Source organism: Archangium sp. (genome assembly GCF_057119385.1).
Map to the genome: position 1 here is coordinate 1 of NZ_DBNGVP010000197.1, position 56,059 is coordinate 56,059.

The window sequence follows — 56,059 nt, forward strand, 5'->3', positions numbered from 1 at the left end:
CTCCATGGCCGAGAGCCACCAGGACCCCGGCCACCAGGCCAACGCCCTCATGGCCCTGGAGACGCAGCACCGCTTCGAGCCGGCCATGCTGGAGCGCCTCACCACGCTGGCCAAGAAGGACACGCTCATCACCGGCGTGGCCATGCACACGGTGCGCTCCATCGGCCGGGTGATGGACACCGACTTCCAGCGCACCGGCCGCTTCGACCCGTACATGGGCAAGCTGCTGGAGGTGGCGCTCGACTCCACCGAGCCCAGCGTGCGCGGCCTCGCCATCGAGATGGGCACCTACCCGGACGCCCGGCTCGACGGCGCGTCGGTCCAGCAGCTGGCGAAGCTCCATCTCGAGGACCCGGACCCCGACGTGCGGGAGATGGCCGCGCTGGTGCTGTCCTCGGGACGCGACACCCAGGCGGTGCTCGAGGCCTTCCGCCAGTCCTTCCCCCAGGAGAAGAACGAGTGCGTGCGCTGGGCCATCGTCCGCTACGCGGTGCGGGCCGCGGGCGCCCGGGCCCTGCCACTGCTGAAGGACTTCGCGCGGCAGGACGCGCGCTTCCAGCAGGACTACGCCGACTTCAAGACGATGTACGAGGCGGGCCAGGTCGACTTCGACCGGGCCTTCATCGGCAAGACCATCCACCACAGCTGCGAGGCCCCGGAGGGGTAGGAGATGAGCACGGGAGCGAGGAAGAAGTGGGTGGGTGTTGGCGCGGGGCTGATCGCCGTGCTGGCGGGACTGATGCTGTGGCGCTCGGGCAGGGAGGACGGGCCCTCCGCTGAGGCGCCGGCCCCCACGGCCTCGGACAGCGCGAGCACGGGTGGCGGGCGGAAGGCTCCGGCGTCGTCGGCCTCGGCCCCCGTGGCGACCCCCCCGCCACAGGACATGCTGCGGGCGGTGCCGTGCGAGCTGGACGCGCTGGTGGAGGAGTACCGCCAGGGCAAGGGCTCACCGGCCTGGCGCCGGTATGTGATGGAGCAGCTGCGCGGCATCCTGGAGAACCTGCCGCCCGAGCAGCTGTGGGCGAAGGTGGAGGCGGAGCAGGATCCGGAGGTGCTGGAGGCGCTGACGTCCCTGTGGGTGATGCGCTTCAACCTGACGGGGGACAGCACGGTGCTGGAGCGGGTGCTGGACAAGGTGGGGCGCGAGTCGGACCCGGGGCGCAAGGCGGTGATGGTGCGGGCGCTGCGGGCCTCGGACGAGCCGGCGAGCGACGTGCTGGCGAAGGCGGAGTCCACGCGGCAGGCGTACCGGCAGTGGGTGAAGGACCCGGCGCCCGAGGTGCGCGAGGCGGTGGTGGGCAACCTGAAGGACGAGGCCGGGCGCAACTTCGGACGCACCCGGGGCGTGGCGGAGCAGGCGGTGGCGCTCGCGTCGGAGGCGGGTGATCCGAAGACGGCGGCGGGGCTGCTGAGCGCCTCCTCCATCGAGGCGGCGCGGACCCCCGCGGTGGACTCCGTGCGGCAGCTGCTCGAGAAGTCCGAGCACCCCGAGGTGCGGGCCGCGGCGGCGAAGACACTGGGCACGGTGGCGGTGGGAGAGGCCGAGCGGACGATGAAGGCGCTGACCGGGCGCTTCGCCACGGAGGGCTCCCGCGAGGTGCGGAGCGCCATCCTGGAGAGCATCGCGCGGCTGGGCCTGTCGGGCGCGGTGCCGGTGCTTCAGAAGCTCAAGGGCGTGGACCCGGCGATGGACGGGGAGCTCGACACCTGGCTCACGCTGCTGGCCTCGCAGCCGCAGACGTGGAACCTGCTGCTGCGCGACAAGCAGGCGCTGGAGCTCGGCCGGGGCCAGAAGGGCTGAGCCCCGCGGGGAGTCCCCGCTCCAGGGGCGCTCCTCCCCTCCCCCACCCGGCGGCTCATCCGGGTGGAGGCGGGGGCGTGGCTGGAGCCGTGCTACTCCGCCAACAGGTAGCTCATGTCCACCCGGGTGGTGCCCGCGGTGCCACGGCCGAGCGGATCCAACACCTGCCACATGGGCTGCGTCGCACCGGGCACCGTGCCCGTCCGGTACACGCCCGGGGTGAAGATCTCCCCGGCGCCCACCGGCCACAGGTGCACCTCGCTCTCGAAGGTCCGCCAGAACTGGGCGGTGAACTTGAACGGGGACGCGTAGGTGGTGGGGATGCAGCTGGTGCCGTTGTAGTGCGTCTTCATCTTGTTGCTGGCGAAATCGGTCAGGTAGTTGAAGACGTTGTAGACGTCGTTCGCCTTGGTGTAGCCCGGGTGGTGGTTGAAGGTGATGCCGTAGATGGACGCCAGGTCCGTCTTGAGCTGCCCGCGCTGCGCGTCCTGGTAGCCATTGGCGTACACGTCATGCGCCACCGCCTCCAGGAACAGCCGCTTCGCCACCGGCGAGCCACCGCGGTTGTTGCTGTAGTGCAGGATCTTGGCGATGGCCAGAGACGCACCGATGTTGTTGGCGCCCGTGCCCCAGCCCGAGTAGCCCAGGTAGTCACACTGGGTGGGCGCGGAGGTGTTGTTCCACGAGCCGTTGTGGGTGCGCGCGTCGATGATGAAGGAGCGCTGCCGGTCCGCCGCCGTGTAGGTGTTGAAGTACGACATGAAGCTGGAGTCGTGGCTGGCCTGGTTGGTCCGGTCCACCGAGCAGCGGAAGCCGCCCGTGGTGCTGTCGCCGTAGTAGAGCCAGTCGTCGATGCCGTAGGTGCCACCGTCGCAGCGGGCGGAGCCGCTGGCGATCTTCGTGCCGATCTGCGGCTCGCGGGTGAGCACGTGCACCTCGAAGGCGGCGGTGCCACGCGTGGTGGTCTCGGTGAGGCCCACCTCGGGGAGCTTCTGGTTGAACAGCACGCGCGTGGTGCGCAGCCCATCATAGCGGTGCTGCATGTTCGGGTTGGAGATGCGCACGTACACGGGGTACTGCACGCCCAGGGCGCGCGCGAAGGCCACCGGCATCAGCTCGTCACCTCCGAAGGAGATGGGCTGCGGGGTCAGGCCCGCGGCGGTGAGGATGCGATCATAGCGCTGCTGCAGCTCCGTCTTGATGGACTGGATGAGGCTGTTGTTGTCCGTGGTGTCACCCAGCGAGTAGAGGACGCCCTCCACCTGGATGCCCATGGCATTGAGCAGGGACAGCGTGGTGCGCAGCTTGAAGAGCTCGCGCTCGTGGCGCAGGAGGACGGCGCGGTACTTCGGATCCGAGGTGGTGGAGATGCCACCCAGGCCCATGAAGGAGCCCACCACGTAGGCCTTCCGCTTCTTCTGGATGTAGGGGAGGTAGGCGTCCGGCGTCTGCGCCACGCGATCCGGGTGCAGGAAGGCGTAGGTGGTGCGCACGGAGGACGGCAGCATCAGGTACAGGGTGCGCACCAGGGAGTCCGTCTGCCGGCGGCCGGAGAGCACGAAGGGCGGCATCGGATTCTCCGAGCGCTGGAAGTCCGCCAGGGCCGAGCCGGTGAGCGAGTAGAGGCCCGAGCTCACGATGTCGTTGTTCTCGTAGGGGACGCCGTACACCTCCGGGTTGCTCTTCATCAGGGCCACCACCTCGGCCTGCGTCTGCGAGGTCAGCCCCGCGGTGTCGATGATCCGCAGCAGCTGGTCCGTGGGCCAGTTGTTGGTGGCGCAGTTGGTGTAGCCCAACTGCTGGCAGCGCGTCCGGTAGAGCGTGGGGAAGGGCCCCACGGCGGTGGTGGTGCCGTTGAGCACGCAGTACTTCGTCTTGATGTCGAACGTGGAGCCCGTGGCGCACGAGTAGGTGCCGCCCTCGGGGCCCAGGTAGCGCGAGTCGCTGTACTGGATGTAGGTGCCGGAGGAGCCGTTCCAGTCGAAGAAGTACGTGCGGCCCGAGGTGATGGTCACCGTGCGCGTGGTGCTGTTGTAGTTCACCTGGGCGCCGGCCGCGTCCGCGATGAAAGCCGCGGGCACCAGCGTCTTGTTGTACTCCTGGGCGATGAAGGCCGCGGCACTCATCGAGATGGTGCCCGCATCCAGCCCGTAGATGGTCTTGTACGCGGTGCGGGTGCCCAGGCAGGTGATGACCTTCAGGTCATCCTTCGTCCCGGTCAGCTTGTAGGCCGGTGAGGGCTCGAACGTGATGGCCAGCCCGAGCGCGTTGTAGAGCGCCGCCATCTCCACGAAGACACGGCCGTTGATCATGAACGGCGCCACGCTCTGGTAGGTCAGCGGCTGCCCATTCACCAGCACCGTGACGGGATCCTGCGGGAAGTAGCCACTGATGGGCCGCACCGTCGACTCATCCACCCCAGCGGGACATTGGGCGTGGGACGTGGAGCTGGCCAGCGCCGTGGTCAGCGCCAGCGCCAGCCCCACAAAACCATACAGATTCCTCATTTCACGAAATCTCCAGGAAAATTTGAAAATGGACGTACCCGGGGATTCCTATGAACCAAGACTATAAATCGCAAGTGACAAGTTCATACGCCGGGAGAACCGCCGCCGCGGCTGGAGATTGACGATGGATTGACGATGGACTGACGATGGATTGACGATGGGCCTTGAGCGGTGCGCCGCGTGGCCAGGAAGCAGGCATCACTGCCGACGGCTACTTCCAGTGGAGGCGGCGGGAATCGAACCCGCCGCCTGGATGGAACGTGTGCAGGTCCACGGCTGTCATTGAAGAAGCGAGGAAGGCAGCAGCCGCACCTCGCCCCGGTAGGGCTCTCGCGGTGGGTAGAGCAGCGTCTCGCGCAACGCGCCCTCCTCGTGGCGCAGCTCGACCAGCGGGTGGCGCACCGGCTCCAGGCTCTGGTCCGGGTGCAGCAGGGCCCCTCCCCCGGCGGGAATGCCAATCCCTCGCACTCCCGGGCCGGCCTCCCGCACGGCGCGCTTCAACTCCGCCCACTCTGGCTGCTCGTGCGCCCCCACGATGAACGGGGCCAGTCCGAGCACCGGGAACAGCGCCGACGCACCGGGCCCGGACTCACTCCACGCCCGCTCTCCGAGCTGCATCGCTCCCGCGGAGATGCCCATGAGCACCGCGCCGTCCAGGTAGCGCTGCCGGAGCACGGGCTCCAGGCCGTTCTCACGGAAGCTCTCCCACCCCAACAGTGGATCTCCCCCCGCCAGCAGGATGACGTGCGCTCCCGCGAGCCACTCGCGGTCCTCGTCCGTGGGCCTCGAGGGAATCATCCGGCAGTGGGTGATGCCCGCCAGCTCCATCGCCGCGGTGAAGAGCTCGAAGAAGGCGGGCACGTCTCCGTTCGACGCGCCCAGGTAGGCCGCCTGGATGGGCGGCACCGCGAGGTCCGCCCCCGTCAGCACGCGCAGGCAGTCCAGGAACGGCTTGTCCCCCACGCGCCAGAACAGCAGCGAGCTGTCCGCGAGCAGGAACAGCGGCTTGAGCGGTGTCTTCATTCGGAGCTCTTCGCGGGTTGCAGGACGAAGATGCTGTCGAGCCGGATCTCCCCCCGCTTGCGCGGCGTGTCCACCTGGTAGTCGAAGTCGAAGACCTCCACCACCCGAAGGCCCGCCCGGCGGAACAGGCGCCTCGCCTGCGCCAGGTCGTACGTGCGGAAGTACCAGTGCGTCTCGATGAGCAGGTCCTTCCCCGGCCCCGTTATCCGCAGCCGGTTGCGCATCTCCGAGCGTCTCTGGCGGCGCTCCGGCAGCCCCTCATGGGTGTTGCACACCACCGTGTCCTTCCCCAGCCGCTCCACCCAGCGCTCATGCTCCGGCTTGCGCCGGGCGTAGTGCGTGAGGTGGAAGCCGAGCACGTACAGGCCCTCGGGCTTCAGCAGCCGCCGCGTCCCCTCCAGGTGCGCCAGCGCCGCCGCCTCGCTGTCGAGGTAGCGGAACGTGGACACCAGGTTGAACGCCAGGTCCACCTGCCCTTCCAGCTCCGGCCGGTGGAATGTCTCCATGCGCGAGGTGTGGAGGCGCACCCGCCGGCGCTGCGCCGGAGTCAGGCGCTGGCGCGCGTGGGCCAGCATCTTCTCGGAGATGTCGTAGCCCACCACCTGGCAGCCCCGGCGCGCGGCCTCGGCCACCAGCCGCCCCGCTCCGCACGCGGGCTCCAGCAGCCGCTTGCCGCCCGTGCCGTAGCGGCGGCCCACCTCCAGCAGGAAGTCCATCTCCCGCTCGGTGTCCGTGCCGAAGATGGCTTCGTAATACTCGGGATGATCGTACCAGTCGGAGAGTCGTTCCATGGGCGCGGTGCCGCGCTGGCGGCGGCGCGCATCCTCGGCGCATCGGGCCGAAAAGCAAGCATGGCCGCGCGCCATGCGGCCAACCTCCGGCGTCCACCGCATGGACGGCCCACAACGGCCTCATGGCGCATGTTCCATGAAGGCACTGGTGTCGCGGACCCTCGGGTCCGCTCGCAGGGAGACAGCCATGATGGCCCAACCCATCCGCCGCATCCTCGTGGCCACCGACTTCTCGGAATATTCGCGGCGCGCCATGCAGTACGCCCTCTCGCTCGCAGAACGGATGGGCGCCTCCATCGATCTGCTTCACGTCTGGGAGCCCCCCCCGCACCTGGAATCGGAGAGCCTGGTGATGATTCCCGGGGACCCGGGATCGCAATTGGAATCGACGGGCCTCGCCCATGCCGGCCGGCTGCTGCACGCCTGGTCCGAGCAGTACCACTCCAGCTCCGTGCCCCTGCGGGTCCACCTGGAGCGGGGGCCCGCCGCCGACACCATCCTCCGGATCGCGAACACTGGCTATGACCTGGTGGTGATGGGCACCCATGGGCGCACCGGGCTCGCCCGGCTCTTCATGGGCAGTGTGGCGCAGAAGGTCGTGGCCCGGGCCACCTGCCCCGTGCTGACGGTGCACGGCATGGAAGAGGAGCAGGAGGCCCTGCCAGTGGGGTGAGCCGTCTCAGTGCCGCTCGTCCTTGTCCAGCAGGCGGCCCGCGAGCCGGATGAGATCCGTCTCGGTGATGATGCCCACCAGCCGGTCCCCGTCCTCCACCACCGGCACGCAGCCGAACTTGCGGTCGAGCAGCTTGTGGATCGCCTCGCGCACCGAGCTCCGGGGCCGCAGCGTCTCCGGCGCGCGCGTCATGATGTCCCGCACCTGCACCGGGGGCGAGCCCGGGCTGCGCTCGTGACGTGCCAGGGCTCGAATCAGGTCCCGATGGCTCACCAGCCCGACGAGCTTCCCGTCCTTCACCACGGGCAGATGGCGGATGTCGTGTTCTGCCAGCAGGTCATCTCCCCGGACGACGTCATCGTCCTCCTTCAGGGTGACCAGCTGCCGGGCCATCAGTTCATCAACGGTGAGCATGGGGGTCCTCGCGGTCGCTCCAGGTCCACGACTCAGGGTGCGACCTCGGAAGGTCCCTTGCAGCCCGGGAACCCGCGGCCGGGCCGGGGCCACGTCCACCGGCTGTCCACCGGGCGGCCAGCCGTTCCGCCCCATGCCCGGGCGGGGCTCAGTGGCCGGGGTGCCCGGTCACCTGCGCGAGCGCCAGCATCAACAGCAGGCCCGCCGCCAGCGCCACCAGGTTGCGCCCCCGGTTGTCCTTGCCGTGCCGGTTCACGTGCGGCAGCAGGTCCGACACCGCCACGTAGAGGAACGTGCCCGCCGAGAAGGCCAGCGCCCTCGGGGCCAGGGACTCGAAGCGCAGCACCGCGTCGAAGGCGAAGTACAGCACCGCCCCCACCGGCACCATCAGCCCGTACAGCACCGCGTAGACCAGGATGCGTCCCGAGCTCTTCCCCTCGGTCTTGAGGATGGACGCCAACGAGAGCGACGACGGAATCTTGTGCGAGGTGATGGCCAGCAGCGCCATCAACCCCACGCCTTCCTTCACCGCCGAGCCCAGCGCCACGCCGTCGAACAGCGTGTGCGCCGACAGCCCCAGGAACGCCGTCAGTCCCAGCGTGTTCCCGTGCATGTGCTCCTCGCACTCCGGCGGCTCCTCGCACGCGTGCGTCAGCACGTACCGCTCGAGCACCATCAGGAACACGAAGCCCGCGGGCACCAGCGCGAAGGCCCAGAAGCCTCCGCCGTGGTACGCCTCCGGCAGCATGTGGAAGAAGGCCGCCCCGAACATCACCCCCGCCGCGAACGCCAGGAACGTCACCAGCCGCGTCGGCTTCCGGGTGAACACCACCGCCAGCGCGCCCACGATGGCGCCCAGCAGGATGATCAGCGAATAGGTGGAGAGGGCTACCGCGAGAGACATGGGGGGCCCGACACCTAGCACAGATTGGTGTCGTGGGTAGGAGGGGGCATACACTGCGTTGAATCCAGGAGACGAGCCCCCCTCACCCGGCCCTCTCCCCAAGCGCGACAGGGAGGGGAGGCGCTTGCAGGGCCTCCTCGAAGGCCTTGCGGTCCAGCCCCCCTTCCCAGTTGGACACCACGACGGTGGCCACGGCGTTGCCGATGAAGTTGGTCAACGCGCGGCACTCGGACATGAAGCGATCGATGCCGAGGATGAGCGCCATGCCGGCGATGGGCACCGAGGGCACCACCGACAGGGTGGCCGCGAGGGTGATGAAGCCCGCGCCCGTCACGCCCGCCGCGCCCTTGGAGCTCACCATGGCCACCAGCAGCAACAGCACCTGCTGGCCGAGGCTCAACTCGGTGTTGGTCGCCTGGGCGATGAAGAGCGCCGCCAGCGTCATGTAGATGTTGGTGCCATCGAGGTTGAAGGAGTAGCCGGTGGGCACCACCAGGCCGACGATCTGCTTGGGGCAGCCCGCCCGCTCCATCTTCTCCAGCAGGCTGGGCAGCGCGGCCTCGGACGAGCTGGTGCCGAGCACGAGCAGCAGCTCCGCCCGGAGGTAGCGGATGAGCCGCAAGACGGAGAAGCCGTTGTAGCGGGCCACCAGCCCCAGCACCCCGAGCACGAAGACGACCGACGTCAGGTAGAAGGTGAGCACGAGCGCCGCCAGGTTCACCACCGAGCCGATGCCGTACTTGCCGATGGTGAAGGCGAACGCGCCGAAGGCCCCGATGGGCGCGGCCTTCATGAGGATGCCCACCAGCCGGAAGAAGGCGTGGCTCAGCGACTCGAGCAGCTGCAGCGTGGGCCGGGCCTTCTCTCCAATCATCGCCAGGGCGATGCCGAAGAGCACGGAGACGAACAGCACCTGGAGGATGTCGCCCTCGGAGAAGGCGCTCACCACCGTGTTGGGGATGATGTTGAGCAGGAACTTCACCAGCGACTGCTCATGCGCCTTGGCGGCGTAGTTGCTCACCTCGCCCGCGGAGGTGAGGGTGCTCGGGTCGATGTTCATCCCCTGCCCCGGCCGCACCACGTTGGCGATGACCATGCCCACCACGAGGGCCAATGTCGAGAAGGTGAGGAAGTAGGCGAAGGCCTTCGCGGCCACGCGGCCCACCTTGTTCAGGTCCGAGGAGCCCGCGATGCCCGTCACCACCGTGAGGAAGATGACGGGGGCGATGACCATCTTCACCAGCTTGATGAAGCCGTCCCCCAGGGGCTTCAGCGACGCGCCGAAGCCCGGGGAGAAGTGGCCGAGCAGCGCGCCCAGGGCGATCGCCACGAGCACCTGGACGTAGAGGTGCCGGTGGAGTCCGCGGGGCGCGGGCGTGGCCCGCAGGTCCTGTACGGCCATGGAGGGAGGTTCCTTGGGAAGTGGGGGGCTGGAGCGTATCTCGCGGCGGGGAGCGGTCAATCGTAGCGGCGGAGCACGAGGATGCGCACGCGGCCAGGCTGGACCTCGACCTCCCGCTCGGTGCGCAGGCCCTCGGCCTCCACCGTCACGGTGTGCCGCCCCGCTGGCAACCGGAAGCGCGCCAGCTGGAACTCCGCCGGCAGCGACATCCACGAGCGCAGGTCCGGCTGGTTCATCGTGTTCAGCAGCAGGAACGTCAGCGCCCCCACTTCCTTGCTCTTCGTCAGCGCGCCCGCCCCCGCCGCCACACCCGCCTTGGCCACGGCCCCGGCCACCTGCCTGGCGAGCATCCGGCCGATGCGCTCGTTCAGGTGCACCTTCGCCACGTCCGCCAGCGACGTCACCGTCACCGCCCGCTGGCCGCGCTCCCCCACCCAGACCCGCGCCAGGCCCGGGCGGCCCCGGTCCCGGAACACCGGCACCTGGATGAGATCGTGCGTCTCCAGCCTCCGGTCCACGGGCTCCTTCTCCGGCGCCAGCCCCGCCTCCACCACCACCAGCACCTGCCCCTCGCCCGGGCCCAGCGGCTCGTGCGCCACGTCCGGGAAGCGCTTGCGCAGCCGCTCGTACTCGTCCAGCCGCCCCGTCTTCTTCGCCAGCCTCAACAGCGGCTCCGCCAGCGGCCCCAGCCCCGGCTCCAGCTCGAGCGCCTTCGCGTAGTCGATGTACGCCGAGTCCCACTCCCGCTGGTCCTCGTACAGCACGCCGCCGAGGTAGCGCGCGATGGCGAGCTGCTCGTACGGCTTCTTCTCCTCGGTGATCATCTTCCGCAGCCGCTCGTTCACCCGGCGGACCTCGACGAGGGCTTCCTCGTCCTGGCCCAGCTGCGCGTAGTTGAGCGCCTGCAGCACGGAGATCATCAACCGCTCGAAGTCCTCGCCCCGGTAGGCGCGCTCCCGCTCGTTGGTGAGGAGCGTCCCGGCCTCCTCGCTCACCGAGACGACGTCCAGCTCCGAGGCCAGCCGATCCGCCTCCGCCAGCACCTGGATGCTGTCGCGCCACCGCCCCGCGGCATGCAGCACCATGCCCCGGTCCAGCAGCACCAGCAGCGCGTCCTTGCCCGTGCCGTGCTTCGCCACCGCGTCCAGCTCGGTCAGCGCGAGCTCGTACGACTCGCGCTCGTACGCGGTGCGCAGGTTGCGCGTGCGCGCGACGTAGTCCCCCGCGCAGCCGGACAGCAGCACCAGGCCCGCCAGCACGAGCACGGTACTTCCCAGCCCCCTGTGACGGCGCGAGTCGCTCATGGCCGGCTACCAGGAGATGGGCTTCCGCTCGAACTTCTTGCGGATCTCCTTCTCGTCTGTCCACTCCACGATGCCCGTGCGCACGTTGTTCAGCTTCACGGTCATCTTGTAATAGACGAGCTTGTCGTTGCCGACCTGCTGGACGATGGAGGCGAGCTCTCCGGTGAGCAGGTAGTCCGCGCTGGCCTGCTCGCCCGGGCCCTTGGCCGAGTCGGGGCGCACGTAGCCGGACTGCTGGTACTCGTACTCCTCGGCCAGGTCCTCGCGCGCCGCCTTGTCGAGCAGGGCGAACCGGCCCGTCTGCGCCAGCCCCGTCTGGATCTTGTCCCCCAGCGAGACCATGTCGATGTGCTCGGACGTCTTGTTCTTCAGCCGGCCCACCAGCACCACGGGCAGCTGCGGCCCGGGGGGCTGGGAGAAGCGCGGCGAGGCGGCCAGCGAGTTCACCATCTTCTTGGCGATGAGCTGCAGGTCGTTCTCGTTGAACTGATCCGACAGCATCTCGATGGTGTTCGGGTCCTCGTAGGTGCCGCGGGTGAAGGCGCGAGGCCCTCCGCAGGCGGTGGCGAGGAGCCCGGCGAGCGAGGCGGAGACGATGAGACGGGTCTTCATGGCGAGCACTCCTAGTTCCATTCGCATTCGAAGCGGCTGCCCTGGAAGTTCCACTTGTAGGTCAGCACCGCGTCGCGCTTGTACCCGGCCGTCAGCCGGCAGAGGCTCTGCAGGGACGAGCGCGGGTAGTCGAAGGTGTAGAGCTGGGCCTTGGCCCGCTCGGCGCCGGTGAGCTGCGAGGGGTGGGTGAGCGTCGGGCTGGCGCTGGCCACCACCATCACCCGGTGCGGGCCGTACGTCTTGAGCGGCACCTGCCCGGCCAGCTGGATGCGGCGCACCGTGCGGGCGCGCAGGATGTCGCTGCGGTCCACCATCGTCTCGTGCTGGTTCTGGCGCGCGAGCAGCTCCGGGAGGTTGGCCGTGAAGACGCGCGTCACCTCCCCGTCCTCCACGAAGAAGTAGAGGAAGCCCTCGCGCGCCGTGCGGCTCTCGCCGGTGAAGTCCAGCGTCACCAGCAAGTCCAGCGCCCGGTTGGGCCGCAGCGCGTGGGTGGACACCGCGTCCAGCACGCCCTTGGGCACGCCGGCTTCCTTGAGGCGGATGAGCCCGTCCGCGCTCGCGTCGCAGGCGCAGCGGCGCTGTTCGATCATCTTCACCAGCTGGGCCTCGTCGAAGCCCGCCTTCGCCAGCTTCGCCACCTCTTCATCGGTGAGCGGGAGCTGGTCCGTGCGTTCGTAGATGCGCGGCAGCTGGTTGGGGTCCCACTGGATGATGTTGTACGTCTGCGTCTGGCCCGGGAAGGGAAGCACGGGCACGGGTTGCCGCACCTGTCCGGTGGCGAGCGCGATCACTGCGGCGAGAGCGTGGGCGAGCATGGCGTCAGAACCTGTACCCGACGTTCATGAACAACCGGTTCATGATGCCGCGAAAGTCCCCGGAGCCGACAATGGGAACGTCCAGCGCATAACCCAGGCCGAGCACCAGCCGCTCGTTGGCCGCGAACAGGTCCACGCCCACCTGGGGCGACAGCCCGAAGCGCAGGCCCGTGTCGGGGATGAAGAAGCCGCCGGCCTTGAGGCCCACGTTCAAGCTCACCGGGAAGCCGTAGGTGCGGAAGCGCGGGCCCGCCAGCACGCTCCACTGGCCGTTCTGCAGCACGTAGGCACCGCTCAGGTCGAACTGGTACCACTCCGCGCCCCAGAGCGAGGCGGTACCGCCGAAGAACAGCGGCACGCTTCCCCGGCGCACCGTGGTCGCATCGGCGGCGAACGCCGCGCCCCAGTTGAACTCGAGAGAGAACCGGCTGTCCGAGGACCGGGAGTACCCTCCCTTGCCGTACTCGGAGCCCTCCGGTCCATCGGTGCGGCCCCGCTGCTGGGCCCGCGCCGGCAAGGGCGCCATCATCACCGCGGCCGCCAACGAGGCGGCTCCCCACAACCAGGCAAGACGCTTCATCACAGGCTCCACCCTCTGGTGCACCCGGCCAGGTCTGGCAACCCCGGGTGCGTCAACCACTCCCCCAGACGCGCGGGGGGCGGAGCCTATTCACGCCTCGGGCTGGCGGAGCCGGCGCTCTGTCCGCTGTCCTACGCCCGGGGCGTGGTGGGAGGAGCCGGTGGAGCCTGCTCGCCCGCCGGGGCGGGGGCGGGCTGCGGGGCCGCCGGACGGGACTCGGTGCGCGTGGTGGGCAGCCACTCGGGCCGCGCGCGCAGGTACGCCATCAGCTTCTCGCGCACCAGCGCCCTCAAGTCGAAGAGGTTGGACGGGTGGGCGCTCAACAGCACGCGCACCTGCAGCGTCCGGTCCAGCACGTCCTCCACCACCACGGTGGCCACCTTCCCGTCCCACAGCGCCTTGCCATCGGTGTCCAGGATGCGCCGCAGCTCCGCGCGCAGCGCGTCCATGTCCGTCGAGAAGTCCGCCAGCAGCTTCACCGGGCCCAGCATGCTCTGCCCGCCCTTGCTCCAGTTCTGGAAGGGCTTGTCGAGGAAGTGCGGAATGGGGATGACCAGCCGCCGCTCGTCCCACACCTTCACCACCACGTACGTGAGGGTGATCTCCTCCACCGTGCCGAACTCGTTCTCCACCACCACCTGGTCTCCAATCCGGATGGGCTGGGTGATGGACAGCTGGATGCCGGCCAGCAGCGAGGAGATGGACTTCTGCGCGGCCAGACCGATGACGAGGCCCGCGATACCGGCCGAGGCCAGCAGCGACACGCCCACGTTGCGCACCGTCTCGAACTGCATGAGCAGCAGCGCCGCCGCGATGAGGTAGGTGGCCGCCTCGAACACGGAGCGCAGCACCGCCAGCTGGGTGTGCAGCCCGCGCGCTCGCGAGGCGTCCTTGCCCTCCTTCGTCACCGACTGCTGGACGAACTGCGCCGTCACCCGGAGGAAGCGCAGGATGAACCACGCCACCGACACGATGAGCAGCGTGGTGAAGAGGTGCGATGCCAGGAACCGGGCCGTGGGCGGCAACAGCAGCAGCGTCGCCCCCAGGGCCCCGAGCAGCGCGAAGTACAGCAGCCGCATGGGCCCCTTGCACGCGGGCACCAGCGCATCGTCCCAGCCGTTGCGCGTCCACTTCGCCAGCTGCCCCAGCACCTTCAGGGAGAGCTTCTCCAGCACCACGCACAGCAGCCCCGCCCCCAGCACCGTCAGCACCAGGCCCAACCACTGCCACAGCTCCATCCCCAGCACCGGCTTCTCGAAGAACCACGGCGGCAGCACCTCGCCCAGCGTGGACGGCCCGTACGCCTCGTAGAGCGGATCAATCGCCCGCACCGTCGCCTCGCTGAACACCCACACCCGCCCACCCGCGGCGGGGACGTGGGCCAGGCGGATGGGGTAGGAGGCCTCGCCCACGGTGAGGACGGCGATCTGGTCGAAGCGGGTGCCCTCCGCGTCCCCCTGGGGCTCCTTGCTCAGGGTGGTCAGGGCGGTGGGCAGCTTGTGGTCCAGGACGAACTTGAGCCGCCGGGCCAGCACGGCGCCCCGGGCCTTCTGCTCGGCGGGGGGGATGAAGTCCAGGTCCAGGTAGTGCGCGGCCAGCTCGTAGTCCCCCCGGTGCACGGCGGCGGAGAAGCCCTGGGCGGCGGCATAGGGCGTCTGCCGGTCCAGCAAGGGGGGCTCCCCGAGGCCCGCGTTGAGGGCCCAGGCCCTCGGCAGCAGGAGGACGGACAGCACCAGGCACAGTCCAGTCAGAGCGCGACGCATGGCCGCCTTAGTGCCCACCCCCGTCCCGCCGGGCAACACCAATGTGCCGCCGGGCCGCTCGTCCTCCAGGGTAGCTGACGACTCGTGCCCCGGTGGATTCCACCCCCACGAGAAAGCCTTGGAGTCATCGGAGCCCTGGGCTAGAAAAGGCCGCCCAGGAAGAGGTTGCCGTGCAAGAGAAGCGAAAGATCCTCCTCATCGACGACAGCGAGATCACCCTCGCCATGGAGAAGGCCGTGCTGGAAGCGCGCGGCTACGAGGTCATCGCCACGTCGACGTTGATGGAGTTCGAGAAGACCCTGCAGACGTGGAAGCCGGACCTCATCCTCACGGACATCCACATGCCCGAGGCCAAGGGCACGGACATCTGCCGGACGCTGAAGAACGAGTACGGCACCCAGGACATCCCCATCATCCTCTTCTCCAGCCTCCCGGATGACGAGCTGAGCAAGCTGGCCGAGCAGGTCGGCGCCGACGGCAGCCTGTCCAAGGTGAACGGACTGGAGAAGATGGGTGAGAAGATCGACGAGCTGGTACAGAGCATCATCTGGTGAAGCGGTGAAGCGGCTCGTCACCGGACTGGCCCTGCTGGCGGCGCTCTCAGGGTGCTCGCGCAGCAAGGAGTCCCGTCCCGCCGAGCCACCGGCCGCCTCGCAGGGAAACACCGCCGCCCGGGAGGACGCGCCGGGAGCCATCCTCTTCGTGTCCGCGGACGTGCGCGGCTACCTGGGCCCTTGCGGCTGCAGCGAGAACATGCGCGGAGGCATCGCGCGCGCGGCGGCGCAGGTGAAGGAGGCGCGCAAGGGCGCCCTGCCCGTCCTCTACGTGGACGGCGGTGACAGCCTCTTCGGAGAGAAGGAGCTGAAGCCGGAGCAGGTGCCGCAGGAGGAGCGCAAGGCGCGGGCGCTCGCCGAGGCCATGAAGGACATGGGCCTCGTGGTGCGCGCGGCGGGTGAGCTGGACGACACGCGCGGCGCCGCCTTCCGCCAGGGGCTGGGACTGCCCGAGCTGGAGCCCGGCGGCGTGAAGGTGCTGGCCGCCGGGGCGCGCAAGGTGGGCGTGGTGGGTGCGGCGGACGCGGCGGGGCTGAAGCAGGCCGCGGCCAGGGCCCGTGCCGGGGGCGCCCAGTTCGTGCTGGGCCTCTTCCACGGCACCATGCAGCAGGCCCAGCAGGCCGCGGCCACGCCGGAGCTGGGAGTGGACCTGGTGGTGGCCACGCACACCGACTCCGAGTTCGACGGCGAGGAGAACAAGCCCGCGCGGGACGTGCCCGTCGTCGCGCTGCAGAGCAAGGGCCGCTCGCTGCTGCGCGTGGACCTGGCCTACGGCGCGAAGCCGGGCCCCTTCACCCTCCAGAAGACGGCGGCGGACACCGAGCGCGAGGCCTCCTCCCTCGAGCGGCGTCTGGCGCTCATGGACAAGGAGATCAACCTCCCGGGCCTCTCCCCGGAGCGCAAGCAGCTGCTGCAGCAGAAGGTGCAGGAGCTGGTGGCGCGCCGGCAGGCCCTGCTCACCGCGCCAGTGGCGGCGGCCGGCGAGGGCGACAGCTTCTCGGTGCGCTTCGTCCCCCTGGAGTCCACCCTCCCCTCGGATCCCCAGGCCCTGAAGGTGGTGACGGCCTACGACGCGGACGTGGGGAAGATGAACCTCGAGTGGGCCAGGGCACACGGCCAGGACTGCCCGGCTCCGGAGAAGGGCCAGGCCGCCTTCGTGGGCAACGCCTCGTGCGCCGAGTGCCACGCGGAGTCCTTCCCGCTGTGGGAGTCCTCCAAGCACAGCCACGCCTGGAAGTCGCTGGAGGACGCGGGCAAGCAGTTCCACCTCAACTGCACCGGCTGCCACGTCACCGGCTGGGAGAAGCCCGGCGGGGTGTGCCGCCTGGACAAGGTGGCCGGCCGCGAGAACGTGGGCTGCGAGAGCTGCCACGGCCCGGGCTCGCTCCATGCCGAGGACCCGTCCGACGCCAACATCATCGCCCGCCCGGGGCAGGACGTGTGCGTCACCTGTCACAACCGGGAGAACTCTCCCTACTTCGACTTCGCCACCTACGTGCCGAAGATCCTCGGTCCCGGCCACGGCCAGCCACCGGCAGTGAAACCGAAACCTTGAAACACATCCAGGCGGTGTGTTTCTTCCCGTTGGCACCATCCAAGGGGAAGATGGCCCGCCCGGATGCTTGTTTGAGTGAAGCGAAAAGCATCGAACACTCGAGTCCCCCATCAACCCGGCCCCTCCAGCAGCCGGCTCCCAGGTGACCATGCCGCCCTTCAGCCTGATCTTCCTGGTCCTCTCGTCCGTCCCGCCCGCCAAGGAGGCGGTGCCGATGCCTCCGCCGCCCCCCGGGATGCGGGTGCTCGGCGCGCAGGACAAGCAGTTGCTGGCGGGGGCCGCCACGGCCCGGGCCCAGGAGCCCGAGGCGGAAGTCCCTGTCCAGTCCGCCGACGAGGTGCTGGAGGACCTGCGCAACGAGTCCACCGAGGCCGCCGACGGCGAGGAGCCCACGGAGGAGTCCACCGAGCTCGAGGAGATGCGGGCGCTGGAGGGCGCCACGCTGGACCCGGGTGCCCGGCCCAACGCCGAGGTGCTCCAGTCGCTGCGCCGGCTGGGCCTGGCCAACCCGCTGCGCCAGCGCATGCTGGACGCGTTGGAGGAGCCCACCTTCCGCGAGGACGAGGAGCTGGGCGAGCTGCCCCTCATCACCGACCTGTCCAGCTTCGACGTGGCGCGGGTGCAGCCCAAGTACGACATCCCGGTGGAGATGCAGCCGCTGGTGGCCCAGTACATCCAGTTCTTCCAGGGCCCGGGCCGCAAGTGGTTCCGCAAGTGGGTGAGCCGCTCCACGCGCTACCTGCCGGTGATGCAGCCCATCCTCGAGGCCCAGGGGCTGCCGCGCGACACGGTGTACCTGGCGATGATCGAGAGCGGCTTCTCCCCCACCGCCTACTCGTGGGCGCACGCCTCGGGCCCCTGGCAGTTCATCTCCAGCACCGGCCGCCAGTACGGGCTGCACCAGGACTTCTGGGTGGACGAGCGCAGGGATCCCATCAAGGCCACCTACGCGGCCGCGCGCTACCTGAAGGACCTCTACAAGGAGCTGGGCCACTGGTACCTGGCGTGGGCCGGCTACAACACCGGCAGCGGCCGGGTGCGCCGGCTGGTGGAGCGCCACGGGACGGATGACTTCTGGGTCATCTCCGCCGAGAAGGGGCTGGCCACGGAGACGAAGCACTACGTGCCCAAGCTCATCGCCGCGGCGCTCATCGCCAAGCACCCGGCGGCCTTCGGCTTCTCCGAGGACGAGTTCGTCTACGAGCAGGCGCTCCGCTTCGACGAGGTGAAGATCACCGACGCCACGGACCTGGACGTCATCGCCCGGGCGGCGGGGGTGTCCGTGACGGACATCCAGGAGCTCAACCCCGAGCTGCGGCGCTGGTGCACCCCGCCGGCGAGCGCGAAGAACCCCTACGTGCTGCGCCTGCCCCAGGGCACGGCCCCGCGCTTCGCGGAGAACTTCCCCCGCATCGCGCCCAAGGATCGGCTCACCTTCCGCGTCCACAGGGTGAAGCGCGGCGACACGCTGTCGCAGATCGCCCTCACCTACGGCACGGCGCCCGAGGCCATCCTGCAGATGAACCAGCTCAAGAGCGTGCGGACGCTGAGGCTGGGGGCGGAGCTGGTGGTTCCGGTGCCGGCCGGGCGTGGGGCCAAGGCGGACGCGGACAGCGCGCTGGCGCGCAAGGTGGCGCAGGCCCGGCGCAGCGGCGTGACGGTGATGCGTCCCGAGGACGAGGTGCCCGCCGGCACGCCGCGCGGCCCCGTGGCCACCGGCCCCATCAAGACGGAGAGCCTCAACGGCCGCAAACGCATCACCTACGGCGTGCAGTCGGGGGACAGCCTGTGGGCCATCGCCCAGCGCTTCCAGGTGAACGTGGAGGACATGCGCAAGTGGAACAACCTCTCGGTGCGCGCCAGCAAGAAGGCCCTGAAGGTGGGCTCGGTGCTGTACGTGTGGCCGGACAGCGCGCCCAAGCAGGTGGTGGAGCGCGCGGGCACCGTCATCGCCCAGCGCGCCCCGGCCGCCAACGCGGGCCGCCCCGGCGCCGTGCACGAGCTGGCCGCGGGCGAGTCCATCTGGAGCGTCGCCCAGCGCTACGGCGTGACGGTGGAAGACATCAAGCGGTGGAACAACATCAAGGACACCACGCGCCTGCCCACCGGTCTGCGGCTCGTGGTGAAGGCCCCGTAGGGCCCCTGCCCGGCCCCGGCCGCCAGGCGGAGCCCGGGGCGCATGGCCACACCGTGCGCCATGGCCTCGGCCTTGCCTCGCCTCAGGGCACGGCCAGGTTGATCATGTAATACAGGCCCTGCAGGTAGCGGTTGAGGGCGCCCATCAGCATCGGAAGAACCGTGATGATGCTCGCGCCTCCGCCCAGCGCCAGGACGAAAACGACGGCCGAGTATTCGACCATCGCCTGACCGCGCCGGCGCCGCCAGCCCAAGAGGCCTCGCCGCCCGGCACGCTCCACGCACTTCGCCTCACCCGCTTCAGTGGTCCTCATCGTTCTTCACCTTCACACCCGGGGGAGCCTTGGGCGGCTTGATGTTCTCCATCATGTACTGGGCGTCCAGCTTCCCCTTGGACTTGCAGCTCCCGTTGCAGGCATCGGCCATCTGCTTGCAGTTGGCCTCGCAGGCCTGCTTCGCATCCGGGTTGTTCTTGATGTCCTTGCAGGGATCCGCGCACACCTTGTCGATGATCTCACACTGATCCGCGCACGTCTGCGGAGCCTTGGTGACAAGGGGTTTGGGAGGCTGAGGCGCGGCCTCCTTCTTCTTCTTGGGGGCCTGGGCGGAGGCCAGTCCCGCGGCGAGCAACACTCCCAGGGTCACGGAACGCAAGGTAGGGACGAACACGGCTTTTCCTCTCATTGATCGAGCCACATCAAGCCTACAGCCACCGTGGCGGGATCCGTATGGGCCTGGGCGGAAATGGCCAGCAGGGAGTTGCCCTTCTGGTAGCTCTCCATCCCGGGCAGCCCATCCTTCACCGACACGGCGACGAAGCCGCGCTGGAGCAGCTCCTTGCGGTAGAAGGACTGGACGTTCTCCACCGAGCTCTCCCGCACCAGGAAGAAGGTGCTGCGCGAGGACATGCCAGGCTCGAGCTGCTGGATGGCCGAGGGCAGCTCCGCCTTGGGCGGCAGCGGCACGCCGTCCGGCAAGGTGGAACGCCCTTGGATCAACTCCTCCGGGTTGCCCACCGAGGCCAGGATGACCGTGCCCTCGCCATGGGGGACCAGGGTGATCGTCTTCAGGTTCTTGCTGCCCGGCGGCCGGAAGCTCAGGTACGTCATCCCGGGCACTTCATCCACCTGGCCCTGGATCGGCGCGATCCCCATGTCCTCCAGGGACTGCAGGTAGAACTTCGTCACCACCCGCGGAGGCTCCTCGACGATGAGCGAGGCGATCTCCATCCGCGCGCCGTTGACGAGCTGGCTGCCCATGGGCTCGGGACGCACGCCGCGGTACACACCGAAGCCGAAGAGATCCGCGTCCGCCGGCTCCGTCTCCGGGAGCGGGCCCTGGGACATCACCTCACGCACGAACGTCCGCCAGCTCTCCTCCGAGGCGTAGGGGTCGTGCCCATTGGCCCGGTGCACGGCGAGGGGATCCTCCCCAGGCTGCGCCGCCGCGCCACACGAGCCGCCCGAGCCACCGCAGCACGAGCCCCCAGCGGCGGAGGACGACTGCGCCGGCCTGGCCTCGGAGAGCGCCTGGGCCACGGACTCTTTCGGACCCTGGCCGGCCAGGGCGGGGGCCGCCCAGACCAGGGCGGCGGTGACAACGACGCTTCTCAAGGACACCGATCCCTCTCCTCCTGACGGCAGCCCATGTAGTGCACGCCCCGGTTGCTGGCGGCGTTCACGTAGTTGTTGTTGACGTTGCGGTAGGGCGTGGACTGGAAGCCCTGGCCTCCGCCGAAGCCGAAACCCGCGGACTGTTGCCGCTGTCCCGGGCTCTGCGCCCTGTAGCGGGAGATGAGGAACACACCCGCCATGTTGGGCAGACCCGTCACACTCCGGGTGCTCGCCCCCGCGGTGATGGCCGTCAGGATGCGCTGCGACGCGGCCCGCGCCGTGAAGGCGCCCGAGGCCCCCGCCACCGCCGCGTAGGTCGGCGAGTTCGTGTAGTGGAACGTCACGCGATCATAGAAGGGACCATCCACGTTGCCCGGATCGGCCATCGCGTTGGGGCGCGCGCCGATGTCCGCATCCGCGAGCCTGCCGGAAGCCGCGCCGTTGCGCAGCGCCCACGTGTGGTAGATGAGCGAGCCCGTCTCGTGGGCCACGATGTTGCCACCCCGGCCCTGGAACTCGTGCGAGTCCGAGTTGTTCTGACGCTTGGTCAGGTTGGACATCTTCACGTCGGTGAACTCCGTGAAGAGCTTCTCCGGGATGAGGTAGTTGTAGATGTAGCCCGTGGCGTTGCACCGTACCTGGCCGCCCACGTTGTATCCGGAACTGGCGAACGCGGACATCAGGCCGGTGGGATCACTGGTCACGCCCGAGTCCCCCGACAGCGTGCACTGGAACTGGGTGTCCGGCCCCACGTTCGCGTCGAAGCGGAACGTGTACTGGGCGGCGAAGTAGATCTTGTGGTGCTTCTGGTGGTTGTGGTTGCCCCGGATGCGCTCGACCTCGCCGTAGCCCGGGTTGTTCACCTCCGCGCCATCATCGATGGCGGAGGTGTGGTCCGAGTACGTGGCGCGCACGGCGCGCTGAATCTGGCCGAAGTCCTCGTCCCGGGAACCGGACTCGGAGTTGCGGACGGAGAAGTCCCACAGGCCCGACACGACCGTCTCCTGGAGATCCAGCTTCATGAACGCCGCGTCGATGAGGAACAGGGCGTAGAGCAACAGCGGGATGAGGACGATCATCAACAGCGCGGTCTCGGTCAGCGCGGCACCGCGCCGGCGCCTGGAGCCCGCGAGGGCCCACCGTGAGGAGAGGCTGCTCATTGGACGTTCACTCCCTTTCCGCCGCTATTGGGCACGGCCCTCGCGCCGCCCACCACCACGGCCGCGTCCGAGTCGACGCTCGTGAGCGACGCCAGATCCTGAGCCGTCAGCGGGTGGAGCTTGGCCCGCCAATAGGGATTGAAGAGGTTGGGGTAGTCGGACCAGTCGCCGATGCGGTGGTAGTAGACCTGGGCCTTGGAGAAGGCGTGCATGGGCTCGTTGTTGGTGAGCGTCAGCACGGCATCCTGGGAGCCCGTGTTCTTGATGCGGACCGTCCCGGTGCCGTTCTTGGCCACCTCATAGGGGCCGCGGATGCCGTACTCGTTGACGCGGGCGTCCGTGGTGACCGCGGCGAAGACCGCGGGCTGATTGAACGGAGCGCTGGTGCCGATGTTGAACTCCGTGAAGCGCTCCATCCGCATCTGGGGAGAGGAGTGCTGGCTGCCCGAGTGCGGCCGGTTGAAGAAGTCCAGCATGCCCAGGTCCGCCCGGTGGCGCGCGGACTGGCCACTCACCAGCTCACCGGGGCCCATGGGGCCCATGGCCGGCAGCGGCCCCATTCCGGCGCCGTGCCGCCACTGGCCGTTGAGCGTGCCCCAGTCATACGAGCTCATGCTCTGGCCCTGGGTGGACGACGCCGCGCTGTCGCGCGCCATGAAGACCATGCCGCCCGTCTGCCCCGGGAAGTTGCCGTCCGTCGCACCCGTGCGGCCGCCCGCCATGAAGCCGGTGTCCGGCACCTGGGAGACGAGCCAGTTGCCCTGCGGCCCCATCCACAGCGAGGCCCGGACGAGCTGGTTGAGCTGCGGGAAGAGCACCGCCTGGATGGCCGGAGAGCCCTTGCGGTTCCACGCGAAGTCCTGACGGGAGGCGTTCACCGTCTCGGCCATGATGCGCCGCTTGAGCTGGGTGTTGGTGTAGAAGATCTTGTTCCACTGGGCGACGTTGAAGGCGTTCACCATGTCCTCGTCCTTCGTGACGGACGAGGCCTTCGCCATGTTGTCGTCCTTGAGGGAGCCGAGGCTGCCCGACATCAACGTGGACGTCATGCCCACCCGCACCGCCGTCTGCGAGCCGCTCAGCAGGGTGACGTGGGCGTCCAGGGCGCGCATGAGCTGCTGCGCCGGCTGGTCCAACTGGCGGATGCGCTGGCCCATCCGCCCGCTGATCCAATCGATCGTCAGGCCCACGGCGTTGATGCTCGCCTCGAACGAGTGGATGCAGTGGGTGAAGCAGCAGGGCGCGCACCCGAAGGGCGAGCAGCAGCAGTAGCACAGCGAGCGCTCCTGCGCGGCGATCTGACTCATCACGCCCGCCGCGGACAGCTTCAGGTCCACCAGCATGGCCGCCTCGGACATGTACGCGTGCACGTTGGCCATGCCCACGTAGGCCGAGGCGATGGCCCTGTTGGTGTACGCGAAGTGGTTGAGGGCGCGAGCCTCGGCCACGGCCAGGGAGAAGGCCTTGGCATCCGCGTAGTTCTGCAGCCGGATCTTCTGCTGCACCGACACCGTCACGTTGATGGTGATGAACACCACCAGCGCCAGGACCAGAAGGGTCACCACGCCCAGGATCATCGCCTGGCCGCGCGAGCGCATGGCCCCGGAGCCGGGGCCTCGTGACTGAGCTCGAAGCAACTTCATCATGGAAACCTCGTCATGCCGCATCCGGGGAACCCGCCCCCGCTCAAGGCGTGTAGTGGATGCACTTGTTTTCTTCGGGCAGTTTGAATCGGTTGAGGAACAGGTTGCTCTGCATCCGCATGGCGTAGCTGACGTTGATGGGCAGCGTGTAGATGCGGCGGTTGGCCAGATTGCGGACCGCGGTGAACTGGGCACCCGACTTGGTCACGGTCGGCGGCGCGTCCTTGTCCGTCATCATCAGCACCGACGGCAGGGAGAGCCCCAGATACGTCCGGGTCATGATCCAGTTGGCGAAGGGGATGGGCATCCGGTAGAGCAGCTGCAGCTGAACGCGCAGGCGCATGCGGTTGTAGCGCCGCATGCCCTCACCCGTCTGGGCGTCGAAGCCGGTGGGCAGTTGCACCTGCGGATCATCGAAGTCCACCTCGTTGTTGCTACCGAGGCCGTGCAACGCGCGCTGGGTGGCCGCCGGCAGTGGCGTCGAGCCGGTGCCGCGCAGCTCCCCCAGGGTGGGCCCACAGATGACGATCTCCACCATCTTGGCCCCCCCCATTCCGCTGGCCCGGTTCTCCGCCATCATCCGGTTGTACTTGGTGAGGATGTCGCTGGTGCTGCTGGTGGGCAGGATGGTCTCGGAGCTGCTGACGAGCACGGGCAGCAGATGGAAGATGGCCGCGGCCTCCATCGCATCCACGCTGGCGTGGTTCATGGCCCCCACGCGCGCCGCCCGGTACACGGCGTACTTCGCCATCACCCGGGTCTGGGCAATCATCCCGAGTTGTAGGATTCCGAGAATCAGGAACATGAAGAGTGGAATGATCAGGGCAGTTTCCACTGCGACCTGACCTGATTCTCCACGGGGATGGCGACGAGTGACAAAGGCCATGGCACCGCGCACATTAGGAGCGGGAGAGCCCCCCACACTATCGGTCAACTTGCCGCACGGGCTCTGCGGTAGGGTGCAACCCGGAGGAAGAACGAAAATGAGAGAGATGTGGCGGAACCTGGGAGCAGTGCTGGCGTTATCGCTCGCGGCCTGCGGCGACCCGAACGACGGCGGCGGCAATGGCAACACGGTCTGTACGGGTACCTACAGCGGGGCGCTGACGGGCCGTGTCAGCTTCTGCAGCCTGGAGGCCACCCGGCTGGCCAGCGGGCAGCTCCAGTACAACCTCCAGATCGACCCCGCGCCCGGCAGCGGGACCGTCCAGAGCAACGACAACATTCTCATCACCCTCACGGGTGAGCCCAAGACGGGCACCCTCACCGGGACCGCCATCTCGCAGGCCCTCGGCTCGGTCTACTCGAGCAATGACCGGCAATACACCCTGCAACAGGGCCTCGGGGGCGAGAGCCTCGGCTTGGTGTCGCTGACGATCGACTCGGTGCCTGGCGGGCAGAGCGCGGGCAACGGCAACACGCTCTACCAGTGGTTCGGCGGTAAGGCGCAGATCCGGTACGCGGCCCCCGCGGGCGCGGGCTACACCGGCACGGTCGATCTGTCGCTCGACTTCAAGCCGCAGTAGCGGCCGCCTGCCCGGCAGGTGGGGCGCTCGCCAGGAGTCCGGCCGAGCGCCCCTCGCCTCCCGGCCCTGCTCACCCCTCCTCGAGCAGCATCTTCAGCTCGCGGATGCGCCGGGTGACGTGGTCCCGGTCCAACCGGCGGAAGCTCTCGGGCAGCAGCTCGCGGCTGGTGCACTCCTGCACCGCCACCAGGTTCTGCAGCTCGATCTCCAGCGGGTAGCTCGGCGGCACGAAGTCCTCGAAGACGGCCTTGAGGTCCTCCACCGTCGCCTGCTCGCGCCCCTGCGCCAGCGCCCGGAAGCGCGTGCGCACCAGCACCGCCTCCATGTCCGCGCCGCTCAGCTGCCGCGTCCCCGTGGGAATCAGCTCCGAAATGGACGTCACCTCCAGCTTCAGGCCCGTCTTCTTCTGCATCACCTTGAAGAGCTCCTCCCGCTCCGCTTCCGTCTCCGGATAGAAGAGCGCCAGGTGCTCCTCGGCGCGGCCCTGCCGCTTCAGGTCGATGGGCAGCAGGTCCGGCCGCGCCGTCAGCAGGAACCAGACGATCTTCCCGCGGTACACCGTGTTGCCCATGAACGAGGCGATGGAGCCGAAGATGCGGCTGCTCGTCCCCGAGTCCCCGCCCGAGTCACGGTTGCCCAGGAAGGTGTCCGCCTCGTCCACCATCACCGCCACGGGCCACAGGGCCTTGAGCAGGTTGAAGATCTTCTCCAGGTTGGACTCGGTGACGCCCTGCCACTGGCTGCGGAAGTTGAGGAACTTCACCACCGGGATGCCAATCTCCCCGGCGAAGCAGGACACCATGAACGTCTTGCCGGTACCCACCGGGCCGCTGACGAGGTAGCCCATGGGCATCACCTCGATGCGCCCCTTCTTCAGGGCGTTGGCCGCGTGGCGCAGCATGTCCTTGGCCTTGCCGTGGCCCGCCACCGCGTCCAGCGTGTGCACCGGCTCGATGAACTCGAGCAGACCGTGGCACTCGGCCTGGATGAGCTCCTTCTTCTTCTCCTTGAGCAGATCCGTGGTGATGCGCACGTCGCGCTCGAGGGCCTCGGTGAGCACGCGGTCCAGGTTGATGCGGGAGAGGCCGGCCGTCATCTTCGCCAGGCCCGCCAGCGGCACGTCCGACACCGCCGCCAGCTTCTTGCCCTCCAGCTTGTAGCGCACGTACTCCAGCCGCTCCTCCTCGGTGGGCAGGGGCAGCTCGATGGCCGCCACGTACGGGTTGCGCGACAGGCGCTGGGACACGTCCGCCAGGTTCTCCGCCAGCAGCACCACCGACGCGTCTCCGCCGAGGAACTGCGGGTCGTGCGCCCACTTCTCCAGCGTGGCCAGGACGAACCGGTCCTCCGCCGACAGGTGGCTCATCTCCCCGCCCGGCACCAGCGTCTCGGCGAAGTCGATGATGAGCGCCAGCGACTTGCCCTCGCTCAGGCGCATCCGCAGGAAGTTCTCCAGGATCTGGAGCGCCCGCGCCGGGTCCCTCGGCAGGCTCTTGGCGTAGTCCGTGCCGTAGAGCGCGTCGTAGCCCGCCATGGTCCGCTGGAAGTCCTTCTGCGTCTCCGCGGACGCGGAGCGGATGCCCGACGAGCGGTCATAGAAGATGACGTGGTCGCGCCCGCCGAAGAGCTCCTCGGACAGGAAGGTGCGCAGGGTGCCGAAGCTCCGGCTGCCATCCTCCTGGGTGGTGGGCTGAAGGTCCCTCACCGCTCCGTAGAGCAGGAAGGTGCTGACGGTCTTCGTGTAGTACTTCTGGGCCAGCTTCTGGGCCCAACCGGGCAGCCCCGAGAGTGGATCCGCCGCCTCGGCCTTGCGTGACTTGGACACCGACACACCCCTCCCGCCCCGGACGGGGCGCGCACGCCCGCCCCTCTCCGGGCGGGCGCCTCTCTTTACCTCGCTACTTGCAGCCGCGCTGCTTCTTCAGCCGCTTCTTCACCTCGCCCGCGCCAGGAGCCACGTCCACGTCCACGTCGTCGTGGCAACGCAGCTTGAGGCTCACCTGCTTCACGCCGTTGGCCAGCCGCACCCGCTTGGGCGTCGTGCCGAGTTCCTTGCCACCCGCGACGATGGCCGCTCCCGACGGCGTGGACGCCACGTCCACCTCGAAGCCATCCGCCTCGAGCTTGAACTGCACGTCCGTGGGCTTGTCGCCCGCCTCCGGGGTGACGCGCTGCTGCTTGGGCAGGTAGCCCGGGGCACTGGCCTCCACCAGCACCTCGGTGCCCGCGGTCAGCTCGCCGAAGTACGTGGAGCTGCTGCCCTTCTCGCGCACCACCTTGCCGTCCACCTTCAGCTCCGCGTCCGGCGGCTGGGTGACGATCATCACGCGCGCCACCTGCACCTGGCACTCGAGCTTCGCGGTCACCTGCGTGGGCGTCATGCCCTCGGCGATCACCACCTGCTGCGTGTAGGGGTGGTAGCCCTCGGCGGTCACCATCACCAGGGCGGGGCCGGCCTTCACCTCCTGCAGCACGGGCAGCTTGGACGTGTCCAGCTCCTGGCCACCGAAGCTCACCCGGATCGGCCCCTTCACCTCGGGAGGCACGTTCACGAGCACGTAGCCCATGGGCGGCGGCCGGGACATGAGGAAGCCCGCCACTCCCGCCAGCACGAGCAGCAGGACGGCGAGCCCCGCGATGAGCGGCATGAGGTTGCGTCCCGCCTTCGCCGGAGCTTGCGCGGGAGCGGCCACGGCAGTCAGCGCCGGAGCCGTGGGAGCCGCGGCCGGAACGGAGCGCTGGGCAGCGGCGGCCGCTCGCAGCGGAGTGGCCGGCGTGAGCTCCATGGCGTCCTGGGAATCGGGCTCCTCCAGGAGGGGAGGAGGCGGCGCCACGGGGGACCGGGGAGCCGCCACCGCCGGCGTGGCCGCCAGCGAGGCCCTCGGCACGATGGACGGCTCGGACACGGGAGGCTCCGGCCGCACGGCGCGCAGCCCATCCATCGTGTTGCGGCCCTGACGGGCCACGGTGGTGCTCTCCGCGGACGGCGGGGCGGGCGCGAGCGTCGGAATGGACGGCCGGGGCGGGGCCGCCAGGCCTGGCGGCCGCATGGCCGCCATGCGCTGGGCGGGCTGCTCGTCGATGACGGGCGGGCGCGGCACCTCCACCGGCGTCACCGTGCGCCCGGGGCCCACGAGGCCCGGCTGCGTGGTGGGCTCCGCGAGGTAATCGGGGCTGCTGACCACCATGGTCGCGCCGGACTCCTCCTCGTCCGGCACCGGGGGCGCCGTGGGCGCGGGCGCCGTCAGCTTGGGCATGGCGCCCAGCGTGGGGGCCCGGCGCACGCCCCCCTGCGAGGGGTTGGCGGGCATCGGCGGCGACACGGGCGGCTGGCTCGGCACCGGCGCGCTGGCCGGCACCTGCACCTGCGGCGCCGAGGGAGTTCCGCCGAAGCCCATCTCGATGGCGGCCAGCATCCCCTCCGGGGGCTTGATGTCCGCGTACTCCTGCAGCCGCTGCTTCTCGCGCTCCACGTCCTCGGCGAAGGTGGACTTCATGTACTGCATGAGGTCCTTGCGCCCGAAGATGGAGTCCGACGTCAGCAGGAAGCGCTGCAGATCGTCCCCCAGCTCGTTGGCGTACTGGTAGCGCTCGTCCACGTCGCGCGCGAGCGCCTTGAGGACGATCTTCTCCAGCGCCTCGGGGATGCGCCGGTTGTACGTGGAGGGCGGGGCCACCTCGGCCTTGCGCACCTTCTCCAGCACGCTGAAGTCGCTGTCACCCACGAAGAGCCGCTCACCGGTGAGCATCTCGTAGAGGCACACGCCGATGGCGAAGATGTCGCTGCGCCGGTCCAGCGGCAGGCCGCGGATCTGCTCCGGGCTCATGTAGCCGAACTTGCCCTTGAGGATGCCGGCCTGCGTCTTGGTGGCCTTGCCCGCCGCCTTCGCGATGCCGAAGTCGATGACCTTGACCTCGCCCTCGAAGGAAATGAGGATGTTCTGCGGCGAGATGTCGCGGTGGACGATGTTGAGGTCCTGGCCCTGGTTGGTCTTCTTGCGGTGGGCGTAGTCCAGGCCCTCGCACATCTTGGAGACCACGTAGGCCACCAGCGGCACCGGCGCGGGCTCGCCCTTCTTCCGGCAGCGGTCGAAGATGGCCCGCATGTCCCGGCCAGGGATGTACTCCATCGCGATGAAGTAGCTGTTGGTGATCTGCCCCAGCTCGTAGATCTGCGCGATGTTGGCGTGGTTCAGCTGGACGCTGATCTTCGCCTCGTCGATGAACATCGAGATGAATTCATCGTCCTCGGCGATGTTCGGGAGGATGCGCTTGATGGCGACGAGGCGCTCGAAACCTCCCGCGCCGAACATCTTTCCGCGCCACACCTCCGCCATGCCGCCGATGTTGATGCGGTCCAGGAGGAGATATTTCCCAAACGGGATGGGCTGCCGCTTCGGTTGAGTGGTCGTCACGTGGGTGCGTGGCTCGGTGTTTGAGAGCCGAGCCTATCGACCGCGCCTCCATAGGGTCAACCGCGCGCCGTCCCCCACCCGCAGAACGTCCCAGGTCAACCTCAGGGAGTGGGGGCCGGGGCCAAGGCCCCGGCATCCATTGTCTCGGGGGACACAGTGGGTTCCTCCTCGGAAGAAGGAGCCAGCGGGAGAGCGAGCGGCTCTCCTGCGTCCTCCTCCGGCGGTGTGGGTTGCACGATCGCCACGTGCGGCTGGCCGTCCACGGACAGCACCGCGGGGAGCCCGAAGCGCTCGCCCGCTGGCAGGGCGACCAGGGAGACCCAGGCCGTCTTCCGGTCCGGGGCCACGCAGTAGATGAGCGTCCCCACCGCGAGGCCCGGCGCCTCCCGGACGGGCCCCTCGCACCCCGGACGCACCTGGAGCGACCAGGCCGCCGCGCGCTGTCCCCGGACGAGGTACGGAGGTGGCTCGAGGTCCGCCAGCAGCGGCTGGAGCACCGCCGGGTCCGACGGGACGGTGCGCCCATCGGACAGCGCCTCGGCCTTCTCCTCGAACTGGCCGAGCACCAGGAGAGAGATTTCCTCGGAGCGCAGCGGCACCCGGTTCTCGGCCCGCACCAGGTCCACGAAGAGGGCGCACAGCAGGAGGATGGGCAGCAGCCGGTAGCCCTTGAAGTCCTCGCTCCTGCCGCGCACCAGCCCCCAGAGGACGACGCCCACCACGCCCACGGTGGCGGCGAGCACCCCGGCGGGCCACACCAGCGGGGGCAGCTCCAGGAAGGCGGACACCTCGGCGCTCCGGGCCCGCGAGGCAGCCAGCAGGTCGCTCCCGTAGAGCCACGCGAGGGCGCCCCCGGAGGCGGCGTTGCCGAGGAGCGTCTTGAGGGAGGGCCGCGTCATCCGGCGAGCGTGCGTGCGGGGTCCGTGGCCGCGGCCCTGTGGCTGGGGAACCAGGCGCCGGCCACCGCGGCCAGCAACCCGAGCCCCACCCCCCCCACCACCACGTACCAGGGGAAGGAGAAGAAGCTCTCGGGCTTGAAGGGGAACCGCGGCAGGTAGGAGACGGCGAGCCGGTCGATGAGCAGCGCCAGCAGGAGCGCGACGACGGTGCCCAGGAAACCACCGGCCACGCCCACCACCCCGGCCTCGGCCAGGACGATGTTGCGCACGTCCGAGCGCGAGGCGCCCACCGCCTGCATGACGCCGATCTCCTTGGCCCGCGCGCGCACCGAGGCGCTCAACGCATGGGCGATGTTCACCGCCGCGAGCACGCAGATGAGGATGGACAGCAGCGCCAGCGCGGACGTGGTGAGCGTGACGGCGGCGCCCACGTTCTCGGCGAGCCGCCGCTCCTGGTCGTCGATCTCCAGGCCCATCTCCCGCACCGCCGCCATGATGCCGGGCACCGCGCCGGGGCTGGTGGCCACCAGGGTGATGCCGGAGTACGTCTCCGCGTCCTGGCCCATCTCGCGGTTGAGGCGGATGGCGGCGTCCAGGGGGATGGTGACGCCCGCGAGCAGCGCCCGGTCCGACGCGCCCACCACCTGCACCTGGGCCGAGATGACGGCGACGTCGGGCAGCGGCGCGGTCACGTAGGAGCGGTTGAAGTCCACCGGCAGGGTGAAGCCCACGAGCAGGCTCGGGGTGAGCGTGGGCAGCTTGCGGGCCGGGGCGAAGGTGTTGTTGTAGATCTCCAACAGCCGCGTGGAGATGAGGCCCGGCAGCGGCTGGCCCGGCCCCGGGTCCACGAACTTGCCGAGCTGCACGTCGCCCTCGACGAGGCCGGGCTCCACGCCCACCGCGAGGACGTCCATGCCCATGCGCATCTTCCGGCCGAAGAAGTCACCGTTGTAGAGGCTCGCCGCGGGGGCGCGCACGCTCATCTTCCGGTAGAGCTTCTCCACGCCGGGCAGCGCCTGGAGCCGCTCCACCATGGTGGCGTCCAGCTTGCCACCCCCGAGGAACGAGCCGAGCGACACCGCGGGAGGCACCACGTCCACCAGCCGCGCGTCGTTGGGGAAGATGCGCTCGCGGATGACGCGGCCCACGCCCAGGCCCAGGCCCACGAAGAAGACGAGCGCCCCCACGCCCATGGCCACGCCGAAGGCGGAGAAGAACGCGCCCCGCCGCTCGCGCGCGAGGCTCAACCGCACCAGTTGGGACAGCGCCGCCAGCCTCATGACACACCTCCCGCCAGCGCGGGCCGGGACTCCTCGACGAGCCGGCCCTCCTTGAGGCGCAGCACCCGCCGGGCCGCCGTGCTCATGCGGTCCTCGTGGGTGACGGCGAGCAGGGTGATGCCCTCGCGGTTCAGCTCCTGGAAAAGCGTGATGACGCCCGCGCCCGTGGCGGCATCGAGGTTGCCGGTGGGCTCGTCACACAGGAGCAGCCGGGGGCCGGTGAAGAGGGCCCGGGCGATGGCCACGCGCTGCCGCTCGCCGCCGGAGAGCCGCACCGGGGCGCGGTCCTTCTTGGCCAGCAGCCCCACCCGGTCGAGCAGGGCCTCGGCGCGCTTGCGGGCCTCGGGGGAGGCGGGGCCGAAGTGCGAGGGCATCAGCACGTTCTCCACCGCGGACAGGTTGGGGATGAGGTGGAAGGACTGGAAGACGAAGCCCACGTGCTGGTTGCGGAAGCGCGCGAGCTCCTTGTCCTTCAGGCCGGACAGCTTGACACCGGCCACCTCCACGTCGCCCTGGTAGTGCACGTCCAGGCCGCCCAGCAGGTGCAGCAGCGTGGACTTGCCACTGCCGGACGGGCCCACCACGGCGACGAAGTCACCGTCCGCCACGTCGAGCGAGAGCCCATCCAGGACGCGCACCTCGGTGCCATCTCCGTCCCGGTACTGTTTGACGATGTCGCGTGCGCGTATCAATGGGGTGCCAACCAGAGGGTGAGCTCGGCCTGCAGGGCCTTCTCCTTCTCGGAGAGGCCCAGCGTGACCGCGCGGAGGTCATCCGTGGCGTCCAACCAGCGCACCGTGGTCGCCTTGATGGCGAAGCCGCCAATGCCCCAGGCCTCGGAGGGAAGCGCCTTCACCGCATCGGCGAGGCGCCGCAGGTCCAACACCGCCCCCAGCACCGGACCCTGGAGCGCCGGGCGCAGGTCCTCGGCCAGGGGGCTGGTGCCCGGGGGGCCCTTGAGCTTCGTGAGCGCCGCCTCGAGGCGCGACTGCGGCGCGGCGAGCACCACCTTGTCGCCCACCGAGGCGAAGTGCGCGCCCTCGCCCTGCCGGTACGAGGTGAGGTAGACGCGCTGGCCGCCGACGTCCGAGGGCTTCACCTCGGCGCCGAAGCGCTGGGCGATGGGCGGCACCTTCTCCAGCGTGGAGGCGAGGGCCGCCGGGTCCTTCCCCTCCCCCACCACCACCAGGTGCACGAAGCGGAAGGGGTTGGTGCGCCGCAGGTCCAACGACGGCACGCCCGCCGCGAACTGCGCGGTGGGCGCCAGGGACACGCCCGCGACGAGGCCGGGCTTCAGCTTGTCCAGCACCTCGCCCTTCAGGTCGAAGCCGCTCTCCTGCACCGCGCGGGTGACATAGGGGCCGACGAGGTAGGGCCAGACGCCGCCGAGCTGCGCGGGGTCTCCCCGGTAACGGGCCACGAGGAAGCTGTCCTCCGGGAGGTAGCCGGTCAGGTCCGTGGCCTGCTGCGGCACGAGCGCGGCGAGCGAGGCCTGCGTGTCCGGCCACGGCGTGTCCATGCGCAGCGTCACCGCGCGCTCGCCGAGCGAGCCCGCCAGGGTCACGGCCTGGGTGGTGCCGGCCGGGACGAGGAAGCCCGTGCCACCGGGGAGGAAGGCGTAGAAGTCGCGCTCGGCGGGCAGCCTCTTGAGAGACGCATTGAGGAGCGGCTCCTCGACGAGCGACTTCTCCACGGGCAGCGTGGCGTAGCCGGAGAGCTGGGACACCATGGCGCCCGCGCCCAGCAGGGCGTAGTCGCCGGTGAAGAGGAGCCCCAGCGCGGGCTGCTGCGCGCCGGGCCGGGTGAAGGTGACGAGCGTGCCGCCGGCCACCTTCTGCTCGGCGGTCTCCGAGGCACCGAGCCGGTCCCGGGCGAGCTTGGAGAAGGTGTCCCGGAGGGTCTTCTCGTCCTTCACGCCGAGCACGGTGAAGGCCTGGTCGCCACCGAGCAGGGCCGCACCCGCGCCCCGGCCCGGAGCGAGGCCGGCGGCCTCCATGGCCTGGCGGCTGCGCAGGTCCACGCCCACCTGACGCATGATGGCGGAGACGTAGGCCTCGGCGGACGCGGCGTTCTGGAGCTGGGCGACGAAGTTGGCCAGCTTGAGGTTCTGGAAGCGGGCGAGCCGCTCGCCGAAGGTGCCAAGGTCGGGGACGACGAGGGCGGCCTGGGCGCCACGGGGGAGGAAGCGGGCGGGGTTGTTCGTCTTCACTCCCTGGGTGCCCTGCTTGTCGCCGCAACGGGAACAGCCGGCGAACACGAGCAGGACGAGCAGGAGCCAGGGCGAGGCGCGGCGGAGCATAGGAACGGGAGTGCAGACGGCCCCGGGCCCGGAGTCAAATTCTTCCTGCGGAAGCTTTGGCACGGCCGTCTGGGGGGGGGACCTTGCCCTACCTGGAAGCGCACTGGGAGAGTGGGTGATCAACCCGCGGACCGGCGAGTCCAGAGGCGGCAATCCCCACGAGAAGGCGAGCACCCCCATGTCCGATTCCTTCACCCGCAGAACCGGCCTGCTGGCCGCGATGTTGCTGCTGGCCATGAGCACGGCGGCCGAGGCCACCACCGTCCGGGTCTTCTACGACGTTGGCTACGGCAACCGCATCAGCATCCGGGGCAGCAAGGCGCCCCTGTCGTGGACCACCGGCACGAATGCCACGTGGACCCCGGGCAACATCTGGACGCTGTCCTGGGCCAACACCGTGGGTGACGTGGAGGTGAAGCCCCTCATCAACGACGCCACCTGGTCCACCGGCGCCAACTACCGCATCAAGGCCGGCGCCACGGTGGACATCTACCCGTTCTTCGGCCCCGCCTCGGGCCGGCTGCAGTCCGTCTCCAACTTCTACTCGCCGCAGTTCGGCAACTCGCGGACACTCACCCTCTACCTGCCCCCGAGCTACTCGGAGAACCCGCTCAAGCGCTACCCGGTGCTGTACGCGCACGACGGGCAGAACCTCTTCGATGCCGCCCGGGCCACCTACGGCGTCGAGTGGCGCATGGACGAGACGGCCAACTCGCTCATCGGCAACGGCTCGATGGACGAGGTCATCATCGTGGGCATCGACCACGGCGGGAACAACCGCATCTACGAGTACACCCCCTGCTGCGATCCCCAGTACGGCGGCGGAGGCGCGGACAAGCACGAGCGCTTCATCCTCGACACGGTGAAGCCGTTCATCGACCAGAACTACCGGACGCTGGCGACGAAGACGAACACGGCGTTGATCGGCTCGTCCTTGGGCGGGCTGGTGTCGTTCTACGTCGGGCGGCGCAACCCGGCCGTCTTCGGGAAGCTGGCGGCGATGTCGAGCTCCTTCTGGTGGAACAACCAGGCGCTGACGCAGCAGGTGGAGGCCTCGACCACGAAGGTGGCGGTGAAGTTCTACATCGACGCGGGGACGAGCAGCGACGGACTCACCGAGACGACGCGGATGCGGGACGCACTGGTGGCGGACGGGTACGTGCAGGGCAACGACCTGTACTATTACGTGGCCCAGGGCGCGGGACACACCGAGTCCGCCTGGGCGGCCCGGCTCAACATCCCGCTCACGTACCTCTTCCCCTGGCAGAGCACCGTGTACTGAGGGAGAGGGGACGACCGCGGACCTCCGCTACCGCACCCGAGTCCCGTGCGGCAGCGGACCCGAGGTCTCCTCGGTGAAGTCGAGGAAGCGCTCCATGTCGCGCACCGTATCGTCCGTCGCCTGCGCCTCCGCGCTGAGCGCCTCGAGCTGCCGGTTCACGCTCTCGGGGTCCCGGATGGCGATGGACTGCTCGTGCGTCAGCCGCATCAGGTCCTCGATGCTCGCCAGCTGGTGGCTCACCATCTCGCGGCTCTCCCCCGCCTGCTCGAAGCGCGCCAGCCGCTTGCGGAGGATCTCCAGCCGCTTCTCCTTCACGTCCTTCAGCCGCGGGTTCGTCTCCTGCCCCAGCTCCGACTCCAGCGCGCGCACGTCCTTCTCCAGCGCCTGCCGCTCCGAGGAGTTCAGGTACGTGCGGTACTGGTTCAGCGTGGAGATCAGCCGCAGGAACGAGGTGAGCAGCGCGTCCAACCGCTGCTCGCTGCTGGCCGCCAGCACCCGCCCGCCGGGCAGCTTCGCGTAGTTGGCGAGGATCTTCTCCTTCAGCCCCACCAGCACCTGGTAGTGCTCGCGCTGCGAGGCGGCCAGATCCGACAGCAACGCGTCCACCTGCTGCCGCGCGGCATCGTCCGCCTGCGCCTCCGGGTTGCTCGCGCGCACCGCCCGCTGGAAGCGCTTCGTGAAGGGCACCACGCCCAGGTAGACCGCCTCCACCCCGAGCGCCACCAGCGCTGGAGTCGGATCCCCGGTCATCGCCGCCGAGGCCCCCGCGGTCAACAGCCCGACCAGGTTGGCGGGCAACAGGAGGGCAGCCTTGAAGAAGTTGGGAGTGCGGGCCACGGAAGTCCTCGCCAGCAAGGCGCCTCGCGGACAGAGGGCTCAGGGCCCTCGCGCCTCCGACACGTATTTCAGCGCGCCGAGGTCGCGAGTGTCCTCGGCTGGCGGGGCCGCCGCCGTGCGCCTGATCTTCCGGTAGAGCGCCGAGGCGCTCTGGAAGAGCTCGTCATAGGTGACGGGCGCCTCGCCGGAAAGCCCGAAGAAGGCCCGATTGTCCGCCAACGTCGCCGGAGGGGCGCTGCGGATGGCCTCGGTGGGGTCTCCCAGGTAGGGGGCCACCTCGCCCAACAGCCGCGCCCCGGGCCCCGGGTCCTTCTGAACACTGGCCCCCGCGTCCAGCAGCCCGCGGATGACGCGGCGGACCGCGTCCGGGTAGCGCGCGGCGTAATCCCCCCGGGCCACCAGCACCGTGGCCACCAGGTGCGGCGCGTCCGCCGTGGTGGCCAGCACCGCGCCGCCCCGGTCCCTCGCCGCCAGCTCCACGTCGCCCCACAGCCCCGCCACCGCGTCCGCCCGGCCCTCGCGCAGGGCCCGGCCCGCGTCCAGCGTGGAGGGCAGGTCCACCCACCGCACGTCCGCCATGCGCAGGCCCGCGCGCGACAGCACCCACAGCGCGAAGTAGTACGAGGAGCCCGAGGCATACACCCCCAGCCGCTTGCCCCTCAGCGAGGCCAGGTCCGGCACGCCCACCGCCGCCAGCGCCTCCTGCCCGCGGCTGCGCCCCAGCAACATCACCGTGCGCGGCGCCGCGTCCCGCAGCGACGGCAGCCACGCCGCCAGCCGGTCCACCGAGATGGCCGCCATGTCCACCCCGCCGTGCTCCGCGCCCACCGCCAGCGCCTGCCGCAGCTCCTCGTCCGTGGCGAAGACGACGGCCCGCGCGTCCATGGCGTAGGCCGTCTTCAACAGGCCCTGCGCCGCGCCCGCCGGTACCTCGGGGTTGTCCAGCGTCGAGGCCCCACCGGTGGCCAGCAGCAGCGCCGCCGCCGAGCCTCTCGCGGTGAAGCCGATGAGCGTGGGCCTCAAGGGCACCGAGGCCAGGTCCGCCACCGGTGCCGCCACTCCCGCGGGGAAGTCTCCCGGCGACAGGCGCACCGCCTCCTTGGCCGCCGGGAAGAACCGCGCCTGGAGGCGGTCCAGGTACCCCAGCCGCGAGGCCAGCAGGTACAGCGCCCCCAGGACACACAACGCCAGGAACGGATAGAGGCCGGGTCCGCGTCGCAACGCCATCAGCTCGGCCTCCTCCGTCCCACGGGACTACTTGATCTCCACCTTCTTGCCGATGGTCTTCTCCGTGCCACCACCCACCTCGGACACCGGCGCGGGGCTCTGGAGACCCATCTCCATCTTCATCTGCTTCACGAGGTCCATCGCCTGCAGACGCTCGGCGTCCTCCTCGATCTGCACGGCCTGGTGGTCCACCGACTCGAGCGCCATCTGCATGCGCGCCTCGTTGACGGCGGCCTTCTCGTTGACCTTGCGCACCATCTCGTCGTGCGTGGCGTCGATGCCGGCCACCTGGAAGGACTCCATGGCGTCGGCCACCTTGGACTGCCACTGCGCACGCCGCGCGTCGCGGATGGCGTTCATCGCCTCCTGCGTCTTGCGGTCCTTCTCGCGCATGAAGGCCTTCTTCAGGTTCAGCGACTTCTCGTACGCCACCTTGGCCGTCTCGAGCTGCTGCTCGTTGCGCTCCAGCGCCGCCTTCTCCGTCTGCAGCTTGGTGGCGTACTGCGCCGCCAGGTCATCGCGCCCCGCCTGGATGGCCGCCTTCACCTTCGCCGTCAGGTCGCGGATGTCGTTCTTGTACTTGGCGTTCTCCTTCTCCAGGAGCGTCAGGTTCGCCCGCACCATGGCGATGGACTCGTTCATCTTCGGGACCTGATCGTTCAGGTCACGGATGTTCTGCTCGAGAATGAGCTCCGGGTCCTCGATGGAGGAGACGAAGAAGCCGAAGAAGCTGCGCATTGCCCTTGTGAACCGGTTCCACATGGCCGGGGTCTACCTCCTGCGAATTCGAGTCTTGTGGGGACCTTACACCATCCCACCGTATTCCACGTATGACGAATGCCTGGGGCCTACGCTCGGCGAACGGTGCCCATTGCCCAACGTTCTCCCCGTGACTCCGCTGGTTCGCTCGGAGTGCGAGCAGGCCCTACCTGTCACGGAATCGAGGCCTCAGCGGACCCGGGCGGTGATGCGGGCGGAGTGCTGACGGGCGCTCGAGGCCACGGAGGCCGCGTCCAGGGTCAGGAGGGCGCGGTCCTTGAGGACGGGTTTGCCGTCGATGAGGACGTGGACCACGTCGGTGGAGCGGGCGGCGTAGACGAGCGGGGAGAGCACGTCCCGGGGGTCGGCCGGGGTGGAGTGGAGACCGGCGAGGTCCACCACGGTGATGTCCGCGCGCTTGCCCTCCTCGAGCGAGCCCAGCTCCGCCTCCATGCCAATGGCCTTGGCGCCGCCGAGCGTGGCCATCTCCAGCACGCGCTCGGGCGGCATGCCCCGGGGGCCCACGCGCGGCTTGTGCAGCAGCGCCGCCAGCCGCATCTCCTGGAACATGTCCAGGTTGTTGTTGCAGGGCGCGCCGTCGGCACCGAGGCACACGGTCACACCGGCGTCCAACAGTTCGGGCACCGGAGCGAAACCCGAGGCCAGCTTGAGGTTGGAGCCGGGGCAGTGGCACACCACCGTGCGCGTGTCGCGCAACAGCTTCTGCTCCGCCTCGGAGACCCACACGCAGTGGGCCAGCGTCACATGCGGGCCGGTGAGGCCCATGTCGTGGAACCAGGTCACGTTGTCCCGGCCGGAGAGGTCTCGCACCGCCTGGATTTCCGAGCGGTTCTCGCTGGCGTGGGTGTGGATGCGCACGCCCTTCTCCCGGGCCAGGCGCCCCACCTCGCGCATCAGCTTCTCCGTGCACGAGAGGACGAAACGCGGCGCGAAGGCGTAGCGCAGCCGGTCCCCGTGGGTGCCGTGCCAGCGCTCCAGCAGCGCGAGGCTCTCGGCCAGCGAGGCCTCGGTGGACTCGTGCAGCCCGGTGGGGACATCGGGCGCGTCCATCATCGCCTTGCCGCCGGTGAGCCGGAAGCCGCAGTCACGGGCGGACTCGAAGACGGCGTCGTAGTGGCGCACCGTGCCCATGTCGAGCGCCGCCGTGGCCCCCGAGCGGATGAGCTCCGCGAAGGTCAGGTCCGCCGAGGCGCGCATGGAGTCCGCGTCGTGCGCGGCCTCGAAGGGCCAGATGCGCTCGCGCAACCAGTCCAGCAGCTCCAGCCCGTCCGCCCGGTTGCGGAAGAGCGTCTGGCAGGCGTGCAGGTGGCCGTGGATGAGGCCGGGCAGCACCACCTTGCCGGCGACGTCCAGCACGCGCAGACCGCCGCCCCGGGTCCGGATGTTGCGTCCCACCCGGGCGATGCGCCCGTCCTGGATGAGGACATCTGCCTCCGCGAGCACCTCGCGCTCGCGGTTCATGGTCACGACGGTGCCGTTGGTGAGGAGCAGATCCACGACCGGCACTCTAGAGGAAATCGCTGGTGAAGGCGTGGGGGAGCAGCTCCCCCAGGGAGTAGCGCGCCTCGTCACCCTTGAGGTTGCGGCTGCGCACGGGCAGCTCCTTGGGGGCGAACTCCAGCATCACCTGCCGGCACATGCCGCAGGGGGGGCACGGGGTGGGCGTGTCCACCACGATGGCCACCGCCACCGGCTTGCTCCGGCCCTGGGCCACTCCGGCCGCGAGCGCACCACGCTCGGCACACACGGAGAGTCCGTAGGAGGAATTCTCCACGTTGCAGCCCGTCACCACCGAGCCGTCCGCGTAGAGCACCGCCGCGCCCACGGGGAACTTCGAGTACGGCGCATGGGCGCGCTCCCGGACCTTCCTGGCCGCCTCGAACAGCTGCTCCCAGGGAATCTCCGCGCTCATGGGCCGCCTCCCCTCTTGGATTCCGCCAGCTCGAGGTCATCGAGGTAGCGGGCGATGAGCATCTCGAGCTCCACCGGCAGATCCAGGAAACGCACGTGCGCCGAGGAGCCACGCGAGCCGTGCGCCACGTGGAGGACCTCGCCACGGACCTGGAGCTCCTCGGTGGAGCCGGGCAGCGTGAAGCGCGCCTCCACCTTCATGCCCACCGACAGGGACGTGCCGAACCAGGCGAAGCCCCCGAGTGAGATGTTGCCCTCCCGGGAATCGAACGCCTGCGACGAGTTCTCACGCCGCACGCGGATGCGCATGGGAACCCGGGGAGACTCCCGCCGCTCATCCGCTCGCCGCTGGCCATCGTCCTTGGACTGCTCACTCATGCCTTGCTCGCTCCCGCGCGGGCTACTGCTGGCCCATCATACCTACACTCGCGCCCTTCGCACGGACTCCCGTGCACAGGTGTGGAATGGGTGACCCCTGGACAGTGCGCCCCCTGGGGGGGAAACGACAGGACTGGGAGAGCGCCGGTGGTCCCACAGCCAGGGGTTGGGCATGCTGCACGGCACATGAGGACAGCCCCTTCGCTGCCGCGTATGGCCCTGGCCCTGGGCTTCGCCCTTCTCTCCGCTTGCGCCACCTCGCGGGTCCAGGCGGTCAGCCTCCTGCACTCGCAACCGCCCGCGGTCGTCCGCCAGCAGGCAACGCCCCTGGCCGGTGGACCCCTCTCGGCGGAGCTCCTCCCCGTGCTCATCCATACGCCACTGGAAGGCCCCCTGCGATTGTCCTTCCCCGCCCTGGCACCTCATTCCAGCCTCGAGGCACTGACCGTGACGGAGATACGCCCGCTGCTCGGGGCATTCGACTCCATCCGGCCTCGTGCCACCCCTCGGCTGCGGCTGATGGAATTCCCGGGAGCCACGAACCCAACCCAGGGAGCCGCGACCGCATGGGAGCAGAGGCTGCGCGAGGAGTTCTTCTCCCTTTATGGGCCCGCGCTCCTTCCGGTGCCCGAGTCCCTGGAATCGAGCCGGCTCTCCCTCGCCCTCAAACTCTCCACCCGGTACATGGGTGACGGCATCCGCGAGGCAGCCCAGGAACTCTTCAATGCCCCGGCCTTCCTGACCAGCGTCTCGCTGTCGATACTGGTGTACTTCGCCGCCTGGCTGGCGCCCGAGCCGTTCTTCTCCAAGGCCTTCGTCGCCACGCTCACGGTACGACTGGCCCTGCTGGTGGGGCTGGTGGAGTTGGGACGCCTGGCCCTGGCGTGCTTGCGCCTCCATCAGGAGGCCGAGGCCGCCACCACGCATCAGGAGTTGGAAGCAGCAGCCGAGCGCTTTGGCAGATCTGTCGGGGGCACGGCACTCCGGGTGCTGGTGGTGGTGGCCAGTCTCGGAGTGCCCCAGGTTCTTCCCAAAGTGCCCGAGGGGGGCCTGTGGACGCTCTTGAGCCCTCTTCGCCATGCGCCAGCAGGCGGGCCGGCGCTGGGGTCCATCACCACGGTGCAGATCGTGGCCGACGGGACGCTCGTCGTCACGGGGGTGGCCACGGGCACCGCTGCCGCGTCCCTCTGTGGGGAGCTCGCTTTCTGCGCCGCGATGGATGACCCGGGCGGTGGTCCCAGGCTCTCCACCCGTTATGGCAAGCCCCACACCCGGCAGAACCCTCCCCACAACGAGGCCATCGAAGAGGAACTGGCCAGACGCGAGGCCGCCGGACACACCGCCTTGAGGAAGAACAAGGCACAGCGGACGGCCCAGGGAGATCGGGTCTACGATTCGGAGCCAGTCCAGGGTGTCCGCTCCCGAAAGCCGGATGTCACCTCGGTCCGGCCCGATGGCGTGAGGCACAACACCAACTACGTCTCCAACGCTCGGGATGTGCAACGGGAGCTGACGGCCTTCGAGTCCATGATTCGAGCGGACCCACTGGCCATCCACGAGTTGTACCTGCTCGACGGAACCCTGCTCAGGCGTTATGTCCCGCGAGGCGTGAGCTTCCCCTGAGCAAGCCGGGACACGAGATGACGCCCAGACCAGACGTCATGCAATGGCGGCAGGAGTTGGTGGACGCATGCAGGTTCGGGGACGAGGCTCGAGCGGGCGCCCTGGTGACGCAGCTGGGCACACGCAAGGCCAGGCCCCTGCTGGAAGAGATGCTGACCCACCCGGATGCGCTCGTACGACAAGCCGCGGCATTCGGCCTGGGAGCGCTTGGGGGCGCAGCCAGTGCCAGACGTCTGGAGCAGCAACTCGCCATTGAGGAAGCACGAGATGCCGACGGGGAATCCGTCGTGGAAGCCATCACCCAGGCGCTTGGACGCATCACGGAATCCGGAGCAAGGACAACCCTGGTACGGAGGTTGGAGCGGCTGGTGACGGGCAAACCGGATCCTGGAGACGTGAGCGCACTGGCTCACGCGCTCTGGAGGAAACGCCATCCGGATCTGCTTCCTTCCGTCCGGCGTGGCCTGAAGCGGCTTGAACCACTGGTCTCCAGGCCCTTGCACGGCCTGTTGATGCTCCTGGAGAAGTCTCCGGAAGAGCTTCGCCAGTGGGCCCTCGACCCCGCCATCCCCGTAGGGCACAAGACGGGCGTCCTCTCCGTGCTCGAAGAGGAGTTGCCAGAGTCCCTGGTCTCCGCGCTCCCCCCGTTCATCTCCGTGGCCCGGTCCCTGTCCGAGACCGCTGCTCGCCACCAGGGAGAGGCCTCGTACTACTGCGATCGCCTGCTCATCCTGCTGCTCCTGCATGAGGAGCGAGTCCTCCCTACCCTCCCGCCCGAATCCCGCGCCGAGCTGCGCGATCTGGCCCGGACCCTGGTCGCGGCGACCGCTCTCAACTGCGCTCTGCGAGCAGCGAGTCTGCTCAAGTTCGTCGGACAGCCGGAAGACGCCGACATCATCGAAGCACACCGCCCGGCGGAACCAGTCCTGGCCAGGGTCTTCGATGATGCCGCACGAGCACTCCGCAATCGCCCGGTTACTCCAGCCGCTCGATGACCAGCGGCCGGGGAGCGGGGGCCTGGGGCCCGAACTGGTACGCCTTGGCCAGGCGCCCCTTCACCTCTTCCAGCGGGGCCGGGTCGTTGTAGTGCACCCGCACCACCGGCTCCCCCGCCTTCACGGGCTCGCCCTCCTTGCGCAGCAGCGTGAAGCCCACCGCGGGGTCGATGATGCTGTCCAACCGCTGCCGGCCAGCCCCCAGTGCCACCGCCGCCAGGCCCACCGCCTCCGTGTCGATGACCGTGACGAAGCCATCCCGGGGCGCCAGCACCACATCCACCGTGGAGCGCGCCTGGGGCAGCCGCGAGTAGTCGTCGATGGCGCGCGGATCTCCGCCCTGCGCCTGGACGATCTCCTTCAGCTTGCGCACCGCGCTCCCGTCCGCGATGACCTTCTCCAGCATCGACCGCGCCTCGGCGATGGTGGACGCCTTGCGGCCCAGCACCAGCATCTCCGCGGTGAGCGCCATCGTCACCTCGGTGTAGTCCGCCGGAGCCCGGCCATGCAGCATCTCCACGGCCTCGACGATCTCCAGCGCGTTGCCCACCGCGCGGCCCAGCGGCTGGTTCATGTCCGTGAGCAGCGCCGTCACCTTGCGGCCCATCTCCGCGCCGATACCAATCATCGTCCGGGCCAGCGTGCGCGCGTCCTCCGCCTTCTTCATGAAGGCCCCGCTGCCCACCTTCACGTCCAGCACCAGGGCATCAATGCCCTCCGCCAGCTTCTTGCTCATGATGGAGCTGGCGATGAGCGGAATGCAGTCCACCGTGGCCGTCACGTCCCGCAGCGCGTAGAGCTTCTTGTCCGCCGGGGCGATCGCCTCCGTCTGGCTGATGAGGCAGCAACCCACCTCGCGCACCAGCCGGCGGTACTCCGGCACCGGTACATCCATCCGGAAGCCGGGAATGGACAGCAGCTTGTCCACCGTCCCACCGGTGTGCCCCAGGCCCCGGCCCGAAATCATCGGCACCGGAACCCCACAGGCCGCCGCCAGGGGCGCCAGGCTCACCGACACCTTGTCCCCCACTCCACCCGTGGAGTGCTTGTCCACCTTCACGCCCGGTGAATCCGACAGGTCCACCACCTCGCCGGACCGGAGCATCGCCTGCGCCCAGGCGCCCAGCTCCACCGAGTCCAGCCCCCGGAAGAAGACCGCCATGCACAGGGCGGACATCTGGTAGTCCGGCACCTGCCCCGCCGTGTACGCCTCGATGAACGCCCGGATGTCCTCGGGCGCCAACCGCTGTCCATCCCGCTTGGCCTTGATGAGCTCGTAGGGTCTCACGGGAAAAGCCCATACCAGGAAGCCGGGCGGAAGTGGCACCGGATGTCCGGCGCATGGAACCGTCACAACCACTCGGGCAAAACCTGTTTTAAAAAGAAGACATGAAAATCGCGATCATGGGTCTCGGGCCTCATGCCAGGCGCGTGTATGTGCCCGCCCTGCAGCGGCTGCGGGAGCGGTTCGGCGTGGAGGTGGCGCTGGGGGTGGAGCTCGAGGCGAAGGAAGCGGAGGTCCGCTCGTTCCTCGCCACGCGGGAGCTGCGCCCGGAGCTGCTCTTCGTGAAGCCCTTCCAGCAGCACATGCCCGAGGACGTGAGGGCCGCGCTCAGCCGCATCGCCCGGCGGGAGCGGCTCGACGGCGTCATCATCGCCACCGAGCCCCTGTCGCACAGGGCCTATGCGGAGTGGGCCCTGGAGGAGCGGCTGCACATCCTCATGGACAAGCCCGTCACCACCCGGGAGAACGCCGCCACGGATCTGCACCAGGCCGTGGGCATCCACGGCGACTACGAGGCCCTGCTCTCCGCCCATGCCCGGCTCCAGAAGGAGAAGCAGACCCTCTTCAGCATCAACGTGCAGCGGCGCTTCCACCCGGGCTTCCAGCGGGTGAGGGAGCTGCTCGAGGAGATCGCCGGACGGACGAACTGCCCCATCACCTCCCTCCAGTCCTCGCATGCCGACGGGCAGTGGCGGCTGCCCTCGGAGCTGGTCACCCTCGGCTACCACGGCTACAACGAGGGCTACGGCAAGGTCTCCCACAGCGGGTACCACTTCTTCGACCTGGCCTGGTGGCTCTACCAGTCGGTGGCGCGCATCACCGGAAAGCAGGCGGACTTCGCGGAGGTGTTCTCCTCGTTCCAGGGTCCGGGCGGCTATCTGCGCCAGCTGGACGCGAAGGACCACGAGCGGCTCTTCGGACCGGAGTACCGGAGCGCCTGGCCCCATGACGAGGAGTCACTGAGGCAGCGCGTGCGGAACTACGGGGAACTCGACGCCTTCTCCACCATCCGGCTGCTCCAGGAGGGCGAGAGCGTATGCCACCTGTCCATCCACCTGCTGCACAACAGCTTCAGCCGGCGCGACAGGCTCGAGCCCGGGAAGAACCTGTACAAGGGCAACGGCCGCGTCAAACACGAGCACCACAGCATCCAACAGGGCCCGTTCCAGAACATCCAGGTGCACTCCTACCAGAGCCGGGCCGAGCACGATGAGGGCACGGGGGACGAGCACGCGGTGGGAGGGAACAACCACTTCGACATCCACGTCTTCCGCAACAGCGGGCTCACCGGCGATGCACGGCCGCTGGAGATCATCCGCATGGGCGAGCTGGAGGCGCGGGCCGGGTACGACGCGGAGCGGCTGGCCACCGAGCAGGCCAAGGAGGCGGTGGTGGTGGAGTTCCTCCAGTTCATCCGGGGCGAGCTGCCCCGGGAGCGGGTGCGCTCCAGCCTCGAGGAGCACCGCGTTCCCGTGCGGCTGATGAGCTCCGTCTACGCCTCCCACGTGCTGCAGCGCAGGGGGGAGAATCCCCTCGTGGGCTTCGCGCTGCGCTGAGCTCCGCCATGGGGGGGGCCTCGACCCTCGGGAGCCAGGGCACCGGCACCTTGCCCCCCCACCCCGCCCGTGGAGTGCTGGCCCACCTTCACGCCCGGTGTATCCAGCGTGCACGCCATCCCGCCATCCATCTGATAAAGGTGGACTGTCTTGATCTCCCTCCGGCACATCCACAAGCGCTTCGGCGCCGTGACCGCCCTGGACGACGTGTCGCTGGACATCGGCACCGGGGAAATCCTCGCCCTCGTGGGCGAGAACGGCGCTGGCAAGTCCACCTTGATGAACGTCCTCTACGGGCTCTACCAGGCCGACTCCGGCGAGGTGCTCGTGAAGGGCCAGCCCGTACGCCTGCGCAGCCCCCGCGACGCCATCGCCCAGGGCATCGGCATGGTGCACCAGCACTTCATGCTCGTCCCCACCCTCACCGTGGCCGAGAACGTGGTGCTCGGCCGCGAGCCCTCGCGCTGGGGCCGCATGGACATGGACCGGGCCTGCCAGGAGGTGGCCGCCACCTGCGAGCGCTTCGGCTTCAAGTTGGATCCGCGCGCCCGGGTGGACACCCTCTCCGTGGGCTCGCAGCAGAAGGTCGAAATCGTGAAGGCGCTGCACCGGGGTGCCCAGGTGCTCATCCTCGACGAGCCCACCGCGGTGCTCACCCCCCAGGAGTCGGATGACCTCTTCCGGGTGGCCCGGGGGCTGGCGGCCGGCGGGCGCACCGTCGTCTTCATCAGCCACAAGCTGCGCGAGGTGCTCAGCGTGGCCGAGCGGGTCGCCGTGATGCGGCGGGGCCGGCTGGTGGCCGAGGTGCGCGCCGCCAACACCCGGCCCGAGGAGCTGGCCGCGCTCATGGTGGGCGAGTCGCGCGTCCCCCAGGCCGAGGCCCAGGCCTACCACCCTCCCGGGGGCGAGAAGCTGCTGGAGGCGAAGGACCTCCGCGCCCGGGGCGAGGACGGCCGGCCCGCGCTCCAGGGCGTCTCCCTGGAGGTGCACGCGGGGGAGATCGTCGGCATCGCCGGAGTGGACGGCAACGGCCAGCGCGAGCTCGCCGAGGTGCTCACGGGCCTGCGGACGTTGGACGGAGGCGGAGGCACCCTGCTGGGCGCGCCGCTCACGGGGCTGACGCCCGCCGAGGCCCGGCGCCGGGGCGTGGGGCACGTGCCCGAGGATCGGCTGTGGCGCGCGGTGGTGAAGGCCATGACGGTGGAGGAGAACGTGGCGCTGGGGCGGCAGACGCAGGCGCCCTTCGCCCGGGGACTCCAGGTGGACTTCGCGGGCCGGCGCGAGCGCACCGCGGCGCTGCTGAAGGCCTACGACGTGCGGCCGCCGGACCCCGAGGTGCCGCTGCAGGCGCTCTCCGGTGGCAACCAGCAGAAGGTGGTGGTGGCGCGCGAGCTGGACGCGGGGCCGAAGCTGCTGGTGGTGGTGCAGCCCACGCGCGGCCTGGACATCGGCGCGGTGGCGCAGGTGCAGGCGAAGCTGCGCGAGGCGCGCGACAAGGGAGCCGGAGTGGTGCTCGTCTCGTTGGACCTGGAGGAAGTCCTGGCCCTGGCCGATCGCGTCTACGTCTTCTTCGAGGGCCGCATCACCGGCACCTTCACCCGGCCCGAGTTCGACGAGCGGGAGATCGGCCGCCGGATGCTCGGCACCCGCGGGGAGGTGGCCCATGGGTGAGCGGCTGCGCGCGGTACTCCCCTCCGTCTTCTCCGTGCTCCTGGCGCTCGCCGTGTGCTGGGTGTTCATCGCCCTCACGCGCGACGCGGAGACGGCCACCGGGGCCTATCTCCAGATGCTCCGCGGCGGCCTGGGCGACTGGCCCCAGTACTTCGAGGGCGGGCGGCTCGCCGTCCTCACCCGGCCCCTCGGCGAGGCCGCCATCAAGGCCGCCCTGCTGCTGCTCACCGGCCTGTCGGTGACGGTGGCCTTCAAGGTGGGCCTCTTCAACATCGGCGCCCAGGGGCAGATGCTCGTGGGAGCGCTCGCGGCGGCCGTGGCGGGTGCCCAGCTGCAACTGCCCGCCGTGCTGCACATCCCCGTGGCGGTGCTCGCCGCCTGCGTGGCCGGAGGCCTGTGGGCGCTCATCGCCGCGGCCCTCAAGCTCAGCCGGGGCGTCCACGAGGTCATCTCCACCATCATGCTCAACTGGGTGGCGGTGAGCCTGGTGGACAACTGGCTGTCGGTGGGCCCGCTGAGGGCCGGTGCCGGCACCCACCTCTCCACCACGGGCACGGCGGAGATCGCCGCCAGCGCGCAGCTGCCCCGGCTGCTCGGGGAAATGTCCCGCCTGCACCTCGGCTTCCCCCTGGCGCTCGCGGTGGCGCTGGCCATCTGGGTGTGGCTCTCGCGGCTGCGCTCGGGCTTCGAGACGCGCGCGGTGGGCCTGGGCGCCGAGGCCGCCCGGGCCGCGGGCATTCCGGTGGTGCGGCGCACCGCCCAGGCCATGGGGCTGGCGGGAGCGCTCGCGGGCATGGCCGGCGCCGTGCTCGTGCTGGGCACCGAGTACCGGTACCCGGGCGGACTGGGCGCGCCCTACGGCTTCGACGGCATCGCCATCTCGCTCATCGGCGGCAACCACCCGCTGGGCGTGGCGCTGTCCGCCCTCTTCTTCGGCGCCCTGCGCGCGGGCGGCACGCGCATGCAGCTGCTCGGCGTGCACAAGAGCTACCCCGAGCTCATCCAGGGCCTCGCCCTGCTCTTCGTGGCGGGCCGGATGGTGTGGCTCTCGCTGCTGCGCCCGAGGAAGGTGGCCCCCATGGCGCCCACCCGGCAGCCGGAAGCCAGCCCGGAGGTGCCCCGTGCTTGAAATCATCGAAGCCCTCCTGTCCTCCACGCTGGAGTACTTCCCCTCGCTGCTCTTCGCCGCGCTGGGGGCCACGCTGTGCGAGCGCTCCGGCGTGGTGAACGTGGGCGTCGAGGGGATGATGCGCGCGGGCGCCTTCTGCGCGGCCGTGGCGGCCATCACCTTCCCCACCCCCGTGGGCGTGCTGATGGGCATGGCCGCCGGGGCCGGCATGGCCGCCATCCACGGCTACCTGTGCATCCGCTGGCGCTCGGACCAGGTGGTGTCCGGCATGGCCATCAACCTCGTGGCGCTCGCCGGGGGCACCTACCTCCTCGAGTCCCTGTACGGGCCCAACGGCACGCCCCCCATCCACCAGCTCACCCGCTGGCACCTGCCCGGCCTGTCCGAGGTGCCCCTGCTGCGCGCCTTCTCCGGGCACTCGGCCCTCACGTGGATCGCCCTGGTGCTGCCCTTCGTCTTCCATGGGCTGCTCTACCGCACGCCCCTGGGCCTGCGGCTGCGCGCCGTGGGCGAGAAGCCCCATGCCGTGGCCACCCTCGGCCTGTCCGTGACGGGGCTGCGCTGGCTCGCCGTGCTGGGCAGCGGCATGCTCGCGGGCCTGGGCGGAGCCACCCTCTCCACCGCCGTGCTGGATCGCTTCGAGCAGCACACCCCGGCCGGCCTCGGCTTCATGGCCCTGGCCGCCATGGTGTTCGGCCGCTGGACGCCCCTGGGGGCCTTCCTCGCCGCCCTCTTCTTCGCCACCGGCAACGCGCTGCGCATCGGCCTGGCCTCCAGCGCCCCCGGCCTCCTGGAAGTGGTGCCCCAGGGCTTCCTCCTCGCCCTGCCCTATGTGCTGACGCTCGCGGTGCTCGCCTTCCAGGGCCAGCGCACCCACGCCCCCGCCGCCCTCGGCACCCCCTACGAGCAGGAGTCGCGCTGACGCGGGCGGGCCTCCCCGGCTTCCCCGTGACGAGGTGCGCGTCCGTCCCCGGCCCGGCAGCGGGCCGTGGGTGCGGCTCCGTCGCGGCGTGGGTCTCACCGCACCCGGGTCACAGCACACCGGGTATCCCTTCTGACCCACGTACTCTCCTGTATTCCCAAGAGGTCATCCGTGTGTATTCATCCGGGCAACCAAGCAAAGCTCTGAAACTCAAGGAATAAAGGACAGACTGTTCCGTACCTTACAGTCGTGGGCGGAGCGGAGCGCAAACGGCACGCGTATCGCATGGAATGGGTGGCGCGCGGACGGGCCGCACGGCAGTGGAGACGCGACACTGTCGTTGCGCGCCGCCGGGGCTGGGGAGGGAGGAGGGAGGTCGGCGTCCGGAACACGTTGAGGGGGGAGCCGGCGTGAAATCAGACACACCACACGAGGCACGAGGTGACGCGATGAGCGCGGTGGCGATGGCTTGTTGGCCGAGGCAGATGGCGGTGACGAGCAGTGAGGGCCGTGGCCACCTGAGCGCCGTGGGCGTACCGGACGGCACCGACGTGCAGAACCTGGACCTGTGCGCGCTGGCGAAACACGCGCTGGCCCTGCTCCACGCCACGGGCCATGTGCGGAGCGGCGAGGTGGGGCTGGAGCTGCCGGACGAGCCGGTGTTCGCGCGGGTGAGCCGGCGGCGGATGGAGCAGGTGATGCTGCACCTGCTCAGCGACGCGGTGCAGGCCCACCGCAACGCGGAGATGCCGGCGCGCACCGTGCGGCTGGCGGTGGAGCCGCAGGACGACTTCGGCGACTACGGCCCGCGCTTCCAGGTGCGCTACGCGGCGCGCGAGAGCGCTCCCCAGACGGGCCTGACGGCGGCGCGCGAGCTGGTGGAGACGCTGGGCGGGCACCTGGCGGTGAAGAACCACGGGCTGACGGGCAGCACCATCACCGTCTCCGTGGAGCTGGAGGACCAGGGCACCGCGAGCTGGTAGCGCTCGCGGGCCCGGTGGCCGCTCCGGTCAGAACTTGTAGGCCACGCCCAGCAGCGCCTCGAGCGTGAAGCGGGCGCGGCCCCGGTCCGCGAACAGGCCCGAGTAGGAGCCCACGGACGGCCCCATCCTCACGTTGAAGTTCACGACGAAGTTGCGGTCGATGAAGTACTCGAGCCCGCCGCCCAGGAGGATGGGCACCACGGCGCCGCCCCCCGTGCCGAAGATGACGTAGAAGGGGATGTCCAGGCCCACGTTGAGCATGAGGGCGCTGCCCACGGGGATGCCCACCGTGAAGGCGATGGGCAGGGCCAGGCCCACGTCGGTGTAGTTCTCATAGAAGTAGAAGAGGGGCCCGGGCGCGAAGCTCAGCCCGAAGTTCACCCGCGACGTCTCCAGCAGCTTCAGCCGCATCAACGCCTGCAGCTTCAGCCCCGGCACCACGCTGGTGACGATGCCCTCGCGGCCGTAGTTGAAGGTGAGCTTGCCGCCGATGTCGAAGCGCGACGTGGCCCCGTGCAGCAGGCCCAGCGACACGCCCGGCCAGCCCACCTGGCCCATCAGCGCCGTCCCCTGCCCCAGCGTCTGGCCCGACAGCACGGACCAGCCCTGGCCACGGCCGTACGAAGCCCCCTCCTCCTGCGCCAGGGCGGCGCCCGAGACGAGGAGGACTCCCATCAATACCCAACTCGAGACACTGCGATTCACGCACCCACCTCCGGTTGCCCCCGCTCGCGCGCCAGCGCGATGAAGGCGTCGATGAGCTTCTGGAGCCGGGCCTCTCCCCGGGCGCGCGCGGCTTGCACCGGCTCGCCGGCGGCCAGCGTCTCCTTCAGCTCGAAGTAGTATTTGATTTTGGGCTCCGTGCCGGACGGCCGCGCCGTCACCCGTCCCCCACCCTCCAGCTCGTAGGCGAGGACGTTGGAGGGCGGCAGCCGCTCGCCCTTCTTGTAGTCCAGCACGGTGCGCACGGGCAGCTCGCCCACGCGCGTGGGCCCCGAGCGGCGGAAGCCCTCCATGATGCGGGCAATCACCTGGGCGCCCTCGGCACCCGGGAAGGTGAAGTTGCGCTGCGCGCTCACGTAGAGGCCGAAGCGGCGCTGGATCTCCTCCAGGTAGCCGAGCACCGTCTGGCCGCGCGACTCGCACCAGGCGGCGAGGTCCGCGAACACCAGCGCCGCGCCCACGCCGTCCTTGTCCCGCGTCACGGTGCCCACGCAGTAGCCGAGCGCCTCCTCGTAGCCGAAGACGAACTGGGTGCCTTCCTGCTTCTCGCGCTCGACGGCGCGGTTGGCGATCCACTTGAAGCCGGTGAGCACCTCGTCGTAGGCGATGCCCAGCTCGCGGGCGATGTCGCCCAGCTGCGTCGAGGACACGATGGTGGTGACGACGTGCGGCTTCCCGCGCCGGGTGGGCCCCTGCACCAGCACGTAGTGGCCCAGCAGCACGCCCACCTCGTTGCCGGTGAGCATGCGCAGCTTGCCGGAGCCCTCGCGCACCATGACGGCCAGCCGGTCCGCGTCCGGATCGTTCGCGAGCACCAGGTCCGCCTTCACGCGCTCGGCGGTGGCCAGCGACAGGTCCATGGCCCCGGGCTCCTCGGGGTTGGGGAAGCGCACGGTGGGGAAGGCGCCGTCCGGCTGGTGCTGCTCGGCCACGGGGTGGACGTTGCGGAAGCCGGCGAGTTCCAGGGCCCGCTCCATCCACACGCCGCCCACGCCGTGCATGGCGGTGTAGACGATGGAGAGCGAGTCCGAGCCGCGGCCGTGCACGCGCAGCTTGAGGATGGCATCCAGGTACGCGTTACCGAGCGAGTCCGGCACGTCGCGCCACAGCCCGCGGGCATGCGCCTCGGTGGGGGTGAGCAGCTCCACCTGGTTGGCGGGCTCCACGCGGGAGATGAAGTCGGCGATGCCCTTGTCATGGGGCGGGATGATTTGCGCGCCGTTGCCCCAGTAGACCTTGTAGCCGTTGTACTCGGGCGGGTTGTGGCTGGCCGTCACCATGACGCCCGCGGCGGCATTGAGGTGCAGGGTGGCGAAGGCGGCGAGCGGCGTGGGCGCCAGCGACGGGAAGACGTGCGCCGGAATGCCCTCGGCGGCGAGCACGCAGGCGGTGTCCTCGGCGAGCTCGGCGCTCAGCCGGCGGCCATCGCGGCACACCACCACGCCGCGGGTGGTGACATCCGGGACGGTGGCCTTGAGGTAGCGCGCCAGGCCGGCGGTGGTCCGGCGCACCACGGCGCGGTTCATCCGGTTGGGCCCCGCGCCCAGCACGCCGCGCAGGCCCGCGGTGCCGAACTCCAGGTCCCCCGCGAAACGGTCCGCCAGGTCCGCGAGGTCTCCCCGCGCGAGCACGTCCCGCAGCTCCGCCACGGTGGCCGCGTCCGGGTCCGCCGCGAGCCAGGCCTCCGCCTTCTCCTTCAATCCAACCGCGTCCATGTGCATCCCCTCCTCAAGGCCGGTGCGGCGCTGTGGCCGCCCCCGTCCTCCCCGTCTGTTCAGCGATGATCAGACCCGAGCCGGGGCTCAGGTGTAATCGGTGAGTTTGCGCCGGGTCGGGCCGCCCTTGGGAGCGTCCTTCTGACCCTGGCAGTTCACGCAGTAGCCCACGTAGGGCATGGCCTCGAGCCGGCCGGGTGGAATCTCGTCGCCGCACTCCTCGCACTCGCCGAAGGAGTCCGGGTCATCGCGCAGCTTGCCCAGCGCCTTCACCACGAGCTGGAGCACGCCGTCCATGTTCCGGTTCCGCTTGGAGGCGATGGCCTGCATCATCTCGTTGAGCGGTTGCTCGTCCTCGTCGCCGCCCACCCGCGCCTCGTCGGTGCGGTTGGGCTCGATCTTCGCGGGCGCCTTGCCGGTCAGCCCGGCGTGGAGCGCCAGCAACTTCTGCCTGTACTTCTCGCGCTGTGCCTCGGTCACGGGCCTCTCCCCACCGGGTGGCTAGTACTTCGCGGTGGACCTCTGGCCGGAGACGATGGCCACCGACGCCGAGGCTCCCAGGCGGTTGGCCCCCGCCCGAATCATCTTCAGGGCGTCCTCGGCCGAGCGGATGCCACCCGAGGCCTTCACGCCCACGTCCTCGCCCACCACCCGGCGCATGAGCGAGACATCCTCCACGGTGGCGCCGCCGGTGCTGAAGCCAGTGGACGTCTTCACGAACGCCGCCCCCGCCGCCTTGGACAACACACAGCCGGCGATCTTCTCGTCCTGGGAGAGCAGGCTCGTCTCGAGGATGACCTTCACCGGCCAGGGCCGGCTGGCCTCCACCACCTGGGCGATGTCGGAGACCACCAGGGCGTAGTCGCGCGCCTTGAGCGCCCCGACGTGGATGACCATGTCGATCTCCCGCGCCCCGGCTTGAATGGCCTCACGGGCCTCGAAGGCCTTGGCGCTGGTGAGGGCCGCGCCCAGGGGGAAGCCCACCACGGCGATGGGCACCGAGCGGGAGCCCGCCAGGATGCCGGCCACGGTGGCCACGTGGCTCGAGTTCACGCACACGGTGGCGAAGCCGTGCTCCACGGCCTCACGGGCCACCCGGGCGACGTCCTCGCGCGTGGCCTCGGGCTTGAGCAGCGTGTGGTCGATGTAGGGCGCCAGGTCCGCGTTGTCGCGGATGGACTCGGGCGCGATGGAGGCGGTCCGCACGGGGCTCGGGGGCGGCGGGTGGGCCGCCCGGAGACCGGGCATGCTCTTGCGGACCTGGTCGGCGATCTCCTCGACGACCCGCTGGATGTCTTGGGCCTCGGACATATGGGGGCGGGGTGTAGCCCACTCCAGCCCGCTCGGGAAGCACGGAGACGGCCACTTGCTTGACACGCAACGGACCCCGCCCCGTGCGCTAGAGTCCCTCCGCTCATGGCTCTCGCGCGGTTGCTCCTCGTCCTCTTCGCCCTGCTCGCCGCCCTCCCGGGCCGCGCCGCCCCGGCTCCCACTCCCCCGCTCAAGCCGCTCACCGTCTACTTCTTCGACGTGGGCCAGGGAGACGCGGCGCTCATCGTCTCGCCCACGGGCAAGACGGTGCTCATCGACGGCGGCCCTCCCGAGGCCGACGAGGCCCTGGTGCCCCGGCTGCGCCAGCTGCTCCAGGGGCCCATCGACCTGGTCATCATGACCCACCCGCACCTGGACCACCTGGGCGGCCTCGTGAAGATCATCCAGGCCGTGGGGGCGCGGCGCTTCATGGACCCGGGCTTCGACCACCCGAGCGAGGCCTACCGCAAGCTGCTGGAGGTGGTGGGCCAGAAGGTGGGCCAGGTGATGACGCCCACGCCCAACCCGGGCTCGCCGGAGACGCTGCTCACCGTGGGCCTGGGCGAGGGCGTGACGCTCACCGTCCTCTGGCCGCGCACCCCGCGCGATGCCTTCCTCGACGACACGCGCTCGGACGTCAACGCCAACTCCATCGTGGCCAAGGTGACGTACGGCAAGACGGCGTTCCTCTTCACGGGAGACGCCGAGCCGGAGACCGAGGCCTTCCTGCTGACCCGGCCCATCGACTTCACCTCCACCGTGCTGAAGGTGGCGCACCATGGCGGCAAGCACTCGTCCACCACGCCCTTCCTCGCGGCGGTGAAGCCGCGGGCGGCCGTCATCTCCTGCGGCACGGGCAATGACTACGGACACCCCACCCCCGAGGCCCTCGAGCGGCTCGGCAAGACGGGCGCGCGCGTGTTCCGCACGGACCTCCAGGGCGAGGTGCTCGCGGTGAGCAACGGCACCACCGTCACCCTCACGCCCCAGAAGGGCCGGAGCGCGCCCGTCGTCGTCACCGGCCAGACGGCCGGCCCGGTGGCCAAGGGGCCCATGCCCTCGGGGGCCTCGGGCTCCATCGGCGGCAAGGTGGTGCCCGCCAGCGGAAAGCTCCCGGCCGCCAGTGCCAAGGGGATGCGCTACGTGAGCCTCAAGGGCAGCGAGGTGTTCCACAGCGAGGACTGCCGCGCGCTCGAGCGGGCGAAGACGCAGGAGCGCACCGTGTACAAGGACCGCGCCTCCGCCATGCGGGAGCGCCGCCCCGCCAAGGACTGCGACCCATGACGAAGAAGAAGCCGCGGAAGACGCCGCGCACCCGGACGCTGGCCAGCGTGGACCGGTTCGAGGACGGGCTCGCCGTGCTCCTCGTGGACGGCCGCCAGGAGACGCGGCGCCGCGAGGAGCTGCCGCCCGGGGTGCGCGAGGGCGACGTGCTGGACCTGGAGACGCTGACGGTGGACGCCGAGGCCACCGAGCGCCTGCGCACCGAGGTCCGCGAGGCCCGGGAGCGGGCCATGAAGGACAAGGCGCCGCCGCCCGGGGACTTCGACCTGTAGCCGGCCCCGGGCGGGGCCCACCGCTCCACTACATGCAGGTGTACTCGCGCAGGGTGCTGGCGCTCGCCACCTGCCAGCAGTAGTCCCCCACGTTCGAGCAGGGCTTGCCGGCCGGACTGGACGGGCAGCTCGGCGTCCAGGAGCGCGTGTAGCAGGACGCCATGATCAGGTCGTAGCAGTTCTCGGCGCCCGTGAGCGTCCAGACGCCTCCGGGGCAGGCCGCGGTGGAGACGTTCTGCGAGACCGTATTGGGCGAGGCCCAGCAGGTGGAGCGGTTCCCATTGCTGTCGATGACCATGGGGTAGGCCTTCACCTGGAAGGCGTACGTGGTGCCGCACGCGGTGAAGCCCGTGTAGCTGAAGTACCAGGTGCCCGAGCTGCCGGTGCGCTCCTCGGAGGTGTAGAGCGTGTTGTTGACGTAGTACTCGAGCCGCACGGCGTTGGCGCCCGTGGACGACGTCCAGGAGCCGCTCGCGGCCAGCTCGCCCTGATAGATGCTGGCGCCC

52 protein-coding genes (1 of these 52 cut by a window edge) are annotated in these 56,059 nt (G+C 69.9%); 17 read left to right on the forward strand and 35 right to left on the reverse strand.

The window, feature by feature from the left end:
- Nucleotides 1-667: HEAT repeat domain-containing protein (locus AC16DP_RS45635; protein ID WP_483957081.1), on the forward strand; the 667-nt coding region annotated here is incomplete at its 5' end.
- A 3-nt stretch (nt 668-670) separates the two neighbouring features.
- Entirely contained in the window at nt 671-1,801 is a 1,131-nt protein-coding gene (locus AC16DP_RS45640) for a HEAT repeat domain-containing protein (RefSeq protein ID WP_329729243.1), read from the forward strand.
- Between the two features lie 92 nt (nt 1,802-1,893).
- Here AC16DP_RS45640 and AC16DP_RS45645 read toward each other — a convergent pair whose 3' ends face one another.
- From AC16DP_RS45645 to AC16DP_RS45655, 3 genes are all read right to left on the reverse strand, one after another.
- The gene (locus tag AC16DP_RS45645) at nt 1,894-4,308 is read right to left on the reverse strand and encodes a stalk domain-containing protein (protein WP_329729244.1); all 2,415 of its coding nucleotides are present in this window, start codon (nt 4,306-4,308) and stop codon (nt 1,894-1,896) included.
- 279 nt (nt 4,309-4,587) lie between these two features.
- Nucleotides 4,588-5,331 (reverse strand): Type 1 glutamine amidotransferase-like domain-containing protein, encoded by a 744-nt coding sequence (locus tag AC16DP_RS45650; RefSeq protein WP_329729245.1) that lies wholly within the window; start codon nt 5,329-5,331, stop codon nt 4,588-4,590.
- On the reverse strand, nt 5,328-6,122 hold the full coding sequence (locus tag AC16DP_RS45655; protein ID WP_329729246.1) for a class I SAM-dependent methyltransferase: 795 nt from the start codon (nt 6,120-6,122) through the stop codon (nt 5,328-5,330). Before AC16DP_RS45655 ends, AC16DP_RS45650 begins: the two co-directional genes overlap by 4 nt.
- A 187-nt stretch (nt 6,123-6,309) precedes the next feature.
- Here AC16DP_RS45655 and AC16DP_RS45660 point away from each other — a divergent pair, with 187 nt between their 5' ends.
- Nucleotides 6,310-6,795 carry a universal stress protein gene (locus AC16DP_RS45660; RefSeq protein WP_329729247.1) on the forward strand — a complete coding sequence of 162 codons (486 nt, stop codon included), beginning with the start codon at nt 6,310-6,312 and terminating at the stop codon, nt 6,793-6,795.
- 6 nt (nt 6,796-6,801) lie between these two features.
- Here AC16DP_RS45660 and AC16DP_RS45665 read toward each other — a convergent pair whose 3' ends face one another.
- The 8 genes from AC16DP_RS45665 to AC16DP_RS45700 all read right to left on the reverse strand — a co-directional run bounded on the left by AC16DP_RS45665 (nt 6,802) and on the right by AC16DP_RS45700 (nt 14,589).
- Nucleotides 6,802-7,209, reverse strand: a complete 408-nt coding sequence (locus AC16DP_RS45665; RefSeq protein ID WP_329729248.1) for a CBS domain-containing protein — start codon at nt 7,207-7,209, stop codon at nt 6,802-6,804.
- A gap of 148 nt (nt 7,210-7,357) precedes the next feature.
- Nucleotides 7,358-8,113 carry a ZIP family metal transporter gene (locus AC16DP_RS45670; protein ID WP_329729249.1) on the reverse strand — a complete coding sequence of 252 codons (756 nt, stop codon included), beginning with the start codon at nt 8,111-8,113 and terminating at the stop codon, nt 7,358-7,360.
- An 82-nt stretch (nt 8,114-8,195) separates the two neighbouring features.
- Entirely contained in the window at nt 8,196-9,515 is a 1,320-nt protein-coding gene (locus tag AC16DP_RS45675) for a dicarboxylate/amino acid:cation symporter (RefSeq protein ID WP_329729250.1), read from the reverse strand.
- Between the two features lie 56 nt (nt 9,516-9,571).
- Nucleotides 9,572-10,819: a COG3014 family protein gene (locus tag AC16DP_RS45680; protein WP_329729251.1), complete on the reverse strand. Its 1,248-nt coding sequence runs from the start codon at nt 10,817-10,819 to the stop codon at nt 9,572-9,574.
- 6 nt (nt 10,820-10,825) lie between these two features.
- Nucleotides 10,826-11,431, reverse strand: coding sequence for a penicillin-binding protein activator LpoB (gene lpoB / locus AC16DP_RS45685; protein WP_329729252.1), 606 nt, complete (start codon nt 11,429-11,431; stop codon nt 10,826-10,828).
- An 11-nt stretch (nt 11,432-11,442) separates the two neighbouring features.
- Nucleotides 11,443-12,246: a hypothetical protein gene (locus AC16DP_RS45690; RefSeq protein WP_329729253.1), complete on the reverse strand. Its 804-nt coding sequence runs from the start codon at nt 12,244-12,246 to the stop codon at nt 11,443-11,445.
- A gap of 4 nt (nt 12,247-12,250) precedes the next feature.
- The gene (locus AC16DP_RS45695) at nt 12,251-12,826 is read right to left on the reverse strand and encodes a hypothetical protein (protein WP_329729254.1); all 576 of its coding nucleotides are present in this window, start codon (nt 12,824-12,826) and stop codon (nt 12,251-12,253) included.
- A gap of 131 nt (nt 12,827-12,957) precedes the next feature.
- Nucleotides 12,958-14,589: a mechanosensitive ion channel family protein gene (locus AC16DP_RS45700; RefSeq protein ID WP_329729255.1), complete on the reverse strand. Its 1,632-nt coding sequence runs from the start codon at nt 14,587-14,589 to the stop codon at nt 12,958-12,960.
- Nucleotides 14,590-14,759: 170 nt separating this feature from the next.
- On the opposite strand from AC16DP_RS45700, the gene AC16DP_RS45705 reads away from it, so the two are divergent.
- The 3 genes from AC16DP_RS45705 to AC16DP_RS45715 all read left to right on the forward strand — a co-directional run bounded on the left by AC16DP_RS45705 (nt 14,760) and on the right by AC16DP_RS45715 (nt 18,835).
- Nucleotides 14,760-15,143 carry a response regulator gene (locus AC16DP_RS45705; RefSeq protein WP_047859801.1) on the forward strand — a complete coding sequence of 128 codons (384 nt, stop codon included), beginning with the start codon at nt 14,760-14,762 and terminating at the stop codon, nt 15,141-15,143.
- A gap of 4 nt (nt 15,144-15,147) precedes the next feature.
- Entirely contained in the window at nt 15,148-16,698 is a 1,551-nt protein-coding gene (locus AC16DP_RS45710; protein ID WP_329729256.1) for a multiheme c-type cytochrome, read from the forward strand.
- A 148-nt stretch (nt 16,699-16,846) separates the two neighbouring features.
- Nucleotides 16,847-18,835, forward strand: a complete 1,989-nt coding sequence (locus AC16DP_RS45715; RefSeq protein WP_329729257.1) for a LysM peptidoglycan-binding domain-containing protein — start codon at nt 16,847-16,849, stop codon at nt 18,833-18,835.
- An 82-nt stretch (nt 18,836-18,917) separates the two neighbouring features.
- Here AC16DP_RS45715 and AC16DP_RS45720 read toward each other — a convergent pair whose 3' ends face one another.
- The 6 genes from AC16DP_RS45720 to AC16DP_RS45745 are packed head-to-tail and all read right to left on the reverse strand — an operon-like array spanning nt 18,918 to nt 24,136.
- Nucleotides 18,918-19,148 (reverse strand): hypothetical protein, encoded by a 231-nt coding sequence (locus tag AC16DP_RS45720; RefSeq protein ID WP_329729258.1) that lies wholly within the window; start codon nt 19,146-19,148, stop codon nt 18,918-18,920.
- Nucleotides 19,135-19,503 (reverse strand): hypothetical protein, encoded by a 369-nt coding sequence (locus AC16DP_RS45725; protein ID WP_329729259.1) that lies wholly within the window; start codon nt 19,501-19,503, stop codon nt 19,135-19,137. The genes AC16DP_RS45720 and AC16DP_RS45725 overlap by 14 nt, the downstream gene beginning before the upstream one ends.
- Nucleotides 19,504-19,514: 11 nt before the next feature.
- Complete coding sequence (locus AC16DP_RS45730; RefSeq protein ID WP_329729260.1) at nt 19,515-20,447, reverse strand: hypothetical protein; 933 nt, start codon at nt 20,445-20,447, stop codon at nt 19,515-19,517.
- Nucleotides 20,444-21,607, reverse strand: coding sequence for a hypothetical protein (locus AC16DP_RS45735; RefSeq protein WP_329729261.1), 1,164 nt, complete (start codon nt 21,605-21,607; stop codon nt 20,444-20,446). Before AC16DP_RS45735 ends, AC16DP_RS45730 begins: the two co-directional genes overlap by 4 nt.
- Nucleotides 21,604-23,253, reverse strand: coding sequence for a hypothetical protein (locus AC16DP_RS45740; RefSeq protein WP_329729262.1), 1,650 nt, complete (start codon nt 23,251-23,253; stop codon nt 21,604-21,606). The genes AC16DP_RS45735 and AC16DP_RS45740 overlap by 4 nt, the downstream gene beginning before the upstream one ends.
- A gap of 40 nt (nt 23,254-23,293) precedes the next feature.
- The gene (locus tag AC16DP_RS45745) at nt 23,294-24,136 is read right to left on the reverse strand and encodes a TadE/TadG family type IV pilus assembly protein (protein WP_329729263.1); all 843 of its coding nucleotides are present in this window, start codon (nt 24,134-24,136) and stop codon (nt 23,294-23,296) included.
- Between the two features lie 97 nt (nt 24,137-24,233).
- On the opposite strand from AC16DP_RS45745, the gene AC16DP_RS45750 reads away from it, so the two are divergent.
- Nucleotides 24,234-24,776, forward strand: coding sequence for a hypothetical protein (locus tag AC16DP_RS45750; RefSeq protein WP_329729264.1), 543 nt, complete (start codon nt 24,234-24,236; stop codon nt 24,774-24,776).
- A 70-nt stretch (nt 24,777-24,846) separates the two neighbouring features.
- Here the strand turns inward: AC16DP_RS45750 and AC16DP_RS45755 are convergent, their stop codons facing one another.
- The 6 genes from AC16DP_RS45755 to AC16DP_RS45780 all read right to left on the reverse strand — a co-directional run bounded on the left by AC16DP_RS45755 (nt 24,847) and on the right by AC16DP_RS45780 (nt 33,669).
- Complete coding sequence (locus AC16DP_RS45755) at nt 24,847-26,601, reverse strand: ATP-binding protein (RefSeq protein WP_329729265.1); 1,755 nt, start codon at nt 26,599-26,601, stop codon at nt 24,847-24,849.
- A 73-nt stretch (nt 26,602-26,674) separates the two neighbouring features.
- The gene (locus AC16DP_RS45760) at nt 26,675-29,191 is read right to left on the reverse strand and encodes a serine/threonine protein kinase (RefSeq protein WP_329729266.1); all 2,517 of its coding nucleotides are present in this window, start codon (nt 29,189-29,191) and stop codon (nt 26,675-26,677) included.
- Between the two features lie 101 nt (nt 29,192-29,292).
- Nucleotides 29,293-30,090 carry a hypothetical protein gene (locus AC16DP_RS45765; RefSeq protein ID WP_329729267.1) on the reverse strand — a complete coding sequence of 266 codons (798 nt, stop codon included), beginning with the start codon at nt 30,088-30,090 and terminating at the stop codon, nt 29,293-29,295.
- Nucleotides 30,087-31,370 carry an ABC transporter permease gene (locus AC16DP_RS45770; RefSeq protein ID WP_329729268.1) on the reverse strand — a complete coding sequence of 428 codons (1,284 nt, stop codon included), beginning with the start codon at nt 31,368-31,370 and terminating at the stop codon, nt 30,087-30,089. The genes AC16DP_RS45765 and AC16DP_RS45770 overlap by 4 nt, the downstream gene beginning before the upstream one ends.
- Nucleotides 31,367-32,062, reverse strand: a complete 696-nt coding sequence (locus AC16DP_RS45775) for an ABC transporter ATP-binding protein (protein WP_329729269.1) — start codon at nt 32,060-32,062, stop codon at nt 31,367-31,369. The genes AC16DP_RS45770 and AC16DP_RS45775 overlap by 4 nt, the downstream gene beginning before the upstream one ends.
- Nucleotides 32,059-33,669, reverse strand: coding sequence for a hypothetical protein (locus tag AC16DP_RS45780; protein ID WP_329729270.1), 1,611 nt, complete (start codon nt 33,667-33,669; stop codon nt 32,059-32,061). Before AC16DP_RS45780 ends, AC16DP_RS45775 begins: the two co-directional genes overlap by 4 nt.
- Nucleotides 33,670-33,847: 178 nt before the next feature.
- Here AC16DP_RS45780 and AC16DP_RS45785 point away from each other — a divergent pair, with 178 nt between their 5' ends.
- Complete coding sequence (locus AC16DP_RS45785) at nt 33,848-34,951, forward strand: alpha/beta hydrolase (protein WP_329729271.1); 1,104 nt, start codon at nt 33,848-33,850, stop codon at nt 34,949-34,951.
- A 27-nt stretch (nt 34,952-34,978) separates the two neighbouring features.
- Here the strand turns inward: AC16DP_RS45785 and AC16DP_RS45790 are convergent, their stop codons facing one another.
- The 6 genes from AC16DP_RS45790 to AC16DP_RS45815 form a co-directional block, all read right to left on the reverse strand.
- Nucleotides 34,979-35,788: a hypothetical protein gene (locus AC16DP_RS45790; RefSeq protein WP_329729272.1), complete on the reverse strand. Its 810-nt coding sequence runs from the start codon at nt 35,786-35,788 to the stop codon at nt 34,979-34,981.
- Nucleotides 35,789-35,827: 39 nt separating this feature from the next.
- Complete coding sequence (locus tag AC16DP_RS45795; RefSeq protein ID WP_329729273.1) at nt 35,828-37,015, reverse strand: ABC transporter substrate-binding protein; 1,188 nt, start codon at nt 37,013-37,015, stop codon at nt 35,828-35,830.
- Between the two features lie 27 nt (nt 37,016-37,042).
- Nucleotides 37,043-37,777, reverse strand: coding sequence for a PspA/IM30 family protein (locus AC16DP_RS45800; protein ID WP_329729274.1), 735 nt, complete (start codon nt 37,775-37,777; stop codon nt 37,043-37,045).
- A gap of 186 nt (nt 37,778-37,963) precedes the next feature.
- Nucleotides 37,964-39,292 (reverse strand): 5'-deoxyadenosine deaminase, encoded by a 1,329-nt coding sequence (locus tag AC16DP_RS45805; RefSeq protein WP_329729275.1) that lies wholly within the window; start codon nt 39,290-39,292, stop codon nt 37,964-37,966.
- A gap of 10 nt (nt 39,293-39,302) precedes the next feature.
- Entirely contained in the window at nt 39,303-39,707 is a 405-nt protein-coding gene (locus AC16DP_RS45810; protein WP_329729276.1) for a cytidine deaminase, read from the reverse strand.
- Nucleotides 39,704-40,084, reverse strand: a complete 381-nt coding sequence (locus tag AC16DP_RS45815; RefSeq protein ID WP_329729277.1) for a PilZ domain-containing protein — start codon at nt 40,082-40,084, stop codon at nt 39,704-39,706. Before AC16DP_RS45815 ends, AC16DP_RS45810 begins: the two co-directional genes overlap by 4 nt.
- Nucleotides 40,085-40,270: 186 nt before the next feature.
- Here AC16DP_RS45815 and AC16DP_RS45820 point away from each other — a divergent pair, with 186 nt between their 5' ends.
- Both AC16DP_RS45820 and AC16DP_RS45825 read left to right on the forward strand, forming a co-directional pair.
- A complete protein-coding gene (locus AC16DP_RS45820; RefSeq protein WP_329729278.1) occupies nt 40,271-41,707 on the forward strand; it encodes a hypothetical protein in 1,437 nt (478 codons plus the stop codon).
- 38 nt (nt 41,708-41,745) lie between these two features.
- Nucleotides 41,746-42,702 (forward strand): HEAT repeat domain-containing protein, encoded by a 957-nt coding sequence (locus AC16DP_RS45825; protein ID WP_483957084.1) that lies wholly within the window; start codon nt 41,746-41,748, stop codon nt 42,700-42,702.
- Here the strand turns inward: AC16DP_RS45825 and AC16DP_RS45830 are convergent.
- Entirely contained in the window at nt 42,683-43,990 is a 1,308-nt protein-coding gene (locus AC16DP_RS45830) for a thymidine phosphorylase (RefSeq protein WP_329729280.1), read from the reverse strand. The two genes, AC16DP_RS45825 and AC16DP_RS45830, sit on opposite strands and share 20 nt — an antisense overlap.
- A 101-nt stretch (nt 43,991-44,091) precedes the next feature.
- Between AC16DP_RS45830 and AC16DP_RS45835 the strand changes: the two genes are divergently transcribed.
- The 5 genes from AC16DP_RS45835 to AC16DP_RS45855 all read left to right on the forward strand — a co-directional run bounded on the left by AC16DP_RS45835 (nt 44,092) and on the right by AC16DP_RS45855 (nt 50,248).
- A complete protein-coding gene (locus AC16DP_RS45835) occupies nt 44,092-45,543 on the forward strand; it encodes a Gfo/Idh/MocA family protein (protein WP_329729281.1) in 1,452 nt (483 codons plus the stop codon).
- A 207-nt stretch (nt 45,544-45,750) separates the two neighbouring features.
- Nucleotides 45,751-47,214 carry an ABC transporter ATP-binding protein gene (locus AC16DP_RS45840; protein ID WP_329729401.1) on the forward strand — a complete coding sequence of 488 codons (1,464 nt, stop codon included), beginning with the start codon at nt 45,751-45,753 and terminating at the stop codon, nt 47,212-47,214.
- On the forward strand, nt 47,207-48,343 hold the full coding sequence (locus AC16DP_RS45845; protein WP_329729282.1) for an ABC transporter permease: 1,137 nt from the start codon (nt 47,207-47,209) through the stop codon (nt 48,341-48,343). The genes AC16DP_RS45840 and AC16DP_RS45845 overlap by 8 nt, the downstream gene beginning before the upstream one ends.
- Nucleotides 48,336-49,265, forward strand: a complete 930-nt coding sequence (locus AC16DP_RS45850; RefSeq protein ID WP_329729283.1) for an ABC transporter permease — start codon at nt 48,336-48,338, stop codon at nt 49,263-49,265. Before AC16DP_RS45845 ends, AC16DP_RS45850 begins: the two co-directional genes overlap by 8 nt.
- A 449-nt stretch (nt 49,266-49,714) precedes the next feature.
- Nucleotides 49,715-50,248 carry a histidine kinase gene (locus AC16DP_RS45855; RefSeq protein ID WP_483957082.1) on the forward strand — a complete coding sequence of 178 codons (534 nt, stop codon included), beginning with the start codon at nt 49,715-49,717 and terminating at the stop codon, nt 50,246-50,248.
- A gap of 27 nt (nt 50,249-50,275) precedes the next feature.
- Here the strand turns inward: AC16DP_RS45855 and AC16DP_RS45860 are convergent, their stop codons facing one another.
- From AC16DP_RS45860 to deoC, 4 genes are all read right to left on the reverse strand, one after another.
- Complete coding sequence (locus tag AC16DP_RS45860; RefSeq protein WP_414640722.1) at nt 50,276-50,953, reverse strand: hypothetical protein; 678 nt, start codon at nt 50,951-50,953, stop codon at nt 50,276-50,278.
- Nucleotides 50,950-52,686, reverse strand: coding sequence for a phospho-sugar mutase (locus AC16DP_RS45865; RefSeq protein WP_329729285.1), 1,737 nt, complete (start codon nt 52,684-52,686; stop codon nt 50,950-50,952). Before AC16DP_RS45865 ends, AC16DP_RS45860 begins: the two co-directional genes overlap by 4 nt.
- Nucleotides 52,687-52,773: 87 nt before the next feature.
- Complete coding sequence (locus AC16DP_RS45870; RefSeq protein ID WP_329729286.1) at nt 52,774-53,166, reverse strand: TraR/DksA family transcriptional regulator; 393 nt, start codon at nt 53,164-53,166, stop codon at nt 52,774-52,776.
- Between the two features lie 21 nt (nt 53,167-53,187).
- On the reverse strand, nt 53,188-53,997 hold the full coding sequence (gene deoC, locus AC16DP_RS45875; RefSeq protein WP_329729287.1) for a deoxyribose-phosphate aldolase: 810 nt from the start codon (nt 53,995-53,997) through the stop codon (nt 53,188-53,190).
- 105 nt (nt 53,998-54,102) lie between these two features.
- Here deoC and AC16DP_RS45880 point away from each other — a divergent pair, with 105 nt between their 5' ends.
- Nucleotides 54,103-55,281 carry a ComEC/Rec2 family competence protein gene (locus AC16DP_RS45880; RefSeq protein WP_329729288.1) on the forward strand — a complete coding sequence of 393 codons (1,179 nt, stop codon included), beginning with the start codon at nt 54,103-54,105 and terminating at the stop codon, nt 55,279-55,281.
- On the forward strand, nt 55,278-55,553 hold the full coding sequence (locus AC16DP_RS45885; RefSeq protein WP_329729289.1) for a DUF3006 domain-containing protein: 276 nt from the start codon (nt 55,278-55,280) through the stop codon (nt 55,551-55,553). Before AC16DP_RS45880 ends, AC16DP_RS45885 begins: the two co-directional genes overlap by 4 nt.
- Before the next feature lie 28 nt (nt 55,554-55,581).
- Here AC16DP_RS45885 and AC16DP_RS45890 read toward each other — a convergent pair whose 3' ends face one another.
- A protein-coding gene (locus AC16DP_RS45890; protein ID WP_329729290.1) for a hypothetical protein crosses the window boundary here: on the reverse strand, nt 55,582-56,059 show its 3' portion. The gene runs 155 nt beyond the window's last position; the window shows 478 of its 633 coding nt (coding positions 156-633); its start codon lies beyond the right edge, outside the window; its stop codon occupies nt 55,582-55,584.

Coding starts and splice junctions, on each gene's coding strand:
- AC16DP_RS45640 (WP_329729243.1), top strand. CDS start 671: ATGAGCACGGGAGCGAGGAAGAAGTGGGTGGGTGTTGGCGCGGGGCTG.
- AC16DP_RS45645 (WP_329729244.1), bottom strand. CDS start 4,308: ATGAGGAATCTGTATGGTTTTGTGGGGCTGGCGCTGGCGCTGACCACG.
- AC16DP_RS45650 (WP_329729245.1), bottom strand. CDS start 5,331: ATGAAGACACCGCTCAAGCCGCTGTTCCTGCTCGCGGACAGCTCGCTG.
- AC16DP_RS45655 (WP_329729246.1), bottom strand. CDS start 6,122: ATGGAACGACTCTCCGACTGGTACGATCATCCCGAGTATTACGAAGCC.
- AC16DP_RS45660 (WP_329729247.1), top strand. CDS start 6,310: ATGATGGCCCAACCCATCCGCCGCATCCTCGTGGCCACCGACTTCTCG.
- AC16DP_RS45665 (WP_329729248.1), bottom strand. CDS start 7,209: ATGCTCACCGTTGATGAACTGATGGCCCGGCAGCTGGTCACCCTGAAG.
- AC16DP_RS45670 (WP_329729249.1), bottom strand. CDS start 8,113: ATGTCTCTCGCGGTAGCCCTCTCCACCTATTCGCTGATCATCCTGCTG.
- AC16DP_RS45675 (WP_329729250.1), bottom strand. CDS start 9,515: ATGGCCGTACAGGACCTGCGGGCCACGCCCGCGCCCCGCGGACTCCAC.
- AC16DP_RS45680 (WP_329729251.1), bottom strand. CDS start 10,819: ATGAGCGACTCGCGCCGTCACAGGGGGCTGGGAAGTACCGTGCTCGTG.
- lpoB (WP_329729252.1), bottom strand. CDS start 11,431: ATGAAGACCCGTCTCATCGTCTCCGCCTCGCTCGCCGGGCTCCTCGCC.
- AC16DP_RS45690 (WP_329729253.1), bottom strand. CDS start 12,246: ATGCTCGCCCACGCTCTCGCCGCAGTGATCGCGCTCGCCACCGGACAG.
- AC16DP_RS45695 (WP_329729254.1), bottom strand. CDS start 12,826: ATGAAGCGTCTTGCCTGGTTGTGGGGAGCCGCCTCGTTGGCGGCCGCG.
- AC16DP_RS45700 (WP_329729255.1), bottom strand. CDS start 14,589: ATGCGTCGCGCTCTGACTGGACTGTGCCTGGTGCTGTCCGTCCTCCTG.
- AC16DP_RS45715 (WP_329729257.1), top strand. CDS start 16,847: ATGCCGCCCTTCAGCCTGATCTTCCTGGTCCTCTCGTCCGTCCCGCCC.
- AC16DP_RS45720 (WP_329729258.1), bottom strand. CDS start 19,148: ATGAGGACCACTGAAGCGGGTGAGGCGAAGTGCGTGGAGCGTGCCGGG.
- AC16DP_RS45735 (WP_329729261.1), bottom strand. CDS start 21,607: ATGAGCAGCCTCTCCTCACGGTGGGCCCTCGCGGGCTCCAGGCGCCGG.
- AC16DP_RS45740 (WP_329729262.1), bottom strand. CDS start 23,253: ATGATGAAGTTGCTTCGAGCTCAGTCACGAGGCCCCGGCTCCGGGGCC.
- AC16DP_RS45745 (WP_329729263.1), bottom strand. CDS start 24,136: ATGGCCTTTGTCACTCGTCGCCATCCCCGTGGAGAATCAGGTCAGGTC.
- AC16DP_RS45750 (WP_329729264.1), top strand. CDS start 24,234: ATGAGAGAGATGTGGCGGAACCTGGGAGCAGTGCTGGCGTTATCGCTC.
- AC16DP_RS45765 (WP_329729267.1), bottom strand. CDS start 30,090: ATGACGCGGCCCTCCCTCAAGACGCTCCTCGGCAACGCCGCCTCCGGG.
- AC16DP_RS45770 (WP_329729268.1), bottom strand. CDS start 31,370: ATGAGGCTGGCGGCGCTGTCCCAACTGGTGCGGTTGAGCCTCGCGCGC.
- AC16DP_RS45780 (WP_329729270.1), bottom strand. CDS start 33,669: ATGCTCCGCCGCGCCTCGCCCTGGCTCCTGCTCGTCCTGCTCGTGTTC.
- AC16DP_RS45785 (WP_329729271.1), top strand. CDS start 33,848: ATGTCCGATTCCTTCACCCGCAGAACCGGCCTGCTGGCCGCGATGTTG.
- AC16DP_RS45795 (WP_329729273.1), bottom strand. CDS start 37,015: ATGGCGTTGCGACGCGGACCCGGCCTCTATCCGTTCCTGGCGTTGTGT.
- AC16DP_RS45800 (WP_329729274.1), bottom strand. CDS start 37,777: ATGTGGAACCGGTTCACAAGGGCAATGCGCAGCTTCTTCGGCTTCTTC.
- AC16DP_RS45810 (WP_329729276.1), bottom strand. CDS start 39,707: ATGAGCGCGGAGATTCCCTGGGAGCAGCTGTTCGAGGCGGCCAGGAAG.
- AC16DP_RS45815 (WP_329729277.1), bottom strand. CDS start 40,084: ATGAGTGAGCAGTCCAAGGACGATGGCCAGCGGCGAGCGGATGAGCGG.
- AC16DP_RS45820 (WP_329729278.1), top strand. CDS start 40,271: ATGAGGACAGCCCCTTCGCTGCCGCGTATGGCCCTGGCCCTGGGCTTC.
- AC16DP_RS45825 (WP_483957084.1), top strand. CDS start 41,746: ATGCAATGGCGGCAGGAGTTGGTGGACGCATGCAGGTTCGGGGACGAG.
- AC16DP_RS45835 (WP_329729281.1), top strand. CDS start 44,092: ATGAAAATCGCGATCATGGGTCTCGGGCCTCATGCCAGGCGCGTGTAT.
- AC16DP_RS45845 (WP_329729282.1), top strand. CDS start 47,207: ATGGGTGAGCGGCTGCGCGCGGTACTCCCCTCCGTCTTCTCCGTGCTC.
- AC16DP_RS45855 (WP_483957082.1), top strand. CDS start 49,715: ATGAGCGCGGTGGCGATGGCTTGTTGGCCGAGGCAGATGGCGGTGACG.
- AC16DP_RS45865 (WP_329729285.1), bottom strand. CDS start 52,686: ATGGACGCGGTTGGATTGAAGGAGAAGGCGGAGGCCTGGCTCGCGGCG.
- deoC (WP_329729287.1), bottom strand. CDS start 53,997: ATGTCCGAGGCCCAAGACATCCAGCGGGTCGTCGAGGAGATCGCCGAC.
- AC16DP_RS45880 (WP_329729288.1), top strand. CDS start 54,103: ATGGCTCTCGCGCGGTTGCTCCTCGTCCTCTTCGCCCTGCTCGCCGCC.
- AC16DP_RS45885 (WP_329729289.1), top strand. CDS start 55,278: ATGACGAAGAAGAAGCCGCGGAAGACGCCGCGCACCCGGACGCTGGCC.